General features: G+C 46.7%; 41 protein-coding genes, 1 other RNA gene and 1 pseudogene (1 of these 43 running past the window's edge). 23 read left to right on the top strand and 20 right to left on the bottom strand.

The features are described from left to right. Positions 1–102: 102 nt before the first annotated feature. The 3 genes from NC994_RS19805 (at position 103) to NC994_RS19815 (ending at position 3,716) form a co-directional block, all read left to right on the top strand. Positions 103–669 (top strand): Nif3-like dinuclear metal center hexameric protein, encoded by a 567-nt coding sequence (locus tag NC994_RS19805; protein ID WP_347276585.1) that lies wholly within the window; start codon positions 103–105, stop codon positions 667–669. A 19-nt stretch (positions 670–688) separates the two neighbouring features. Then, positions 689–2,527 (top strand): ABC transporter ATP-binding protein, encoded by a 1,839-nt coding sequence (locus NC994_RS19810; RefSeq protein ID WP_190433133.1) that lies wholly within the window; start codon positions 689–691, stop codon positions 2,525–2,527. A gap of 124 nt (positions 2,528–2,651) precedes the next feature. Then, positions 2,652–3,716 carry a DUF3466 family protein gene (locus tag NC994_RS19815; protein WP_190433134.1) on the top strand — a complete coding sequence of 355 codons (1,065 nt, stop codon included), beginning with the start codon at positions 2,652–2,654 and terminating at the stop codon, positions 3,714–3,716. 120 nt (positions 3,717–3,836) lie between these two features. Here NC994_RS19815 and NC994_RS19820 read toward each other — a convergent pair whose 3' ends face one another. Both NC994_RS19820 and nuoB read right to left on the bottom strand, forming a co-directional pair. Then, a complete protein-coding gene (locus NC994_RS19820; RefSeq protein WP_190433135.1) occupies positions 3,837–5,102 on the bottom strand; it encodes an FAD-dependent oxidoreductase in 1,266 nt (421 codons plus the stop codon). A 39-nt stretch (positions 5,103–5,141) separates the two neighbouring features. After that, positions 5,142–5,882, bottom strand: a complete 741-nt coding sequence (nuoB, locus tag NC994_RS19825; protein ID WP_190433136.1) for an NADH-quinone oxidoreductase subunit NuoB — start codon at positions 5,880–5,882, stop codon at positions 5,142–5,144. 98 nt (positions 5,883–5,980) lie between these two features. Here nuoB and NC994_RS19830 point away from each other — a divergent pair, with 98 nt between their 5' ends. After that, positions 5,981–6,187 (top strand): hypothetical protein, encoded by a 207-nt coding sequence (locus NC994_RS19830; protein ID WP_190433137.1) that lies wholly within the window; start codon positions 5,981–5,983, stop codon positions 6,185–6,187. A gap of 198 nt (positions 6,188–6,385) precedes the next feature. On the opposite strand, the gene NC994_RS19835 is transcribed toward NC994_RS19830, so the two are convergent. From NC994_RS19835 to btpA, 3 genes are all read right to left on the bottom strand, one after another. Next, positions 6,386–8,542, bottom strand: a complete 2,157-nt coding sequence (locus tag NC994_RS19835; RefSeq protein ID WP_190433138.1) for a CHASE2 domain-containing protein — start codon at positions 8,540–8,542, stop codon at positions 6,386–6,388. 359 nt (positions 8,543–8,901) lie between these two features. Further along, positions 8,902–9,846 (bottom strand): vitamin K epoxide reductase family protein, encoded by a 945-nt coding sequence (locus tag NC994_RS19840; RefSeq protein ID WP_190433139.1) that lies wholly within the window; start codon positions 9,844–9,846, stop codon positions 8,902–8,904. 163 nt (positions 9,847–10,009) lie between these two features. Beyond that, the gene (gene btpA, locus NC994_RS19845; RefSeq protein ID WP_190415113.1) at positions 10,010–10,852 is read right to left on the bottom strand and encodes a photosystem I biogenesis protein BtpA; all 843 of its coding nucleotides are present in this window, start codon (positions 10,850–10,852) and stop codon (positions 10,010–10,012) included. Positions 10,853–11,191: 339 nt separating this feature from the next. Here btpA and rimO point away from each other — a divergent pair, with 339 nt between their 5' ends. The 3 genes from rimO (at position 11,192) to thrC (ending at position 15,379) form a co-directional block, all read left to right on the top strand. Further along, positions 11,192–12,517 carry a 30S ribosomal protein S12 methylthiotransferase RimO gene (rimO, locus tag NC994_RS19850; protein WP_190433140.1) on the top strand — a complete coding sequence of 442 codons (1,326 nt, stop codon included), beginning with the start codon at positions 11,192–11,194 and terminating at the stop codon, positions 12,515–12,517. Between the two features lie 128 nt (positions 12,518–12,645). Continuing rightward, positions 12,646–14,079: a DEAD/DEAH box helicase gene (locus NC994_RS19855; protein ID WP_190428666.1), complete on the top strand. Its 1,434-nt coding sequence runs from the start codon at positions 12,646–12,648 to the stop codon at positions 14,077–14,079. A gap of 187 nt (positions 14,080–14,266) precedes the next feature. After that, positions 14,267–15,379: a threonine synthase gene (gene thrC, locus NC994_RS19860; RefSeq protein WP_190433201.1), complete on the top strand. Its 1,113-nt coding sequence runs from the start codon at positions 14,267–14,269 to the stop codon at positions 15,377–15,379. Between the two features lie 94 nt (positions 15,380–15,473). Here thrC and NC994_RS19865 read toward each other — a convergent pair whose 3' ends face one another. Next, positions 15,474–16,052, bottom strand: a complete 579-nt coding sequence (locus NC994_RS19865; RefSeq protein ID WP_199299483.1) for a hypothetical protein — start codon at positions 16,050–16,052, stop codon at positions 15,474–15,476. A 151-nt stretch (positions 16,053–16,203) separates the two neighbouring features. Here NC994_RS19865 and NC994_RS19870 point away from each other — a divergent pair, with 151 nt between their 5' ends. Continuing rightward, positions 16,204–17,157 carry a YihY/virulence factor BrkB family protein gene (locus tag NC994_RS19870; RefSeq protein WP_190428667.1) on the top strand — a complete coding sequence of 318 codons (954 nt, stop codon included), beginning with the start codon at positions 16,204–16,206 and terminating at the stop codon, positions 17,155–17,157. 8 nt (positions 17,158–17,165) lie between these two features. On the opposite strand, the gene NC994_RS19875 is transcribed toward NC994_RS19870, so the two are convergent. From NC994_RS19875 to NC994_RS19890, 4 genes are all read right to left on the bottom strand, one after another. Further along, entirely contained in the window at positions 17,166–17,951 is a 786-nt protein-coding gene (locus NC994_RS19875; RefSeq protein WP_190433143.1) for a hypothetical protein, read from the bottom strand. Positions 17,952–18,379: 428 nt separating this feature from the next. Continuing rightward, positions 18,380–18,770, bottom strand: a transfer-messenger RNA (tmRNA) gene (gene ssrA / locus NC994_RS19880). 183 nt (positions 18,771–18,953) lie between these two features. Further along, complete coding sequence (locus NC994_RS19885) at positions 18,954–20,672, bottom strand: serine/threonine-protein kinase (RefSeq protein ID WP_190433146.1); 1,719 nt, start codon at positions 20,670–20,672, stop codon at positions 18,954–18,956. Between the two features lie 64 nt (positions 20,673–20,736). Beyond that, positions 20,737–22,884 carry a BamA/TamA family outer membrane protein gene (locus tag NC994_RS19890; protein ID WP_242032503.1) on the bottom strand — a complete coding sequence of 716 codons (2,148 nt, stop codon included), beginning with the start codon at positions 22,882–22,884 and terminating at the stop codon, positions 20,737–20,739. 224 nt (positions 22,885–23,108) lie between these two features. Between NC994_RS19890 and NC994_RS19895 the strand changes: the two genes are divergently transcribed. Both NC994_RS19895 and NC994_RS19900 read left to right on the top strand, forming a co-directional pair. Then, complete coding sequence (locus NC994_RS19895) at positions 23,109–24,434, top strand: lipid-A-disaccharide synthase-related protein (RefSeq protein WP_190433149.1); 1,326 nt, start codon at positions 23,109–23,111, stop codon at positions 24,432–24,434. 251 nt (positions 24,435–24,685) lie between these two features. Further along, the gene (locus NC994_RS19900) at positions 24,686–25,108 is read left to right on the top strand and encodes a response regulator (RefSeq protein WP_190433151.1); all 423 of its coding nucleotides are present in this window, start codon (positions 24,686–24,688) and stop codon (positions 25,106–25,108) included. A gap of 103 nt (positions 25,109–25,211) precedes the next feature. Here the strand turns inward: NC994_RS19900 and NC994_RS19905 are convergent, their stop codons facing one another. Next, positions 25,212–25,937, bottom strand: a complete 726-nt coding sequence (locus NC994_RS19905; protein ID WP_190415674.1) for a 2-phosphosulfolactate phosphatase family protein — start codon at positions 25,935–25,937, stop codon at positions 25,212–25,214. Between the two features lie 80 nt (positions 25,938–26,017). Beyond that, on the bottom strand, positions 26,018–26,512 hold the full coding sequence (locus tag NC994_RS19910; RefSeq protein WP_190433153.1) for a thioesterase family protein: 495 nt from the start codon (positions 26,510–26,512) through the stop codon (positions 26,018–26,020). Positions 26,513–26,586: 74 nt separating this feature from the next. Here NC994_RS19910 and NC994_RS19915 point away from each other — a divergent pair, with 74 nt between their 5' ends. The 7 genes from NC994_RS19915 to NC994_RS19945 all read left to right on the top strand — a co-directional run bounded on the left by NC994_RS19915 (position 26,587) and on the right by NC994_RS19945 (position 40,980). Further along, positions 26,587–26,739 carry a hypothetical protein gene (locus tag NC994_RS19915; RefSeq protein WP_190415104.1) on the top strand — a complete coding sequence of 51 codons (153 nt, stop codon included), beginning with the start codon at positions 26,587–26,589 and terminating at the stop codon, positions 26,737–26,739. A 58-nt stretch (positions 26,740–26,797) separates the two neighbouring features. Continuing rightward, on the top strand, positions 26,798–31,990 hold the full coding sequence (locus NC994_RS19920; RefSeq protein ID WP_190433155.1) for a tetratricopeptide repeat protein: 5,193 nt from the start codon (positions 26,798–26,800) through the stop codon (positions 31,988–31,990). Between the two features lie 188 nt (positions 31,991–32,178). Then, complete coding sequence (locus NC994_RS19925; protein ID WP_190433157.1) at positions 32,179–33,336, top strand: DUF928 domain-containing protein; 1,158 nt, start codon at positions 32,179–32,181, stop codon at positions 33,334–33,336. 177 nt (positions 33,337–33,513) lie between these two features. Then, positions 33,514–36,981, top strand: coding sequence for a tetratricopeptide repeat protein (locus NC994_RS19930; protein WP_190433159.1), 3,468 nt, complete (start codon positions 33,514–33,516; stop codon positions 36,979–36,981). A 53-nt stretch (positions 36,982–37,034) separates the two neighbouring features. Continuing rightward, positions 37,035–39,188 (top strand): caspase family protein, encoded by a 2,154-nt coding sequence (locus tag NC994_RS19935; RefSeq protein ID WP_190433160.1) that lies wholly within the window; start codon positions 37,035–37,037, stop codon positions 39,186–39,188. A gap of 566 nt (positions 39,189–39,754) precedes the next feature. Then, positions 39,755–40,492: a transposase gene (locus NC994_RS19940; protein WP_242030543.1), complete on the top strand. Its 738-nt coding sequence runs from the start codon at positions 39,755–39,757 to the stop codon at positions 40,490–40,492. Continuing rightward, positions 40,471–40,980, top strand: coding sequence for an RNA-binding protein (locus NC994_RS19945; RefSeq protein ID WP_190429814.1), 510 nt, complete (start codon positions 40,471–40,473; stop codon positions 40,978–40,980). The genes NC994_RS19940 and NC994_RS19945 overlap by 22 nt, the downstream gene beginning before the upstream one ends. Positions 40,981–41,030: 50 nt before the next feature. Here NC994_RS19945 and NC994_RS19950 read toward each other — a convergent pair whose 3' ends face one another. The 3 genes from NC994_RS19950 to NC994_RS19960 all read right to left on the bottom strand — a co-directional run bounded on the left by NC994_RS19950 (position 41,031) and on the right by NC994_RS19960 (position 45,393). Then, positions 41,031–41,423, bottom strand: a complete 393-nt coding sequence (locus tag NC994_RS19950; protein ID WP_190433164.1) for a hypothetical protein — start codon at positions 41,421–41,423, stop codon at positions 41,031–41,033. Between the two features lie 46 nt (positions 41,424–41,469). Further along, complete coding sequence (locus tag NC994_RS19955; RefSeq protein ID WP_242032504.1) at positions 41,470–42,480, bottom strand: EAL domain-containing protein; 1,011 nt, start codon at positions 42,478–42,480, stop codon at positions 41,470–41,472. A 972-nt stretch (positions 42,481–43,452) separates the two neighbouring features. Beyond that, positions 43,453–45,393, bottom strand: a complete 1,941-nt coding sequence (locus tag NC994_RS19960; RefSeq protein ID WP_190433166.1) for a tetratricopeptide repeat protein — start codon at positions 45,391–45,393, stop codon at positions 43,453–43,455. A gap of 272 nt (positions 45,394–45,665) precedes the next feature. Between NC994_RS19960 and rpiA the strand changes: the two genes are divergently transcribed. Continuing rightward, complete coding sequence (gene rpiA / locus NC994_RS19965) at positions 45,666–46,376, top strand: ribose-5-phosphate isomerase RpiA (protein ID WP_190433167.1); 711 nt, start codon at positions 45,666–45,668, stop codon at positions 46,374–46,376. A 158-nt stretch (positions 46,377–46,534) separates the two neighbouring features. On the opposite strand, the gene NC994_RS19970 is transcribed toward rpiA, so the two are convergent. After that, on the bottom strand, positions 46,535–47,071 hold the full coding sequence (locus NC994_RS19970) for a DUF3421 domain-containing protein (RefSeq protein WP_190433168.1): 537 nt from the start codon (positions 47,069–47,071) through the stop codon (positions 46,535–46,537). A gap of 72 nt (positions 47,072–47,143) precedes the next feature. Here NC994_RS19970 and NC994_RS19975 point away from each other — a divergent pair, with 72 nt between their 5' ends. Further along, the gene (locus NC994_RS19975) at positions 47,144–48,325 is read left to right on the top strand and encodes an aldo/keto reductase (RefSeq protein WP_190433169.1); all 1,182 of its coding nucleotides are present in this window, start codon (positions 47,144–47,146) and stop codon (positions 48,323–48,325) included. Between the two features lie 106 nt (positions 48,326–48,431). Continuing rightward, positions 48,432–49,610, top strand: coding sequence for a tRNA 2-selenouridine(34) synthase MnmH (gene mnmH / locus NC994_RS19980; RefSeq protein ID WP_190433170.1), 1,179 nt, complete (start codon positions 48,432–48,434; stop codon positions 49,608–49,610). Between the two features lie 199 nt (positions 49,611–49,809). Here the strand turns inward: mnmH and NC994_RS19985 are convergent, their stop codons facing one another. Beyond that, positions 49,810–50,907, bottom strand: coding sequence for a tetratricopeptide repeat protein (locus NC994_RS19985; protein ID WP_347276932.1), 1,098 nt, complete (start codon positions 50,905–50,907; stop codon positions 49,810–49,812). 146 nt (positions 50,908–51,053) lie between these two features. On the opposite strand from NC994_RS19985, the pseudogene NC994_RS19990 reads away from it, so the two are divergent. Both NC994_RS19990 and NC994_RS19995 read left to right on the top strand, forming a co-directional pair. Further along, positions 51,054–51,304 (top strand): annotated as a pseudogene (locus tag NC994_RS19990) (heavy metal-binding domain-containing protein). Between the two features lie 181 nt (positions 51,305–51,485). Further along, positions 51,486–52,106, top strand: a complete 621-nt coding sequence (locus tag NC994_RS19995) for a hypothetical protein (protein WP_190415090.1) — start codon at positions 51,486–51,488, stop codon at positions 52,104–52,106. 104 nt (positions 52,107–52,210) lie between these two features. On the opposite strand, the gene NC994_RS20000 is transcribed toward NC994_RS19995, so the two are convergent. After that, positions 52,211–52,669, bottom strand: a complete 459-nt coding sequence (locus tag NC994_RS20000) for a YbhB/YbcL family Raf kinase inhibitor-like protein (protein ID WP_190433171.1) — start codon at positions 52,667–52,669, stop codon at positions 52,211–52,213. A 166-nt stretch (positions 52,670–52,835) separates the two neighbouring features. Beyond that, a complete protein-coding gene (locus tag NC994_RS20005; protein ID WP_190433172.1) occupies positions 52,836–52,973 on the bottom strand; it encodes a hypothetical protein in 138 nt (45 codons plus the stop codon). Between the two features lie 90 nt (positions 52,974–53,063). Between NC994_RS20005 and NC994_RS20010 the strand changes: the two genes are divergently transcribed. Further along, positions 53,064–54,461 (top strand): carotenoid oxygenase family protein, encoded by a 1,398-nt coding sequence (locus NC994_RS20010; RefSeq protein ID WP_190433174.1) that lies wholly within the window; start codon positions 53,064–53,066, stop codon positions 54,459–54,461. A 237-nt stretch (positions 54,462–54,698) separates the two neighbouring features. On the opposite strand, the gene NC994_RS20015 is transcribed toward NC994_RS20010, so the two are convergent. Next, positions 54,699–57,671: the 3' portion of an AAA family ATPase gene (locus NC994_RS20015; protein WP_190433175.1), read on the bottom strand. 2,841 nt of this gene lie beyond the right edge of the window; only the last 2,973 of its 5,814 coding nucleotides appear in the window; the start codon falls outside the window, past its right edge; its stop codon occupies positions 54,699–54,701.

Consider the following 57,671-nt stretch of genomic DNA (forward strand, 5'->3'; position numbering starts at 1 on the left):
TACAGAAGCATTCAATTCAGTCACCATTAAAGACATGATTGGCTGGTTCACTCATTGCTGTTACTACGTTGCTCCTGATACCTCAGAGTGTATTCCTCTCATGTGAGAACCGCTATATTTTTACATCGTCCTTGGAAGCTGGAAGCGGGCCAACTTGCACCCGATGTTGGGGTGGTGGCGTATCATCTAGCTTTTGACGAACGAATGACACTGGGTTTTAATCCTCGACTTGCCGATGTGTTGGGGATGTCTGCATTAGAGGTGTTGGGGGAAAAGGAAGGGCGACCGATTGGTACGATTGGGGAAATTGTTACACAGACTTTTGTAAGTTACTGCGATCGCGTTCGGGAAATCTTTGGCGGATACGATAAAAGCCAGGCTGGTAGTGGAAGCGACATCAAGCGAGTCGCAGTCGTTGGGGCAATGACCGATGCGCTAATCCGCGAGGCGTCACAACGGGGTGCCGATCTATACATTACCGGACAGTTGCGACAGCCAGCGGCGGCGGCTGTGGAAGAAACCGGAATTCGCGTTATCGCCGTTGGTCATCGTCGGAGTGAAGAATGGGGATTGCGATCGCTTGCGGGAGTGTTGCGCGATCGCTACTTCAATCTAGAAGTTGTTTTACCGCCTCTAGGGACGATAGCCGTTGCTCGTTCTGATGCCTAGACGACGTTATAAATAGATTATGAGTCGTCAGAAATTTAATCTCTTCAGATTGATTGGGCAACGTTTACGCCAATCTTTAGCAGTTTTCCGATATAGCGATCGCGCGATTAGTTTAGTCTGGACTACCAGCCGCATCCTCACGATCGTTCTTGCCGCTTTCACCTTATTTGCCGGTTTGCTACCAGGGGCTGTTGCCTATGTCAGCAAGTTAATCGTCGATGGGGTGGTTTTGGCTTCTCAAACCGGCTTGCAAAGCGATCGCTGGACAGCGTTAGGTTATGTAGGATTAGAAGCGATCGCTGTCCTGTTGTTGGCAGGTAGTCAAAGAGGTTTATCCGTTTGTCAATCCTTGCTGCGAGTGTTGCTGGGTCAGCGAGTAAATGTCTTAATTTTGGAAAAGGCACTTACACTCAACCTCACGCATTTTGAGGATTCCGAGTTTTACGACAAGATGAATCGGGCGCGGATGGAAGCATCCAGCCGTCCCTTGTCGCTAGTCAGCCGGACTTTCAGCTTAATTCAGAGCGGTCTGTCCCTTGTCACCTACGGCGGTTTGCTGCTGCAATTCTCCATTTGGGCAGTCGTGGTACTGGTTGTAGCCGCCTTACCTGCCTTTATCGCCGAAACTCGCTTTTCCGGGGAAGCTTTTCGCTTGTTTCGCTGGCGATCGCCGGAAACCCGCCAACAACACTACCTGGAAACACTGATTGCGCGGGAAGATTACGCCAAAGAGGTGAAATTGTATCAGTTGGGGCCGATGTTGCTGCAACGCTATCAAGACATCTTCTCACGACTGTACAGCGAAGACCGAGATTTAACCTTACGGCGAGGGTTCTGGGGTTACTTGCTGGGGAGTTTAAGTACCGCCGCCTTCTATCTTGCCTACGCCTGGATCGTCCTGGAAGCGATCGCGGGTCGGATTTCCCTCGGCGACATGACTATGTACCTGATGGTGTTTCGGCAAGGACAGTCTACCTTCTCCGCCGCCCTCACTTCGATTGGGGGAATGTACGAAGACAACCTGTATCTCTCCAACCTCTACGAGTTTCTAGAACAAGACATCCCCAAAACTTGGGGGATGGCAACTCAGGGTGTACTTCCGAATGATGGGGTGCGTTTCGAGAATGTCTATTTCACCTACCCAGGAAGCCCTCAACCCGCCTTAAATGGAGTCTCGTTACACCTGAAACCAGGAGAAAAACTAGCGATTGTCGGTGAGAACGGTTCTGGAAAAACTACGCTGATTAAACTTTTAACTCGATTGTACGCCCCCGATTCTGGGCGCATCTTACTCGATGGCTTGGATTTGCCGGAATGGGACCTTGAGGTGCTGCACCGACGGATTGGCGTAATTTTCCAGAACTTCGTCCGCTACCAGTTCAAGGTAGGAGAGAATGTGGGCGTTGGGGATGTCAACTACTTAGAAGACGAAAAACACTGGGAAATTGCCTCAGAAAAAGGCATGGCGAAACCTTTTATCGAAACGATGACAGACGGGTTTCAGACTCAGTTAGGACGATGGTTTAAAGGAGGAACGGAACTTTCTGGCGGTCAGTGGCAAAAAATCGCCCTTTCTCGCGCTTTTATGCGAACGAAAGCGGATATCTTGGTATTGGATGAACCAACGGCGGCGATGGACGCAGAAGCGGAAGTGATGATTTTTGATCGCTTTCGGACGGTAACAAAAAATCAGATGGTTCTCCTCATTTCCCACCGCTTCTCAACGGTGCGAATGGCTGACAAGATTGTAGTTTTGGAAGCCGGAAAGGTGATAGAACAAGGAAGTCACGAGGAGTTATTGAAAGCTGGAGGACGCTACGCGCGGTTGTTCACGTTGCAAGCAGCGGGATACCAGTAGAAATGACTAATCCGATTGGGTGATTCCAAGCGAATTAGCAACTATCGCGAGCGATCGCTAGTCGAGGAGAACAGGCACAACCGATATTTGCCTTTCCCTTAGATTTTTCACGTATCGCGGAATAATGAATTTCACTAATAAAGCGATCGCTATTTTAGGTATTATTACAGCACTCGGTGGATTAATTTTCGCTGTCCGCGTTACCCTTGAGTCATCAGGCAAGGCACAGCAATCGCAGACACAAATTCCTGTAAATCAACGCTACAACATCGCCAATCTTGATACCCTCAATAGCCGTGCCAGCGTTGCCAAAAAAATTAATAACAACGGTCAAGTGGTTGGCTTTTTTAACCCGAACGATAGTACCCAAAAAGCCTTCATCTATCGTGATGGCAACATGACCGAAATCAATAGTCTGGATAGCCGCTACAACGCTGCTACGAGTATCAATGACAACGGGGAAATTGTTGGTGTGATGACCTTTGCCAACGACAATTATCACGCCTTCTTTTATAAAAATGGCAAGACAATTGACCTTGGCACCTTTGGAGGTAAAAGCAGCGATGCCAGAAGTATCAATCGTAAAGGTCAAATAGTCGGATTTGCCGAGACTCGCAATGATAGGGCGCACGCCTTCCTGTACAGTAACGGCAAGAAGATTGACCTCGGCACCTTCGGGGGTGCGAATAGCTACGCGAACGACATCAATGAAAACGGGCAAGTCGTTGGTTCCGCAGAGAATCGCGATCGCATTCCCAAAGCTTTCCTCTACAGCGGCGGTCAAAAAACTGACCTCGGTACGTTAGGCGGACAAAGCAGCACCGCTAACAGTATTAACAACCAAGGTCAGATAGTTGGTGTGGCAGACACCGCGAATCATCAACCTCAAGCCTTCCTCTACAACAATGGCAAGATGCTTGACCTCGGAACTTTAGGGGGACAAAGCAGCATTGCTCACAGTATCAACAATCAGGGGCAAGTGGTCGGTGAAGCAGAGAATGCCAGCCGCATCCCCCGCGCCTTTCTTTACAGTGGCGATCGCATGATTGACCTAAATCACGTCATTCCAGCTAATTCGGGTTGGGATTTAACTAGTGCCACCGACATTAGCGATCGCGGAGTCATTGTCGGCATTGGTACTTATAACGGCAAAACCCAAGCTTTCCAGTTAACACCCTTTACACGCTAATGTCGTTTCACGGCTTGTCCGCAAAAATTCCCTTAATGCCTTTGAAAAAAGCGTTGAAAACGTGAAATCTTCTTCTCTCTGTGTCCTTTGCTACAAGTCTTTAAGTTGGTGCAATTGGAGCTAAGTTGCTTCTAAGCTTTTCTTGATGCGAACAGGCCAGACGCCAAAAGCAATCACACGCGCCGGGATATCGCGCAAAATCGGTAAACGAAACAAGAATGGCGGCTTAAATGTCTGGGTCGAGTCAATCGCCCTCGCGATAACCCGCTGCTGAACCAAAGACTGAAAGGCTTGGATAATCCGCGTCGGCAACTCTCGTTGGCGCTGTACTTTCGCTAAGTCGCTTTCTTGCAACTGTCCTTTTTTCAGCGGCTCACTCAGCACATTTGCAGCGACCACTGCATCCTGAATCGCATAGTTAATGCCAACTCCACCAACTGGTGACATGACGTGAGCCGCATCGCCAATTAGCAGCAAACCAGGGCGATACCAACGCTTGACGCGGCTAGACTCGACGGTAAGCAGCGCCACTTGGCTCCAATCATGTAATTCTTGCATCCGGTCTGCAAACAGGGGTGATATCTCAGCTACAGACTGACGCAAAGTTTCTAAACCCGCTTCCCGCAACTGTTGATAGCTACCCTTAGGAATCACATAGCCAACCTGCCAATAATCAAAGCGGTTCAGCAAAACTAAAAGGCGACCGCCAGCAACGCGCCCCATTGTTTCTTCGGGATCGTCCGCTTTGCGAGGTAAGCGGAACCAAAGCACATCCATTGGCGGCGAAGTCTTGATCGGTTCCATCCCGGCTAATTGGCGGATGCGAGAGAAGCGTCCGTCTGCGCCAATGGTCACTTGACATCGGACTTCATGCCAGCCGCCGTGTCCCCGGTAGCGTACACCCTGGATGACCCCATTTTCTTCAATCAACTCCTGTACGTTCGCTCCCATCACCAGCTGAAAATTTGGATAGCGTTTCGCTTCTTCAGTAATGAATTGCAGGAAATCTACCTGGGGAAGCATGGTGATGTAGGGGTACTTCGTCTTCAAGTGGCTGAGGTCAACAAATCGAATCGGCCCCTCGGTCGTCTTCAGAGTAAGACTGGGAACCTTTGTGTGACGCATCTGCAACAAGCGATCCGCCAAACCGAGTTCATCCATGATTTCCATCACCGATGGATGAAGCGTGTCTCCCCGAAAATCGCGGTCGAAATCTTTGTGTACCTCCAGTAACATCACTGGGATGCCTTGACGGGCTAGGAGAAGCGCTAGGACAGCCCCCGCAGGCCCTCCACCGACAATGCAGCAGTGTGTTTGCTGTACATCGAGAATATCGTGGGTCGTGGCGGGGATCTCGGTCTGCGGAGTAGTTGGAATTGCGTTCATCTTGAACACCTCGTGCAATCAGTTCAACTTGAAATCAGTTCAACTAGAGGCGATCGCTTCTGTTTCTAAAATCGGCTGGGAAAGAACAGAGGCTTGCATTTCCATCGTTGCAACTAATTCTTTGGGTGCATTCACCCGACTGGGGGAGTCTAAATATTCACCCGTAACGGCTGGCGAAACTGCCTTCATTTGGTGACGAATGCTGTAGTATCGATGAGTCTGAGCAATGATATCTCGCTCCTGCATCGAGTCATTGGCAATTTTCTTCCGCAGTTTAATAATTGCATCAATCACGGCTTCTGGTCTGGGAGGACACCCCGGCAGATAAACATCTACGGGAATTAACTTATCGACTCCTCGCACCGCCGTTGGTGAGTCTGCGCTGAACATCCCGCCAGTAATCGTGCAAGCACCCATTGCAATGACGTACTTGGGTTCTGGCATTTGTTCGTAGAGGCGCACCAATGTTGGAGCCATTTTCATAGTGATGGTGCCTGCGGTAATCATCAAGTCAGCTTGACGAGGACTTGCCCAAGGTTTCAAGCCAAATCTGTCAAAATCAAAACGGGCTGCAAACATCCCCATCATTTCAATAAAACAGCAGGCAGTCCCAAACATCATAGGCCACAAGCTGGAGAGGCGTGCCCAGTTGTAAAAATCGTCTACGGTTGTCAAGACGACATTTTCCGAAAGACTATGGGTAATCTCAGGTCGTTCTATGGGGTTGAGAATCTGAGTTTTTTGATTGTCAGGTTCAATAATGGTTGCTGTCGGATTCATCTTTTCCTCCTTTAGCTCAATCTATAAACGCTTGCATCGAGAATGTTGTGGGTCTCGATCCGCATAGAAGTTGGAATTGCGTTCATCTTGAACACCTCGTGAAATCAGTTCAACTAGAGGCGATCGCTTCTGTTTCTCATATCAGCTGGGGAAGAACAGAAGCTTGTATTCCTATCGTTGCAACTAATTCTTTGCGTGCATTCACCCGACTGGGCGATTCTAAATATTCTCCAGTCAAAATCAAAACGGGCTGCGAACGTCCCTTCCATGAAGGCAAAAGCACTCCTGAACAGGATAGACCATAGACTGAACAGGGTTGCCCGGTTGTAGAGGTCATCTACAGTTTTTGAGGCAATATTTTTAGAAAGACTACGAGTAATTTTAAATTTCTTTATTGATTAATGAATTCGTTATTCTTTAATAGCAACTGTTTCATAACTAATGAGCAAGCGCATTTTTATTAATTAACAACCAGTAAACTGCAACTCCTCAAGAAAATAGTATCAGAAGAATTGAAATCGATTGCGACCCTGTTCTTTGGCACGGTACATAGCAGAGTCTGCATTTTTAATTAAGGTATCTACAGTGTTCCCATTAAAAGGATAGATGCTAATACCAATACTGACAGTTACGAAGATAGTTTGTCCGTTGAGAATGAAAGGCTGAGATAGGGTTGATAAAGTCTTTTCTGCAACTCTGGCAGCATCTTGAACTCTACTAATTGCAGGTAAAATTACTGTAAATTCGTCACCACCCAAACGCGAGACGGTATCGCTGCCGCGCAAGCAACCCGTGAGTCGTTGAGCGACCATCCGCAGCAGCAGGTCACCCATGTCATGTCCAAGCGTGTCATTAACCTGCTTAAAGCCATCCAGATCGAGAAACAAAAGAGCAAACAACTGGTTATTACTACTACCCCATTCTAGAGATTGAACCATGCGTTCGTAGAATTGTTTGCGGTTAGGTAGACCAGTCAGTGGATCGTGATAAGCCAGATGACGCATTTGGTCTTCTGAAAGCTTTAATTCGGCGTTAGAACGGATTAACTCTTCTGCCGTTCGTTTCAACTCTTCTTCTATCCGCTTGCGTTCAGTGATATCTCGGATGACACCAACTAAAAAAATATTACCGGCAGCATCTTTGTGGAGCGAGCGCTTGGTAGCGATTAGGTGAGTTGTACCAAAGATATCCGTAAATTCTTCTTCATTTTCTTGCTCCTCACCACCTTGTAACACTTGCTCATTGTTCTGCCAAAAAACTTCAGCCTCATGTTTAGGAAAAAACTCATAAGCAGACTTTTTAAGTAAAGTTTCTAGGGGATAACCAATAAATTTGCAATATGCCTGATTTAAAATAATCCAACGATGTTCTTTGTCTTTGACAAAAATTGGATCGGGGATGGTATTAATCACCTTCTGCAAAAACTCTTTAGAGCGTTTTAACTCCTCCTCCAAATAAGCCAGATGACTCACGATCGCGATCGCAGACCCTACAAGCCCCAGGAGTGGAGGAATCAGCGGTATCCACCAACCGAAGAGAAAGGCCAGGTAGGAAATACTGAGCAATCCAGCCCCAGCCGCTAAAATACTGAGACCAGACTTTCTAGGGAGACGCAATCGCCAACTAATATAGGCACCTATCCAGGACCAAACCAAAATCCACAAGGCTTCTACGAGATCGGGCCAGACGTTGATTAAGGAACGTCCGTCCAGAGCAGCGCTCAGGAACGCACTGGTAAAATTGGCTTGGAGTTCGACACCTGAAATCCTTTGTGCGCCTTGGTTGAGACGGCTACTGTAAGGGGTGTAGAAAAAATCCTGGAGGCTGGGTGCGGTTGAACCAATCAAAACAATGCGATCGCGCAGAAGGCTGGGTTGTACGCGGTTTGCCAGAACATCTACCATTGAAACAATCTGAAAGCTATTGGGTTGCTTAAAGTTAGCTAATATTTGATAACCCTTGGAATCAGCCGTCACATAAGCCCCATCATTTGATTTAAAAACTGGGAAGACACCCCTCCCTAGCTGTAGGTAATCAGGGTTCACGCGCGACGGACTCGGAGTAATTCCCTTTTCCTTCAAATAAATCAACGCCAACTGGAGCGCAAAACTTGTATGTAGTTTGTTATCTACGTGTGCATATAAAAAGCTACGGCGCACCTTACCATCAGCATCAACGACCACATTATTAAAACCAACTTGCTGGAGACGGTTTAGTACTGGGGATGGTGGAACACCCAAGCTTTTTTCAGTCTTCAATAGTTCAATTCCGATCAAGTTAGGGATAGTTTGACCAGCTTTGATGAATTCTGCATGACCGGGTGGTACTGGGAGATCGCGATAAATATCCAGACCAATCGCTCGTGGCTCAAAGGCATTTAATTTTTGTACTAAAGTTGCCATGACTGCGTCAGGAATGGGCCATTGTCCTACGTGCTTTAAGTCTTTTTCGTTAATTTCGACAATTACCACGCGCTCGTCTATTGGTTCTGAAGGACGCAAACGAAACAGCTGGTCTAAGGCTGCCAACTCCCAGGATTGAAACAGTCCAGCCATCCGCAGGATAATGATGCAGCTTGCAACAGCCGAGGAAGCGATCGGCACTCGGCGCTCTTGTTGAAGCCGTTGCTTCAATCTTGCCCATATACTTTTTTTTAGCATCGACCTGGTTGCAGGGTTATGCAAACAATTTTTTTGTATACACCATCGTGATACAACTTTCCTAAGTATGTGTAGATCGCTCGGTGAAAACTTTAAGTCTAGTCAATGAGAGACTTTTTCAAAATCAGAGTTGCTGATTATCCTTTCTTCAATACTAAGACAGCAGCGTTGTCGCTGTTTTGGCTATCCGTAAAGTGCTAAATAATTGGATGATGAAAGGATACCCCATCATGCCAAAGATTTTGCCGTAGAAGTATTCGGTTTTAATTTTAGCAACTGCTGAAAAGACCAAATAATTCTACGGCAAATATCTTTTTTTCCGTTTCGGGTGACATCGCTATTTTCTATGGCACCCAAATTTAAAGCCCTGGCAAGGAGTTCTGAAAGTTGCGAGGACCTGTATAACCCGATAAATCAGCCAGTTTCTCTAAAGATTTCACACCTGGCTCGACCAATTTACCGTTGACTTCCCAGCTGGGGTAGCTTTGAATTCCCGCTTTTTGGCAGATTTCCGCCTGCTTTTGTGGAGCATTGGGATCGGCACACTCAACGTAATTGACTTGGCTGAATGCTTCTTTACCAAACAATTGCTTTTGATCGTGGCAGTGAGAACACCAGAAAGCACCGTACATTTTAGCTCCTGCCTCTTTGAGATGTTTCGCTAAAGCAACTTCTGCGGAGCTAGAGACGGTGGTAATGGGAAATGTTTGCGATCCGGTGGAGGCGGAGCCACCCCCTGAAGCGACTGGTGATTTCACAGTGGCATAGACGCCCAGAGTGCTAACTAGGGCTACCATTGCCACGACGATCCCGGTAAAAAAGAGTTGTCCCCAGTCCTCCCAAGCGCGACCGATCAAGGTCAGCACTAACAAGCTAAGGGAGAAGAAAGCGGAGGCAAGACAGTAGAGACAAACGGCTTTGATTTCAAATGCCAGTAGATACATCAAGTAGCCGCTGAAAACCGTCATAGCGGTGCCACCGGCAAATAATAGCAACCATGTCCAGTTTTCTAGTTGAGAATGCAGGTCTTTTTTTTCAACTGGGTTGGCTGCCATTGGAGCGAGGGCAAAAGCGACCATGCTGACATAAGCCAGCAAGCCAAACAAAGTTAAGGGAACACCAAAGACGGTGGCGTAGGGGCTGGAGAGGACTTGATCGCAACCGCTGGTAGGACAGGCAGCAGAGCCTCCTGTTAGCTTGACTACGGTTAGATAGCCCGTCACTAAGGCACCTAAAATAGCGATCGCCGCAATCAGCAGACGGGACCAGCGATGAATCCAGGGAGTAGAACGTCGGCGGCTCATGTCAGAACTGAGGTAGGAGGGCTAAGAAGTGAGAATCGAAAACTGAAGAGCAAAATTATCGCAGGCTAGAGGACTCAGTAAAAAGTTTTGAGATGTTAGTTTTTTGGAGTTAATTTAGAAAACCAACAACTAAAAACTAACAACTAACAACTGCAACTAACAACTAATAAGTGACCGAAGAAACTGGCTTGGGTTCCGCTTTGGTCGCAAAGCTGCGTCGGGTTGCTTCCACAAATTGGCTGACCCGGATCGGGTCAATGGGCTGCTCGATCCGCCCGTGGCGCTTGAGAGAGCTGGAAACAATCACGCCATCTGCGGCTTGCATCAGCGTAGAAATATTTTCCCAGTTGGCACCACTGCCGATAAATACGGGCGTCCCGTTGGCAGCGGCGGTTGCTAGTTCCAAGTCTTCTAGACTCGGAGGGCTACCCGTCGCCCAGCCACTTAAAATGACGCCATCTGCCAAACCCCGCTCAATCGTCTCTTGCACTGCTGTGGTCAGATTCGGGGAACCTAAAGGGCGACCGTGCTTGACTAAGACATCTGCCAAAATTTTTACATTACTGCCCAATTCCCGACGGTAACGGAGCAATTGATGCGCCTCTCCCTCAATCAGCCCTTGGTCAGTTGCCATGACCCCGGTGAGGACGTTGACGCGGATAAACTGAGCGTGGACGCAGGATGCAATTGCGATCGCGCTATGGGCATCATTGCGTAATACATTAATGCCTACAGGTAACGTCACCAAGTTCATGAGCCGCTGGATAATCAGTGTCATTGCACTAACGACCGCTGGATCTACCTGGTTTTTACTAAAAGGGGCGTCAAAGAAATTTTCCACAATAATGCCGTTCACGCCTCCAGCAGATAGCGCGGTCGCTTCCTGCTCAGCTCGATCGATAACCGCTTTCAGGCTACCTCCCCAGCGGGGAGATGTCGGCAGCGGCAGAAGATGAACCACGCCAATGATGGGATTCGGTGTCTTGAAGATTTGATTTAAGTCCACTTGTCTACCTGAAAACACCGGCGAATTCTTGCTACACCTGTCGGTTCTTCTCCTCCAAGCAGCAAAAATAGCAGTGAAATGAATCGCATCTTGGATGATGCCATTCTAGAATTTTATCTAGAATGGAGACAGGGGTAGATACCACTATCCAGTTCCCTACTCTGGTTGGTGAGTGGAAGATAGATTCTTCAACGACTCAACTCCTATCTTCATACCCAAACCCGATCCTCCCAGTTTGACACTCACGTCCCACTGGGTAATACACTGCTGTGCCAAGAATAGGGTATAATATTTTGGCTTCAGCTTCTAACAGAATTTCTTTAGCCGTATCTAAACCGCATGGGCAATAAGCCAACAATTGCAATTTCTCACTTGGGCTGCGAAAAAAACCGTATTGATACCGAACATATGTTAGGTCTGTTGGTACAGGCAGGGTACCAGGTAGACAGTAATGAAGAATTAGCAGAATATGTTATAGTTAATACATGTAGTTTTATTGAGGCTGCAAGGACAGAGTCTGTCCGCACCTTAGTAGAACTGGCGGAAGCGAACAAAAAGATTGTAATCACAGGCTGCATGGCGCAGCACTTCCAGGAGCAGCTGCTGGATGAATTGCCAGAAGCAGTTGCCGTGGTGGGCACCGGCGATTATCACCAAATCGTCGATGTGGTTCAACGAGTGGAAGGCGGTGAACGGGTCAAGCAAGTTTCAGAGCTGCCGACCTACATAGCCGATGAAACAACGCCTCGCTACCGCACGACATCGGAAGGTGTCGCGTACCTGCGGGTAGCGGAAGGATGTGATTACCGCTGCGCGTTCTGCATTATTCCCCATCTCCGGGGAAATCAGCGATCGCGCTCCATTGAATCCATCGTCGCCGAAGCCCATCAGCTAGCCTCGGAAGGAGTCCAAGAGTTAATTCTCATCTCCCAGATCACTACCAACTACGGTCTGGATATTTACGGGAAGCCGAAACTGGCGGAACTTCTACGGGAGTTGGGAAAGGTTAACATTCCGTGGATTCGGATGCACTATGCCTATCCCACAGGTTTAACACCAGCCGTCATCGAAGCAATTCAGGAGACTCCTAACGTATTGCCTTATTTGGATTTGCCGTTACAGCACTCCCACCCGGAAATTCTCCGCGCCATGAACCGACCTTGGCAGGGACAGGTAAACGACCAAATTATTGAGCGGATTAAAACAGCTCTGCCTGATGCTGTACTGCGAACCACTTTCATTGTCGGGTTCCCTGGCGAAACGGAAGAGCATTTTGCACACTTGCTACAGTTCGTCCAGCGCCATGAATTTGACCATGTAGGTGTGTTTACTTTTTCTCCAGAAGAAGGCACCCCTGCCTTCACCTTGCCCAATCAACTGCCCCAAGAAGTCATGGATATCCGCAGGGATGCCTTGATGGAAGTTCAGCAGCCAATTTCCTTGAGAAAAAATCAAGCTTGTGTCGGCAAGATGGTTGATGTCTTGATTGAGCAAGAACATCCAGAGACTGGGGAATTAATCGGTCGATCTGCCCGATTTTCTCCGGAGGTAGACGGATTAGTCTACGTCCAAGGCGACGTCCCATTAGGTTCTATAACATCGGTGGAAATTACAAGCACTGACATCTACGACCTGTATGGTCATGTCGCCAAGCCCGAAGCATGAAGAATGACAACTCAAGAATGAAGGCTGAAGAACCAAGGCAAATATTAATTCATACTTCAAACTTCATACTTAAAAACTTCATACTTCGCAATTCACAATTCTCGAACACTAACAACTAACAACAAATTATGACCCTTTCGTTCACAAGCCTAGGCCTTTCAGAAGCTCGCATTCAGCAACTAGAAAAACTAGGCTTTACTGCGCCCACACAAATTCAATCCCAAGCCATTCCTCATCTGTTGGCTGGTCGGGATGTGGTGGGACAATCCCAAACTGGAACCGGCAAAACAGCGGCTTTTTCGCTGCCGATTTTGGAACGGATCGACATTAAAAATCCCGCAGTCCAATCGCTGATTTTGACACCGACGCGGGAATTAGCTCAGCAAGTTGCTCTGGCAATTCGCAGCTTTAGCAACGAGCGGCGGTTGGGCGTGCTGACAGTATATGGCGGTCAAGCTATCGACCGGCAGATCCAGCGCCTCAGACAGGGCGTTCAGATCGTAGTTGGAACCCCAGGACGGGTGATTGATTTGCTCAACCGGGGAGAGCTTAAGCTCGATCAAGTCAACTGGCTGGTATTAGATGAAGCCGATGAAATGTTGAGCATGGGCTTTATTGATGATGTAGAAACCATCCTCAAGCAAGTCCCCACCGAGCGTCAGACGGCATTTTTCTCGGCGACAATGCCGCCGACCATTCAAAAATTGATTGCGAAGTTCTTGCGATCGCCAATGAACGTCTCTGTGGAGCAGCCCAAAGCCGCTCCCTCCCGGATTAACCAGGTGGTGTACATGGTGCCCCGCGGCTGGTCAAAATCTCGCGCCTTGCTGCCCATCCTAGAACTAGAAGATCCCGAATCTGCCCTAATCTTTGTGCGGACACGCAAGACAGCCGCGGAACTGACCAACCAACTGCAAGCTGCCGGTCACAGCGTAGACGAGTACCACGGCGACCTCAATCAACAAGCCCGAGAACGGCTGCTGATGAGGTTCCGCCAGCACCAAGTGCGCTGGGTAGTCGCCACCGATATTGCGGCGCGGGGTTTAGACGTTGACCACCTGAGCCATGTGATTAACTACGATCTGCCAGATAGCGTGGAAAGCTACATCCACCGGATCGGGCGTACAGGTCGCGCTGGTAACGCAGGAACAGCCATTTCCCTGATTCAACCGATGGATCGTCGGAAATTGGTGCTAATTGAGCGCAAAGTCCGACAAACCCTGAAAATCGTCCAAATTCCCACACGGGCGGAGATCGAAGGACGACGTCTGGAAAAACTGCAAGCTCAAGTACGCGAAGTATTGAGCGGAGAGCGCATGGCTTCATTCTTGCCTGTCGTGGCGCAATTGAGTGAAGAATACGACGCCCATGCGATCGCGGCAGCAGCACTGCAAATGGTGTACGACCAAACTCGTCCCTCTTGGATGTCCAGCGAACAAGAGACACCAATGGACGATCGGGGAATCTCTACTAAGCCAAAGCTGATCAAGCGTCCCAAACCAGAAGTGAAAAGCGAGAACACAGAAGTCAGAAGGCAAAAGCCTGAAGAAATCCGCAATTAAAGTAGCGTAGAAAACGAAAATTTCTTCTAGCTTCTGTTGAAGGAGAGAGAATAAATGACAGGGGTGAACTTCTCCCCGTCTCCCCTCTCCATTTTGAGAAGAGTGGGTTTAGTTCAAGGGTCGGTTTTTTATAGACAAACTCTGGAGCGAACCCACTTTGGCAATCCCTTTCCCCTCTCTGACTCCTGTGGCTTTAACTGTATCTGCTGCGAATTCTCCTGCCCTAAGTAACCCTGTTGGACGGCAGTCCTGGCCTGGACTGATTGAGGCATATCGGCAATATCTGCCGGTGACGGACACAACGCCAGTCGTAACACTGCTGGAGGGCAATACTCCATTGATCCCGGTTCCCGCGATCTCTCAGATTGTGGGTAAACAGGTGCGCGTGTTGGTGAAGTATGACGGTCTCAATCCCACTGGTAGCTTTAAAGACCGGGGGATGACGATGGCAATTTCTAAGGCAAAGGAAGCCGGTGCCAAAGCCGTCATTTGCGCCAGTACCGGCAACACTTCAGCCGCTGCTGCTGCCTATGCCCGTCGGGGCGGAATGCGAGCGTTTGTATTGATTCCCGATGGCTACGTGGCGCTAGGCAAGTTAGCTCAGGCGTTGCTGTATGGGGCGGAAGTTTTGGCAATTAAAGGAAATTTTGACCGGGCGCTTGAAATTGTACGGGAGATGGCAGAAAATTACCCCGTCACGCTGGTGAACTCGGTAAATCCCTATCGCTTAGAAGGACAAAAAACTGCTGCTTTTGAAGTGGTAGAAGCGTTAGGAAATGCTCCCGATTGGCTGTGCATCCCCGTAGGGAATGCCGGAAATATAACTGCATACTGGATGGGATTTTGTCAATATCATCAGGAAGGGAAATGCGAGCGCTTGCCCCGAATGATGGGATTCCAAGCGTCTGGCGCATCTCCCCTGGTTACAGGTCAGGCAGTGCCGAATCCAGAAACCCTGGCAACCGCTATTCGCATCGGTAATCCTGCTAACTGGGAACGGGCGATCGCTACGCAACAAGCCAGCATGGGTCAGTTCAATGCGGTAACAGATGCCGAAATTCTAGAAGCCTATCGTCTCTTGGCATCCGAAGAAGGCATTTTCTGCGAACCGGCTAGTGCGGCTTCCGTCGCTGGACTTCTGAAAGTAAAAGATCAAGTTCCCGCAGGCGCTACCGTAGTGTGCGTCCTGACTGGGAATGGTTTAAAAGACCCAGATACGGCAATTAAACATAGCGAAAATTCGTTTAAACAGGGAATTGAGCCAGATTTAGCGACCGTGGCTGAGGTAATGGGATTTTGAGCAGTTAGGCTCAGTTTCATTAGATTATTTCTGAAGTGTGCGCTCCCTCCAAACCTTCCTTATTGCGGTGGTTAAGGAGGGAACTTTACACCTTTTAAGCTTTTGAGCCGGGATTGTGCCCCTCCTCTTCTTGTGAAGACGGAGGGGTTTGTTTATTGTTTTTGCTAGCTTGAGTGCTTACTCCTACCCACTGACCGCGCGGAGCTGATTGGCCTGATGCCGCTGGTTGGCGGGTTATGCGCTCCCGACTAAGTCGATCGAGGGTATCCCCAATCGCAGTCGTTAAACTTCTGCGGGTTTGTGCATGATTGGTCTGCTCAGATTTTAAAGCCTGGGTAAGGCGATCGCGCTCAACCATCGCCTCGGTTAGTTTCGCTTTCAACTCCTCCAAATTTTCTAGTTGTTCTACTTCTGCACGAATCGCCTCCACAGCACCCGGGTTGTCCTCTGTGGGTTGCGGTGAACTCTGGAGTTGCCGTAGTTGACTTTTGAGCTTTTCAATCTGTTGTTGAGCTAGCTTTGCCTCAGTTCGGCGTTGCTGCGCTTCTGTGTTATACAGTTGACGCCAGTTTGCCGCACTTTCCAAAGCCGCATCGCGATCGCGCTCTAACTCTGCTAGCTGCTGTTTCAGGGTCTTAATTTCAGCCAACCACTGCGCTACCTCGTGGGCCATTAATAACGACTCCTCATCGGTTACAACGATCAATTTTTAACAAAATTTGCCGATTTGTCATAGACACTATCGATAGTTTTACAAAACCCCTGTAACCTTAGTAGTTGATTTGGCACAGTATAGAAAACGTTGTATACGGAACCAAACAATAATGCGCTCGTTCTTAGCCTATGCTGCTCTTAGAGGCTCCTCAATCCGTTTTTTCCGTTTCTTTCGACATCTCAGCTGGGCGACTTTAAAGAAAACCTTCCAGCGCGTAGCCCAACGGCGGTTAACAGGACTTTCGGCAGAAATGGCCTACAACGCCATGTTAGCTTTGTTTCCAGCCATTTTGGCAATCTTGACCGCAATTGGCCTGTTTCAATCCTCATCAGACACTTTTGAAGGGTTAGCTAAGCAATTGAGTGAAATCGCTCCTCAAGAAGCTCTTTTCCTTATTGAAGGTTTTGCCCGCGAAATCAGTCAATCGCAAAATCAAGGGCTGTTTTCCCTCAGTTTTGTTGCAGCTATTTGGGCGTCTTCTGGGGCGCTGAGTGCCGCAATGACCGCTCTCGATCAAATCCATCAGATTCCCCTAGAACAAACCCGACCCTTTTGGAAAGCCAAATTAATTTCTATCGCTCTAACAATTGGTACCATTGTCCTGCTGATTATTGCTTCCTTTTTAGTATTTATTAGCGACCTGATTGTGAAGCTATTAATCAGCCAAAGTGGATTATTGGAATTGTTAAGTATTTGGCGGCTTTTTAGCTGGCCTTTGGCATTAGGCATTGTCGCCTCAGCCTTTGCTTTTATCTATCGCTATGGTCCTAGCCGCTGGGTTGCTGGAACCCCGATTATGCCAGGAGCAATGGTAGCGGCTGTATCCTGGGCGATTATATCAGCTTTATTTCGGCTTTACGTCTCTAACTTTGGTAATTACAACAAAGCCTATGGTGCAGTAGGTGCCGTTATTGTTTTAATGCTATGGCTGTATATGAGTTCTCTAGTACTGCTGATTGGCGATCAGTTAAACGTTACGGTGGGAGAATCTATGCGGCATCACAGCAAGGCGAAACTAGCCTCTTTAGAGGCTGAGTCGGCACCAGAATCAAAAGCTGGGTAAATTGAGATTTAAACTTTTTCTGGGTACTTCATTAAGGGAACCGTCGGTGTTTCCTCCTCAATGCGGATTTGCACTTCTTTGACATAGGAACTCATGTAAGACATCACTGCATAGATAAAGAGAACAACACCGACCATCTCCAAGCACTCTTCCAAGCTTGACATCAGCATATATCCAATCGCCTGTATTGTCTGCTTGGTTGAAGTGGCTCCCCAAATTAAACGACCATAGTGATATACGTAAAATCCACTCACTAACTCCATGCCAATCGACCCTCCAACAAAGAAAGTTCCGGCAATCAGAAATAAACGCCGTATCTTTGCGGGAAGATGGACGAGAAATTTTAAGAAGAATATTAAGGTAAGAAATACAAAAGCAATACCGAAAATTACCCAAGTATAGTATAAAAATCCGGTAGCTTTGAATGTATCTCGAAGTGGCTCGATCGTCTTTTCATGGAAACTTAGCCATTCGTCTGCTGATAGAAAGAGAAAAAGAACCGACAGAGCGCCCCAGTGGAAGGTATAGCGATCGCTTTCAGTTTTCTTCGCGTAGGTAATAACCGCTAGTAAAATTGAACAAAGTAATAACAGAGATGCTGAAAACAACGCTGGAAAATTTTTCTCGCGATCGACGTTGAATAACTCTACTACTTTATTTAACCATAAGAGCTTATAACCTTGCTGGTATAAGAAGTGCCTTGTTAACTGACTGGCAAGGCTGGCAAAGATGAACCCTATGACTGCGAAAATCAGAAATTTCCTAGCTTTCTTTGGAGAGATGAAAAACTGCATTTTGAAACCTCTCTTAAAAAATTTAAGCTTGGTGAAATGAAGAATTGAAAAATTTCCCGAATTTTTAAAGTGCTATTTGAGTGATAATGGGCGATTAAAAAGCAGGAAGTGTACGGGATTTCTCGGCTAGCGATCGCGATATCCAGCACAAATGACACGAGGTTACGCTCGTGTTTTGGTAAAAGTCCCGCGTCAAAATGATTAAGAATAAGTTAATGACAGATTAAGCAATATATAACAAAGTGTCAAGTCAAAGTCTATTGAGATTTCCGTCGAAGAATGGACACCAACACGCAAAAGTGTTATTAGGTCTGCTTTCCAGGAAAGTTGACTCTAAACGATTAACCTAAAATAATTAAAACTAAACTTATTAAAAGCAAAAACCACCTTGTACTTTTAGGTAGAAGGTGGTTTTAAAAAGTAATTAGAAGTGGAGCCTACGGGAATCGAACCCGTGTCCAAATTGGGTATTAACCTATCGCTCATTCACAGGTTTAGCCTATCTAACCCTCAAGGCGGGAACCATCCATTATCCCGGATGACAGGATTCTCTGATGAGGTCTTAGCTAGCAAGTCTACCAGAGACAACTTGCTATAGCATCCGTTGGGGTTGTTCTGTAGCCCTTAACGGAGTCAGACTACAGACGCTCAGAAACCTATGAGAGGTTTTTAGGCAACGACAGCTGCCTGACGAGCGAATGCTACGATGTTGTTTTTCGCAGTTACTTTTTTTTGAGTCCAGTATTAACGAGAGAAGACTCACTCTCGACCTGAATCACGGGGCAGCGTTCGCCAACCTGTCGAAACCATTAAGGCCCCCTGTCTCACATATCCTATTATAGTTATTTGTTGAAGGAATGACTGAATTTAAGAAGGTTTCCAGAGACAGTTTTCGGGAGTAATAGCCGAACGATTCAGTTCGGTTTAATCGGCGGTTGGCATCCCAATTTTAGAGGGAAAGGCGATCGCTCCCAATTGTGCAAACGTCGATACAAGCAGTCGCTAATTATCCTTCTGTTTGTCCGATTTCTCCGGCTTGTCCGGTTTTTCCGGCTTGTCCGGCTTAGACTTCTTTTCCGATTCCGGTTGGGATTGAGTTTCTGGTTTAACAACTGGCACGACAACTGAACCTGGCGGTGCGGAAGTCTCTGGTGCAGATGAGGGTGCAGGATTAGTTGGCTTGCGATCGCTGCGAGGGAATGGCGGCGTCGCTTCCGAAGCGGTGGGAGGCTGCGGATTGGCAACCGGGGATGGTGGCGGCTGTTCCGAAGCGGGAGAAGGTTGTGGATTGTTAGCAGCCGGTGGCAGAGTTTGTTCGGATGTAGGAACCGGCTGTTTTTGCTCCCTGCGTTCTATTTCTGCCTGTCCGGCGTTCTTGTTCGCCTCACGATTAGATTGCGGCTTGTTTGAGTTCGGGGATTTCGATGAAGTGTTTGCAGGAACATCCGGAACATCGCGCTTAACCCGCTGCTGAGATTTTCTGCGGAAGGATTTTTGAACTTCAACGGGTTGCCGTTCAGACTCAGTAGGGGTGCTATTAACTTTCTCTACGGATTCGGGAGTGACAGTTTGTGCCTCTTGTGGCTGATTTTGCGGCTGGGATTCCGGTTGGGCAACAGGGGAAGCGTCGGGCGGTTGAGGCTGACGCCAGACAGAACTCAACGCGATCGCTAAACCGGATGCGATCGCGATTCCTGTAGCAATGAAAAGACTGCGGGGATTTCGGAAGAAGGAAGAACTGGATTGATGGTTTCTCTCTTCTGGTACGGGCGAAGCGATCGCGCCTCCATTTCTTGAACCCGAATTTTTTCCCACCAAAGCTTCGCCTCTAGGCGGTGATGGAGAGATCGCTGGGATAGTTGCCACTGTATGAGTTGGCGGCATTGTTTCGGCAGTGGAACCTCCAAACTGAAGATCCGGCAACAGAGACAGCCACTCATCTACACTGCCAGGTCGATATTGAGCATCAACAGCCATCCCGCGCATCACCGCCTGATTTACCGCCGGACTTAGGTAGTGTTTTAAGTCGCGGGGCGCTGGCATCGGTTGCCTGTCTCTGAGTACCGCAGGCGTTGGTACTGTTGCCGTTAACAGCGCGTAAAGTGTGGAGGCTAACCCATAAACATCCGTCGCTGAGGTGCGCTTTGCTTGGGGCAGGTACTGCTCAATGGGGGCATACCCTTCGGAAACAATACTTGTGTGAGTTTGGGTTGAGTCTGGCGTAAACTCCCGCGAAATCCCAAAGTCAATCAGCACCACCTCTTGAGTTCCTTGGCGCAGAATGATGTTCTGGGGCTTGATATCCCGATGCAGCAGATTATTTTGATGCACCACTTTGACTGCTGCCCCAATCTGCTGCATGAAGTGAATAGCAGCGGACTCTGGCAGAGGCTTGTCCGGAAACACGACCTCTTGCAAAGTTTGACCCGCAATATAGTCCATTACCAGGTAGGGCAACCCAGCTTCCAAAAAGAAATCGTTAACCCGAACGATATTGGGATGGACGCACAACGCTAAACGTCTTGCTTCATCCTGAAACTGACGCCCAAATCTGGCAAAGTCAGGATGCCGACAGAGGGAATCGTTAAGCGTTTTAATGACTACGGGTTGACCCAAGTAGTGGTGGGTGGCTTGAAAGGTAACGCCAAAGCCACCCCGTCCCAGTTCTCGATCGAGAGTGTATTTGCCACCCTGCAAAGTTTTGCCAACTAGCGTGTCCATGCAATCACCAAGAATGAAGGATGAGCTAATTTGAACTCGTTTTAAATTTCTCTTCCTTCCGATGTTAGAACCTTTGACCGATGCCGAATTGGAGTCGGCTTTCACCGTGGTCGTTGATACCAAAGTCAGCCCTGAGCAAGCCAATCGGGGATTGGACGCGCACACCAGCTCCGTAGCCAAAGCCAGTTCCTTGTTTGCCACGGACAGTTCCAGGTTCTCCCGGCACCGTATCGCCAGAGCCTAAGTCGGAGCCAAAGTCAGCGAATAAAACGCCACCTACCGGCTTAAAAACTGGGAAGCGATACTCGGCAGAGGCTAACACATAGCTGCGACCGCTGGCAACATCACCACTTCCGTAGCCCCGTACAGAATTGATGCCACCTAGATTAAAGGCTTCATAGGGCGGGAGATTGCCGATGGTTGTGCCTCCCTGCACGTTGAAGGCTAATACATCTGGAGTTGCACCGTTGGTTAAATTAAAGGGTATGTACTGGCTGTAGTTTGCCTTAACCCGGTTCATCAAGATACTGCCGTTCCCAACCGGGATCGATTGTTCTGTACTGAGGCTGACGACCGAGCCTTTGGTTGGGTTAATTGGATTGTCTCGTTTGTCTTGTGCGATCCCAGCAGACACGGAAACTTTGTCGTCGATACCGTTTTGGCTATAGGAAAGGCGATTTCCTAATTCATCTACGGGTGAGAGATTGCCTTTGCTATCGCGGATGCTGGTGCGGGTGTAGTTCACGCCTACCGATGCCTGCACATCGCCTACAGGTTTCGTGAAGGTGACGCCGCCGCCAAACTGCCCTTCCCGAACTTTGTCCCCATTCGGCAGCTTGACATCTTCGTTAAAGGTTTCGGAAAGTTGCCGCTGTCGAGATGCCTCGATACTATATCCAGGGCGGTCTGGATTGCTGGCGCGATAGGGACTGGTAATATTCCCATTAAACTGTAAGTCGCTGCGGCTTGCTTGGACATTCAAACCTACCTGCTGGTTAATGCCCCCAAAATTTTGGTCTTTATAATTAATGCTGCCGAAGATGCCACTGTTCTCGCTGTAACCACCCCCAACGTTGACGGCGCGGGAAGTGCGTTCGGTAAGGTCGTAGCTCACGTCAACTTTTCGAGAATCGCCACTGAGGGAAACATCCGCGTTGTCAAACAGCCCTAACTGATACAGCCGTTGCAAGTCTGTCCGTGCCGCATCGACCCGGAAGGGTTGACCCGGCTTCAGTTTTAACTCCTGACGGACGAAATTTTCTTGGGTGCGTCCTTTGGTTGGCTTGCCCTCGCTGTCCAAAAAGCGGATTTTCACATTCCCGACGGTACCCTCAGCGACTTCAATGGTGACTACCCCATCGCGGCTGGGTTGCACGGCTAGCACTTGTGCTGCCACATAACCATTTTGCTTGTACCACTGATTGATTTGTTCGGCACTTTGGTTGAGGGCATTGGGACTAATTTTTGCCCCCAGTTGGGATTTAAAAATGTCGTTGGCAACCGCTGGGGTCAGGGCTTGGGCACCGGAAAGTTTGAGCGATCGCACCACCAGGGGTTTCACCTCGAAGACTGTTCTCAGTCCATTTGGCTCGGTATAACTGTTTACGTTGGCATCAGTAAATAGTCCGGTCGCTAAAATCGCCGTTACATCCTTTTGCAGCTGGCTTTGACTGGTATCTCCACCCGGACGAGTTTTAATCGTTTGACGGACAATTTGCTGCAACTCTGGTGTCGCTCCCGCTACCTCAATACCTGTCGCGGTCACGACCAAATCTGGTGAATTGAGAGAGCTAGCAGGCGCTTTTTGGGGAACGCGAGTCGTCTGAGTAAATTGAGGCAGTGTCCGGGTTTCCGGTGCCGCAATGGCTCTCGCGGGGCGGGTGGTGGCAGAATTAACTGGAACAACCACTTGGCTATTGACGGGTTGTTGAGCTGGCGCGGATGGCTGGCGCGTACCCGAATTAACCGGGACAACGACCTGAGCATCTGCTATTTTTTGAGTTGCGGCTGTCGAGGAGGGCACATCGGAAGTGACTGGGACAACGACAACTTCTTCAGCGTTTGGTGTCTGATTTGGGGATGAAGAAGTTGTACTGGCGCTAGCCAGAGAACTGAGATCGCTTGCAGCCAAAACCGCTAAAGTGCAAATAGCCAAAGAAGGAACGCGCATTATAGAAAACCAGGGAGAGAGAGGAGGAGAAGGAGATTGCATACAGATATCCAGCGAAATGGTATAAGACGGTAGCTAGTGTAAAATCGCTAATTGCTTATCGCTTACGAGGTTTTGTTAAATTTGACACTCGCTATTGCCGTCTGGTTCCATTCGTCGATTTTGAATTTGGAAATTTTTCCCTGGCTTCTCTGGAGTCAGGAAGGTTGGATTTTGGATTGGCAATGGAGAAACAATCGAAAATCTAAAATCTGTGGAGGTCTGGGATGAGGGTACTGTGCCTCAGCAATGGTCATGGGGAGGACATTATTGCCGTCCGGATTTTGCAAGAACTTCAACAACAGTCTCATTCTTTAGAATTAGCAGCCTTGCCATTGGTGGGTGATGGGCGAGCTTACGCTGAGTTAGATATCCCTATCATTGGTCACGTGCAAACGATGCCCTCCGGTGGCTTTATTTATATGGATGGGCGTCAATTGGTGCGAGATGTACAGGGCGGTTTACTACAGCTCACCCTCGCCCAGCACCGCGCGATCCGGAAGTGGGCGTCCCCAGGCAGAACCAAGGAGCGAAGCAGAGGCGTAATCCTGGCGGTGGGAGATATTGTCCCGCTACTATTTGGCTGGTTAAGCGGCGTTCCCTATGCTTTTGTGGGTACGGCTAAATCGGAATATTATTTGCGAGATGAAGCGGGGCCATTGCCACGGCGCGACCAAAGAGGGCGCTGGGAAGGTTGGTCTGGGTCTGTTTACCTGCCTTGGGAACGTTGGCTGATGAGTCAGCGGCGTTGTAAGGCGGTGTTTCCCAGAGATGGGCTGACAACTCAGATGTTAAAGAAGTGGCCTATCCCGGCGTTTGATTTAGGGAACCCGATGATGGACGGTTTGGAACCACCCAGACCAAAAGCAATATTTTATTCGTCAAATGCTGAACAGGAAGAGATGAGGCGATCGCTAATTGTGGCGCTTCTCCCCGGTTCTAGACCTCCCGAAGCTTATGCCAATTGGCAGCAAATTATGCAAGCTTGTGTGGGGTTAATGCAGGCGTTTGCACCTCGACCCGTCCTATTTCTGGGCGCGATCGCACTTGGGTTAAATTTAGACCCTTTGTGCCAAACCCTTGAAGCTCACGGTTGGCGACAATCTAATGCACTGGGGGCAAATGAGAAATTCTCTCCCTCACCGATTTCTGACCCAGAAGCACTAAGTTTTACGAAAGAAAATGGCACTCTGATTCTGACTCAGCACGCTTATAACGATTGCTTAAATCAAGCAGATTTAGCGATCGCAATGGCTGGTACGGCAACCGAGCAGTTTGTCGGATTGGGGAAACCCGCGATCGCGATCCCCGGAGAAGGTCCTCAGTTTACGAGCGCCTTTGCCGAAGCTCAATCTCGCCTGCTAGGACCCTCCCTGATTTTGGTAGAACAACCCACTAAAGTCGCCGGGGTTGTGCAATATTTATTACGCGACCCCGATCGGCTGCAACTGATTGCTGAAAATGGACGCCGCCGCATGGGAGAAGCAGGAGCCGCTGAGCGGATTGCGGCTTGTGTGATGGAACGCTTGTTGGGTTTTTACTTTTCAATTTAGGCTCAACCCATTGCTAATTGCCACTGACAGTAGGGGAGCAAAGTTGTTCTTCCCCTACTCTGATGGCGTAGCCTTATTGAAAGAAATAATTGCCCAACTCATGCCCACCCCGTTTATTTAATTGAGTTGATGCCCCAACTATAATAGAGAATAAAGAATGAGTTTCCTTAAGAGTAGATTGCTTTGAGCTGAGCAAATAAATTTTAGGTTTGGGCTTCGCCCAGCTATTGATTAGGGAGGGATCAAAATCCATGTACAAGATAGGTGTATTGGATGATGATGAAAATTGGTGTTTGATTATCGAGCGCTTTTTACGAAAAGATTTTGAAGTTCATATTTATAAAACAGTCTTTACCTTTTTACAAGAAATAGAAATTCACGATTTACTGATTATAGATTTTTCTATTCCCCCGGCTCCTTATGAAAAAGGCATGGATGGTTGCGAGATCATCAATCATATAAAAAATGATTTTATAAATCCCCCCTTATTAGTTTTAGCAACCGGCTTTATTAGTGCCAATGAGTTAGAGTTTGGCAGAGATATCTGTCCGGAGGCAGATGCTTTTTTAGCAAAAGATGCAGGGTTAGACATCATTTTGAATGAAATCAAACGACTGCTAAATTCTAAAGATAGTGATGCATCTAATCGAGCGATCGCAAATCCACCCAGTTAGATGCCTCATTTAGATGCCTCATGACTCTACAAACAATACATTTCCCGTTCGTATTCGCTTTGTAAACTGCGTTTTACAGACGGAGAAAAGTAATAAGGCGTGCTTAGATATTCTTAACCAACACTCCAATGTCTCGTTGAATCGGCAGCACATCTAAAATATCGGTTTGGGAGCAATATTTCAGGTCTTCTTGACAATCGAGGCGTAACAGCCGTTGACCGTGACTGGCGTGGTGGAACAACTCTAGTAAATTATTTTGCCACTGCTGGTAAAGAGCGATCGCGGCACATCCTTCATCGTTACCTATTTCTAGCGAACCTTTCTCTTGCAAAGAATGAGCGATCGCACCTGCACACACCGTATCCTCTAAGGAAAAACTACCTTCCCAACCCGATCCCAGCAGCCAAACCGTCTCTGGCTGCTTGCTGAGAACGTATTCTACCACCGCTTGACGATTCACTAACGCTGCTGCCAGAACCACTGGAGCCTTCTGTACTCGCGTTAGGGCGCGAGTGCCATTCGTAGTACTGATAAATAATCGTCGTCCCTGTACGCGCTCTGGCGTACAATCCAGGGGAGAATTGCCCAAATCGCAGCCAGACACTTTAGCACCGCCTCGTTCACCAGCGCGCAACCGGAGATCGGCTTGCCACTGTTCGCTGACTTGCATCAAGGTTCCCATATCGCTAAAGACTTGGACAGCCTCAGCACCCGCATTCAGCGCGGTGGCGATAGTAGTCGTAGCGCGGAGTACATCGATGGCGATCGCACACTCAGGTACGCTGTCGGAGGGAGTCAGTTCGGGCGTGTGGTAGACAAATAACTTCACAATTAAGGTTTTACCTGCAATCAAAACTATTGACTTAACATTTTAGGGAGCATTAGGTAGGAAAGCCTACCAAATTTAGATTAAACCGCTGAAAGTCGTGCCAACGCATCTTTCATCGTGGGTGGTAACTGGCGCATAATCTTACCCTTTTCTCGATCTACTACCACTAACGTGACTTTGGCAGTGACGTACAACTCTTGTCCATCGAGAGATTGAATCTGATAATCCCAATTGATGCGGACGCCCTCGGTATCTGCCATGCGCGTCTTCAGCACCGCACTCATTCCCATCCGCAGGGGGCGGTGGTAGCGCACCGAAAGATCCACAACCGGCATATCGCATCCCAAAGCGACTAAATCTGCAAATTCGATGCCAATTGAGCGCAGGCATTCCACCCGCGCCTCTTCCATCCAGGTAATATAGGAGCCATGCCAGACAATCCCTGCATAGTCAGTATGGTGAGGATGCGCTTTGACTGGGTATTCAAACCAGTTCTCTGTCGTAGCTGTTAGAGAGACGCTTTCAATCGCGCCCGTAGGTGGCAGTGATGGCGAGGTTTGTGGTTCTTCTAACACGTTGCCTATCGTCCTCAGTACACCTAGAGGATTGTACCTCTAGACTGAGCGCGATCGCCTCCTGAAATCGTTAGATGACTCTTCTTCCTGCGCGAGGGCTATTCTCAGTGCGATCCTTCCGTAACGAGCGATCGCAAGCGTGGATCTCTTCCAGTAGCATAGAAATTTTCTGCTTGCCAACCGTGATTTCCTCAGAAAGCATCGGGTTTTTGCCGATTCCCTACTGATGAAATGACCAATTTCTAAGCCAGCCATCTGCTAAACCGCTTGTGGAGGAGTTGTCCAATGCATCGTCGCGTCTATCACCTCAGTCTTCTCACGATTAGCCTGCTTCTCACCCTTCACCCTTCATCCTTCATCCTTCATCCTTCTGAAAGCGCTTTAGCACAGGCACCAACCTCTACAGACCGGAAAACTGAAGCAGACCGACTTTTCCAACAAGGCGTACAGCAGTATCGTCAAGGGCAATACCCAAAGGCACTCGCCACCTATCAACGGGTGCTAGAAATACAGCAACAACTGAATGACAAAGCCGGAATTGGGCAAACCCTGAACAACATCGGCGAGGTTTACTACTGGTTGCGGCAACCTGACAAAGCTTTAGATGTTTTGCAGCAAGCTTTGGCTATTCGCAGAGAATTAAAAGATCGTACAGGGGAAGGAGAAACCCTAGATAATATTGGCTTGAGTTATTTCTGGAATGACCAAAATGACAAAGCTTTAGAAACCTTGCAACAAGCTTTGGCGATTCGTCGGGAAGTACAAGACAAAGCAGGAGAAAGTAAAACCCTCAGTAGTCTTGGCACGCTTTACGCGGGTGGTCTTCAGCAATATCCCAAAGCCTTAGAAAGCTTACAGCAAGCGCTGGCAATCCAACAAGAATTAGGGGATAAATTTCTACTGGGAATTACTATGCGCCGAATGGGGACAGTCTATCGAGGCATGAAAGAGTATCCTCGTACTTTGGAGTGGTTGGAGAAATCGTTAGCCCTCAGCCGCGAAGTGCAAAACCGTGTAGGTGAAGGGGAAACTCTCTATCAGATCGGCTTAACTTACTTTAATCAAGACAAGTATGACCAGGCTTTGCAATTTTATCAGCAAGCATTGCCTCTTATTCAAGCCGTAGGAATTCACCTAGTAGAAGCTGGCATTCTCGAAGGAATGGGAGATTCTTACTTTAATCAAAAACAATATGAGCAAGCGATCGCTTTTTACCAACAATCCCTCCCTGTTGTTAGAGAAGTAAAGAATAAGTCCCAAGAAGTTGGCATTCTTCTATTCATAGGGAAGGCTTACAGCAGTCTCAAGCAATACGAGCAAGCGATCGCCTTTAAGCAACAAGCTCTGGCAATCGCGCAAGCCATTCCCAATAAAGCGCAAGAAGCCAATGTTCTCTCTGGAATAGCCTATATTTACTTTAGTCAAAATCAATATGAGCAAGCGATCGTATTCTATCAACAAGGACTGGCGATTACACGAGAAACCCAAGATAAGCCCCAAGAGTCTAACTTTATATCTCTAATCGGAAGTTCTTACTATTTGCAAGGTAAAGACGAGCAAGCCATTGAATTCCTTCAAAAATCATTAGCTATTCGCCGAGAAATTAAGGATAAACCCGCTCAACTAGAAACCCTAATCTTGTTAAGTGGAATATATAGCTCAACAGCCATATCATTTGTCAACAGAGGGGTGTATCCTCAAGCAAAAGCAGAGTATTCTCGCGTGATAGAGTTGGCACAGGAAGCTTTAAACCTTGCCAGAGAATTGAAAAAAACAAAATCAGAAGCAAGTGCTTTAATTCATCTGGGAGCAGCTTACAGCTTCTTTCAAGACGAGCGAAAAGCGATTGAAGTGTTACAACAAGCGATGAGCATTGCGCGAGAAACCAAGGATTTAGGTATTGAAGACTCAGCTCTGACTCAGCTTGCTAGCATTTACAATACTCAGGACGACTCTCGCAAATATATTGAAATCAGGTTGCGACAAGTCGAAATTGCACGACAGCAAAATAATAAACGGGGTGAGGCAGATGTTTTACTCACTTTAGCCAGCACCTATAACGTACTTGGAGAAAATCAAAAGGCAGTCGAAACCTACCAGCAAGCATTAGCCGCAGCGCGACAAATCGAAATCGCTAAACTATTGCCAAATTTACAAGATAGTGCGTTAAGCACAGAGTCGAGTGCCCTAGATGGCTTAAGCCTGAGTTACAGCAATCTTGGGGAATATGACAAAGCTATTGATTGGGCGCAACAACTATTGAAGCGTGCACGAACCCTCGGCAAACCTGAATTAGAAGTCAACGCGCTGCTGAAGTTGGCTTTCTTATACAATGTGCCTCTCAAAGATGCCCCGAAAGCCATTGAAGTCAGTCAGCAAGCCTTAGCTATTGCGCGGCAAATCAAAGAATCCTCCCTTGAAGCAAAGGCACTGGCAAGCTTGAGCAGCGCTTACAACAAACAGGGAAACTATCCCTTAGCGTTGCAGTCGGCTGAGCAATGTTTAGCAATTGCCAAGCAGCTAGAAAACCCTCAACTAGAGCAGAGTGCTTTGGATGTTCTTGAAGAAATTTACTCCAACCAAGGTAACTATCAAAAAGCGGTGGAGTTTGCTCGATCTAGGTTAGCGGTAGTACAAAAGGCAAAACTGAACAACTATGAAATCAGTGCTTTAACGTCCCTAAGCCAGAGTTATGGCTTGTTAGGCGATACTACCAAAGCTGTGGAAACAGCCAAGCAAGCCTTAACTTTAGCACGACAAAGGCAAAATTCTGCTCGTGAAGCCCTAGCTTTAAATGTTCTCAGCGAAGCTTACAGAGTTCGAGGGGAATACGAACAGGGAATAGAGGCGGCGCAAACGTCTTTGGAGATATCGCGCAAAAACAAAGACTTCATCGGAGAAGTAGCGGCGGCTAGTAGTCTTAGTGAAATGTATGAGGCTTTGGGAGAATATCCAAAAGTAATTACAGTTGCAGAACCAGGTTTAGCACAGGCAAGGAAAATAAATAATCGCGAACAAGAAGCAGAGTTACTAATCTATTTAGGCAGTGCTTACGGAATTATTGGCAAATACACAGAAGGCAAACAGCTAGGAGAGCAAGGATTAGCAATTGCGCGAGAATTGAAAAATCGTAGGCTAGAATCTTATGCTTTAGCTCGGTTGAGTAACCGCTACAAAGATTTAGGTGAATACCAGAAAACATGGGATTCACTTCAGAAAAGTTTGAAAATTGCCCGTGAAACTAATGTTCCAGCAGCACAGACCTTACCTCTAACTTCTCTGGGGATTGTTTATGCTGAGCTTGGGGATTACCAAAAAAGTAACGAATTCTATCAACAAGCACTGCCCATACTACGTCAACTCAAGAATCGCTTTGACGAAAGCCTTGTGCTGCTTTTTATCGCCCAAAACTATTTTGCCCAAGGTAATCCACAAAAAACTATTGAATCCGCTCAAGAAGGATTAGCAATTGCTGGAGAAATTAAAGAGCCGCGAATCCAAGCATTTGCTAATATCTTGCTGAGTCTTGGTTATGGGCAATTGGGTAATGACAAACAAGCAATGGAAGCCGCTCAAACTTGGTTAATTTTCACTAGAAAAGTCCAAAATAAAGTTTGGGAAAAGCAAGCTCTTACTCTAGTTGGACATATCTATCGCAAATTTAGACGCCAAGAAGAAGCCATTGAGGTATATCAACAAGCACTTGCGATCGCAACCGATAATCAAGCTCCTGGCGCTGATGCTTTCATTTATTCAGGATTAGCGCGTATCTACCAAGATTTAAATCAGTCAAGTGTTGCCATTACTTACTACAAGCAATCGATTAACAAAATTGAGGAAGTCAGACGCAGTATCGAAGGCTTACCACAAGAGTTACAAAACTCTTTCTTAGATGCAACAGTTGATTTCGATAAAGTGAAGGTGTCTGATATCTATCGCCAGCTAGCAGCCTTGTTGCTCTCCCAAGGACGGGATAAAGAAGCCCTACAAGTGCAGCAACTATTGAGAGAGCAGGAAATTCGCGAAGCCATCAGTCCTAGAGGTACTACGGGGGATAAGCCGAACATTCCACTCTCTCCGACGGAGACAAAGATTCCTGCTCAAAGCGAGTCTATTATTGCCTTAGCAAAACAAATTAATGAGTGCGAAATTACCAATTGTAGTCAACTTAAAGAGCTTACGAGTCGCCGCACCTCTCTGATTGTTCAATTTGACCAACAATTGCAGAAGATTGACCAAGAAATTCGCGCTAACCGTGCCAAAGATGACGCTTTCTTTGACCCAAACAAACTGGCAAAAGCTCAAGAGATTGTCGAGGCACAACCAGGCACGGTGATGATTTATCCCTTGGTGCTAGAAAACGAACTGTGGATACAACTATATGCCCCAGGGGGTGCGGTCAAAACCGTTAAAGTTAACGTTGGAAGAGATGAATTAGGAAAGGCAGTCAAAGAGTTCCGCGATTTAATGAAGGAGTGTGAGAAGGTCGCTCATTGCGGTTCTGCTGAAGCGAATAAGATACAAGCAGTTAGCCTAAAACTTTATAACTGGCTAATTAAAGACTTAGAGGTGGAACTTCAGAATAAGAATAACCAGGTGAAAAACTTGGTCTTTGCTCTTGATAGAGTGACACGCTATATTCCGATGAGCGCCCTTTATGACGGGAAACAATACCTAATTGAAAAATATACCGTCTACAATGTATTGACGGAAGATACTGACACCCGCGATAAACTACCTGTCGGCACTCAAAATAGCCCTGTTTTGGCAATGGGATTATCTGATGCTGTCCCTGGTTTTGGTTCTCTACCAAATGTGCCTGCTGAAATCGATGCGATTGTGCGTCAAGAAACTAAAAATAATCAGGGAATTTATCCTGGTCAAAAGTTCTTAAACCGTTCTTTTGACTTTGCTACTCTGCAAGACAATTTGAAAAGTTATCGAATTTTACACCTAGCGACTCATGGGGTATTTGTTCCTGATAGCGCAGATAAATCTTACATCCTCTTAGGAACCGGCGAACAACTCACGATTCCTCAGATAAAAACTTTAACCGGGTTAAATAACATTCATTTGGTTGTGCTGTCAGCTTGCCAAACCGCTTTGGCTGGCCCCCGTCAAGACGGCATAGAAATTGCTAGTATGGCTTACCACTTCTTAAACCGGGGTGCAAAAGCGGTGATGGCTTCTCTGTGGCTTGTGGACGATAGCAGTACCAGTCTCTTGATGCAGCAATTTTATAAAAATTTAGCTAACGGCACCTCTGAAAAGGCGATGACTAAAGCGGAAGCGTTGCGCCAAGCTCAACTCAATTTGTTACAAGGCAATGTCTCAACAGCAGCCAATACCAATCATCGGGGTGGCATTATTGTCGAACAAATACCTGGTTCTAGACCGCCGATAACCCCCAGCAACGGCTCAAAATTTTCTCACCCGTATTATTGGGCACCGTTCATTTTGATAGGAAATGGACTTTAAAAACTATCAAAATTCAGGTACTTGGTAAAGGTAAAAGAGATGGAAAATATTTCTCACCTTCTAACTTACGATTTTGCACCTCTGATGCTGATTAGGAATGGATAATAACACGCCCAACTCAGATAGTTAATGCTTTGGCAATTGGCTATACTAGAGGCGCTTAACGCTTAGGAGAGGCAACAAATGCAATGAAACAAAGAATTCTAGCCGCCGCTGGGCTGTTATCTGTCCTCTGGTTCGCTACGCCAGTGAGAGCGGAAAATCCCGAACACCTTAAACGGTTGCTGGAAACCAATAAATGCTTGAATTGCGATCTTAGTGGTGCCAACTTGATTGGTGCCAGATTGGTTGCAGCCGACTTGAGAGGAGCTAACCTGAGTGGTGCTAACTTAAGCGGCGCTGACTTGTCTGGTGCTAACTTGACCAATGCCAACTTAACCAGTGTGAATTTGAATAATGCCAAATTAATGGGTGTTATTGGACTTTCTAACAATCTTGTCTCTTTGGATCCAAGAACACAGAATAGGCAGGAAAGTGGAGGATTACGTTTGAGGGGTATCGTTTACAATCCTCCAGAGCAAGAAGTTCCAAATATTCGGGAACCAGGAGCCTCGCGTGGTAGTAGCGCCTGTGCTGTTGATGCAAAGCGTCTAACTGCATTGGTACCAGGCAAGAATCCTGGTAAGAATTTTGGGGTGACGGTTACAGGATATCCAACCTTCTTCTTTTATATTCCTAAAAATGCCCCGCAGGCAGCAGAGTTGATGGTATGGGATGTAGAGGGAAAACAGGTTGTTTACGAGACCACTTTCAAGATTTCTCAAAATCCTGGTGTTGTTAGCGTTAGCCTCCCTGAAAAAGCAAATGCGCGATCGCTACAAGTTGGAAAAACATACCGTTTTTCCTTAGCACTGCTTTGCGACCCTGAAGACCGGGGGAGTAATATTTCGGTTGAAGGCTGGATTCGACGCAACGAATTAAGCGCCTCTCTTGCCAGTCAATTACAGCAAGCATCTCCCCAAGAGCGTCCAGTTATCTATGCAAAAGCTGGCATCTGGTATGAGACTCTGACGACTCTGGCTGAGCTACGTCGCGATCGCCCTAACGATTCTACGCTAGCAACAGCCTGGGAAGATTTGTTGAAGTCAGTGGGACTTGAGGCGATCGCTACCGCACCCTTGCTTCCGCAGCAAACACAGGGAAGCTCTCCACCAATCTCTCAACCTGCTGGTACTTTAAATACACCTGGAGGGCAGGCAGGGGGCGGAACCCAGCTTAGAGGTGGCGCTTACAATCCTGCGGAAATTGCAGTTCCTGGTGGGACGCAAGGAGGAGGATCGCGCTGACGATTGGATAAACCTTTTACTGGTAAGACTGGCAAATATCAATTACTTACTACAAAAGAAACGCGATGAACGATATTAAAGCTAGTCCGCTTGTGTAGCAGTATTTTTATGCGTCCCCCTGTTCAGAAACTTAGCTTTACTACAGCCTTACTTTTATCTTTCAGTTACTTCTTCCCAATGGCAGCGAGGTCCTTAGCCTTAGCAGAGTTCCTGGTGGAACCAGCACAAAAAACACGGTTTATCGCATCTCGACAAGAGCAAAAAACTGAGGCAAATCGGCTGTTTCAACTAGGCATTCAGCAATTTCGCAACAGCCAGTTTAAAGAAGCTCTGCAAACCCTAGAAAGAGTTCTGGAGATTCGCAAAAGCATTGGCGATAAACCAGGGGTTGGTGAAGCACTTACTAGCCTGGGGGAAGTTTACAACGGCTTGAGTCAATACGCCAAAGCTTTAGAAACCTTACAGCAAGCACTGCCTCTCCGAAAAGAAGTGCGCGACAAGGTGGGCGAAGGACGGACGTTGACAGAAATTGGTGCTACTTACCGCGAGTTAGGACAGTTTCCTAAAGCAATGGAGATTCTACAACAAGCGTTGGGAATTCTGAAAACAACAGACGACAAGGTAGGCGAAGGCAACACTCTCTATAACATTGGCATTGTTTATAGCGGACAGGGACAATATCCGCAAGCACTAGAGTTCCTCCAGCAAGCTTTGGAAACGGCGAAAGCAGCAGATGACAAGCTAGGCGAAGGTAGAACTCTGAACACGATTGGTGGAGTCTATGACAGTCAGGGACAGTATCAAAAGGCGATAGAGTTTCAACAACAAGCTTTAAAAATTCTTAGGGATATTGGCGATCGCTTGGGTGAAGTCCGCACTCTAAATAACTTGGGCATCACTTATCGCAAGCTAGGCAGGTATCCTCAAGCTCTAGAAGTCCATCAACAAGCTTTAGCAATCAGCCGGGATATCGGCAATCCCGCCAACGAAGGGCGTAACCTTTACAACATTGGTGTCGTTTATCGCAGCTTAGGCAACTATCCTCAAGCTCTGGAATATTATCAGCAAGCTTTAGCAATTAGCCAAGAGATCGGTGACAAGACAGGTGAAGGGCGCACCCTCATTGGTATCGGGGCAGTTTATGACAGCCTAGGGCAGTATCCAAAAGCGCTGGAGTCTTACCAGCAAGCGTCGAGAATTCTTAAAACCATCGGCGACAAGGCAGGTGTGGGGGCGACTCTCAATAACATTGGGGGAGTGTACTACAGCATGGGCGAGTATTCCCAAGCACTGGAATTTTATCAGCAGGCATTAGAGATTGCTAGAACCATCGGTGACAAAGCTGGTGAGGGGCGCACGCTCAGCAACATGGGGGGAGTTTACGATAGTTTAGGTCAATATCCTCAAGCACTGGAATTCTATCAACAAGCTTTAGCTAACCGCAGAACTATCGGCAACCGCGCGGGTGAAGGAAATACCCTCAACAGCATTGGAGGAGTATACGAAAATTTAGGACAGTATTCTCAGGCACTCGCATTCTTCAAGCAAGCTTTGGAGATTCGTCGGGAGATTGGCGATAAGGCAGGCGAGGGAACGACTCTCAACAATCTTGGAGAAACCTACCGCAATTTAGGTCAATATCCCGAAGCGTTGAAACTTTATCAGCAGGCGGTGGAGATTCTCAAAGAAATTGGCGACAAGGCGGGTGAGGGAGTCACCCTCAACAATATCGGAGTTGTTTCTAATCAGTTGGGACAGTATCCCCAGGCGCTGGAGTTCTTTCAGCAAGCTTTAGCAATTCGTCAAACCGTCGGCGATCGGGCTGGCGTTGGAGCTACTCTGAATAACATTGGGGGAGTTTACAACCAGTTAGAACAGTATCCCCAAGCGTTAGAGTTTTTTCAGCAAGCATTGGGAATTGCTAGAGAAATTGGCGATAAGACGGGCGAAAGAATTGCGCTTGGCAATATGGGTTTTCTGTTAGAGCAACAGAATCAGCCAGAATTAGCGATCGCTTTCTACAAGCAAGCAGTGAATGTCACCGAAGTAATTCGGCAAGATTTACGAGTGCTGCCACGGGAGCAACAGGAATCATATACTCAAACCATTGCCGACACCTATCGCGCCTTCACTAACTTGTTGCTGTCGCAAGGACGAATTTTAGAAGCTCAACAGGTGTTAGAACTGTTGAAGATTCAGGAATTACCCAACTATACAAAAAATGTGAGAACTGGAGATAAAACTTCAGGAATCGCCTTAAATCCCATTGAAGAAAAGATTCTCAAAGAAAATGGAACGTTAATCGCTTTTGGGCAACAAGTTGAACAGTGCAAGCAGAATCGGTGCAGCCAATTGAGCCAATTCAACGATCGGCTTCAGGCTTTGACCGAACAATATAATCAGACAATTGAAACTATTCAAAAAGAAATCCGCAGCCGTCGCGCTCAAGATGATGCCTTTTTTGACCCCAATAAACTTAGTAAAGCTAAAGAAATCGTCGAATCTCAACCAGGTACCGTGCTGATTTATCCCTTCGTACTAAAGGACAAAATTTGGCTGCTATGGGCATCGAAAGGAGGCATTCTTAAAAGCCTGGAAGTTCCCGTAACGCAGCGGCAATTAGGCGAATCTGTTTTAAAATTCCGTCAGTTAGTAGAAGATTCCCGGTCTGATATTTCCGAAGTCAAGATGACGGGTAAACAACTCTACGACTGGCTAATTAAACCGATTGAACCCGAACTCAAAGCGAATAAAATTAAAAATTTAGTTTTTTCGATGGATCGGGTTACTCGTTACATTCCCATCAGTGCATTGTTTGATGGTGAAAAATATTTAATTGAGAACTACTCCGTTTCTACAGTGCTATCTGCTGACTTAACAGATGTACGCGATCGCCTTCCTCCTGGCATTCAAAATACCTCCGTTCTAGCGCTAGGGCTATCTCATGCAGTTGCTGGCTTTAATTCCCTGCCCAATGTCCCCGCAGAATTAGATGCGATCGTGCAAAAGAAACCGAACGACACAACTGGAATTTATCCGGGAAATGAATTTCTCAACAATGCTTTTGATTTTCCTACCTTGCGAGATAATCTGACAGGTCATCAGATTTTGCATATTGCTACCCACGGTCAATTTGTGCCAGGACGCCCAGATGATTCATTTCTGCTATTAGGTACGGGTGAGAAATTAACAATTTCTCAGATTCAAACTTTACAAGATTTGGGCAATGTTCATTTGGTTGTGCTATCAGCTTGCGAAACGGCACTGGGTGGGCCAGACCAAGATGGTGTAGAGATTGCTGGCATCAGCTACTATTTCCTCAATGCTGGAACCAAGGCAGTAATCGCTTCCTTGTGGCTGGTGGACGATCGCAGCACCAGTCAACTGATGCAAAAATTCTACGGCTATTTAGCTCAAAGTACACAGCAGGCACCAATGACAAAAGCTACAGCCCTTCGCCAATCTCAACTGGGCTTGCTGCACAGTGATTTCTCAACCCCAGCGCCTAATAATGTTGATAGTCGCGGCAGTATTAATGTTGAAGCGATGCCAAATTCTAGAAGCGAAAATCCTCTCAGCACTAGGTCAAAATTTGACCATCCTTACTATTGGGCACCCTTCATTTTGATTGGAAATGGACTTTAAAAAATTTTGAGTTTTGAGTTAAGACAGTAACACCAATCTAGTTAGAAGTAATTATGCCTTACATTAAGCGTCGTCAGTTTTTGCAGTTTGCTGGATCGACTTTGGCAACGCTGGGTTTGAGCCAGCTGGAGATTATGCAGCAAGGAGATCGCTTTGGTCGTGCGATCGCTCAAGGAACACCTCGGAAACTTGCCTTGCTGGTGGGGATTAATGCCTATCCAACAGCACCGTTGCGAGGATGTGTCACTGATGTCGAGTTGCAGCAACAACTGCTGATTCACCGATTTGGCTTTAATCCGAAAGACATTCTGCTCCTGACTGATGGGCAAACGACCCGCAAGGGCATCTTAAATGCCTTTGAAGAACACCTGATTAAACAAGCTAAAGCCGGGGATGTCGTGGTCTTTCACTTCTCAGGGCATGGTTCCCAAGTAACCGATCCCGACTGCGACTTCAAAGACCCGACAGGGAAGTGTCTTAATAGTACCTTTGTGCCCATCGATAGTGCGCTGCCTACCGGATTTCCCAATGAAAGAGGCGTTGTCGAGGACATCATGGGGCACACCTTATTTTTATTGATGGATGCCCTGAAGACAGAGAACGTTACCGCAGTGCTGGATAGCTGTCACTCAGGTGGCGGCAAACGGGGGAATTTAGTCGTGCGATCGCGTGATGGGGGTTCCCAACTTCAACCAGTTCCTGCCGAAATAGAATATCAGGAACAATGGCTCTCTCGCCTGAATCTCTCACCCGCTGAATTTGTGCGTCGCCGTCGCGAGGGTGTCGCCAAAGGTGTCGTCATCGCCTCCGCCAAGCGGGAACAGTATGCCGCAGATGCCCCATTCAGCGACTTTTATGCCGGTGCTTTTACTTATTTAATGACTCAATATCTGTGGCAACAAACTGGCAGCGAATCTTTTGCCAGCGCCCTCCCTAATATTGGTCGTAACACTACACGGATGTCATCTCGGCAAAACCCTGAATTTGAGGCAAAACCAGGCAGCAATAATCTCAAGCAACCGATGTACTTTATTGGTCAACAAACGCCTCCAGCGGAAGCTGTGATCACTAAAGTAGAAGGTAACCAAGCTCAATTATGGCTGGGCGGACTTAACCCCCAAAGTTTAGCGGCTTTTGAGCAAGATGCCCTTCTCACCGTAGTAGACTCCCAAGGGCGCGAACAAGGAGTCGTGCAGTTAGAATCTCGTCAAGGCTTAATCGGACGCGGCAAATTGTTAAAAACTGCCAAACCCGGATCGCTGTTGCAGGAACGCACTCGCGGGATTCCTACTGATGTAACTTTAAAAATTGGTCTTGATCCCTCTTTAGGCAACGACACCGCGCAGGCGAAGCAAGCTTTGCAAGCGATCAAGCGCCTTGAAGCTGTACCTTTACAACAGCAAGAGGTGCAATACATCTTTGGAAGGATGAAGAGTGAGGGCAGTTTAGGTCTATTTTCGCCAGCGATGGAGCCGATTCCTGACTCCTTTGGCACTGCCGGTGAAACCGTAGCCGATGCGGTCAGTCGCCTGCAAGCCAAACTGAAATCTTTACTAGCAGCCAGGATTGTCAAACTCACTCTGAATACCAATTCATCGCGCCTAAACGTCAATGCTTCGATGAATCGAGCCGGTCAAAATGAAATTTTGGCTAGTGCTTTCACCGTTCGCGGTAGCGATCGCAGTATCGGTCAAAAAACTTCTTCCAATAAGCCTTCAGCAAATCTTCCCTCGGATGCCCGCAAGTTACCGATCGGAACGTCGGTGCAGTTCCAGATTACAAACAACGAGCCGCGAGACCTCTATTTCAGCGTCCTAGTCATTGACCCAACTGGAGAAATAGCAGCAATCTTTCCAAATCAGTGGACGGCGACCGATGATGTTACCCAGGTGAAGGCTGGGCAAACACTACAAATTCCTGGAGCTGACGATCAATTTAACCTCGTCACCCAAGAACCCAAAGGAGTCGCAGAAGTCCTGATTGTTGCCAGTAGCACACCCCTGCGAAAAGCTCTGCAAGCGTTGCGAAACCTGGCACCACGGGATACAAGAGGCCCCGTAGCTCTTTCGGAGCCAACTCAAGTGGTCGGCGATTTGCTGGATGACCTTGCGGAAGGCACGCGCGGCACTGGAAACTCTCCCCAAGGCGTGAGTAACGTAGATACAACTCAGATGGCGGCGATGTCGATTACCTTTGAAGTTATTTGACCGTTCCGGCAAGAACATAAAGCAGTATCTTGAGAACCGATCCACTTGGGGGTGGAGTTTGCGGGCTTCACGCCTGAAGATACTGCTAAAGACGGAAATCTGCTGTTTAAACTAGCCCCATAGCAGAGACCGTGATACCTTTAAAAATAATGTTAATATCTTGCAATAATTAGGAGCGATCGCAAACGTCTCGCCTCGATACTGCTGTAAACCACTCGATATCCAGGAAGGTCGAGTGCAAAGATTACAGTAATTTAGGATACAATTCTCTAATGAGAATCGCCCATGAGTATCGATTGCGCCCAAGTCAGCAGCAGTTAGTTACAATGGAGGAATGGATAGAAGCGCTCAGATGGCAGTACAATTATCGGTTGGCTGAACGCTTTAACTGGTGGAAACAAAAAGGTTGTAATACTAACTGCTATTGCCAAAGCAGTTGTTCAATCGCATCAATTAAAGATAAGCTAGATTCTTGCAGCCAAAAGTGCAATTTAAAAAAAATAAACTCTTTATTTGCAGCCGATAAAAGACTTTTTTTTCAACTATTACAAAACTGCGTTGAGCAGGTGGCAATCCCTCGATACAATAGGAAAGCCCAGAAGCGGATTGAGCGGTTACAGCGTCAGTTGTCTCGCCAGAAACAGGGCAGTAAGCATCGAGTTAAAGCTGTCCAGCAGATTGAATTGTCACCGTTAAATGTTGCAAACCAGCGTCAAAATTTTTACCAACAAGTTGCCAACTGGCTATTGAAGCAATTAATGGTGGTTGCCGATCGAGACTTGATCAACAAAAAACTCGCCGGGAGCAAATTGGCAAAGTTTGTTACGGGTGCTGGATGGGAAAAATTCGTGTCTATCTTGGCGCTCATCGGTGCCGGGAAGAAGCGCTATTCGGCGTTTAAGGGGTTGATAGCAGGAAGGCGTTTCTATGGGCTAGTACATCCATCTGGGACGATTCAAGAAGATTCTAGCTGTGAGGCGGAATTTTTCAAGACGCAGGCTGATAGATGGTTTTTCTATTCTGATGACGGATTGGCTCTTAATCGAGATGAAAACGTTTTCAGGAAAATGAAGAAAAAGGCGGCGGTCATCTCATCAGGCTGTGGAGTTGGGGTAGACCAAAAGGCTCTCGCTGAAACGAGAAATCTCCAAATAAGCCGTAAGGTTGATTGGGAGAAGCTGTCACCGAAGAGCGGGTTTAGTGCGAGCAGCCCAATCGAGTATACGCTTTGTGCGCGATCGCAATTTTTGTCTAAAGATATTGAGTCTGGAGGTATTTTTCCATGTCTATCCGTTTGTATGTAGGCAATCTGCCCAAAGAAGAAGTAGACCGTCAGGAGTTACAAGCTCTTTTTGGGGACATGAGCGATTCTGTTTCCACTAAGGTGATTAAAGACCGGAAAACCGGCAAATGTCGGGGTTTTGCCTTTGTAACCGTGAAGACGGATGAACTGGCTGATGAAATTATTGAAAAGTTCAACGGTCAGATGTTCCAAGAAAGCCCGCTGAAAATAGAAAAGGCATTGCCACGAGCTAAGGGTGAAGGGGAAGAAGAACCTCGCCCAGCAGCTCCAGCTCCTATTAAGGACCCCAACAAAGCTGCTAGCGGCGGCGGTGGCGCTCCCGCTCCCGCTCCCACAGGCGGCGGTGGTCGTCGTGGTGGCAGCAACAAGAAGTCGCGACGCTCTGAAGGGACAACATCTAATAATGAATCAGATACCTTTCAACCCGACCCCCGCTGGGCTGGCGAATTGGCGAAGCTGAAGGAACTGTTGGCTGCTCAAAGCAATTAGTCGTTAGTCATTAGTCAAAGGTTAATGACTAATGACTAAGCAACTAAAAGCTAATTACTCAGAGGAAGTTGCAACCAGTCTTGCAGGTAGCTGCGTAGCTGCTTGGTAAATTCTGGTCGCTCGTTAAATCGTTCGGTGCGAACGGGCTTGCGATCTTCATCAAGAGTCCAGCCATAATCACTGCTTAGACGCAATTTGCCTTGCCAGTCTGCTACTGAGACAATCAGCTGACTTGCAGGGCTGTTGTCTAGCTCTAAAACCCGAAATACATAATTAAACGTATTCTGGGTGGCTGCGGCAACGGTCGAAGGCTGACCGTATTTGAGGTTGAGGCGCGATCGCACTTGTTCTATTAAACCCGGTTGCTCCACTTCCTCCAAAGTTTTGACGGCTAAGGTTAGTGCGAAATAAAATTCTTCGACTGGAATAAATTCAAGCTGCATAGATAAGAGTCAGTTGTACCAGGAAAGCATCTTACAGCATCTGGTTTTAACAAGTGCAGGGATCTGTGTAAGACAAAATCCTGAGCGACGACTTCACAAAATCGAGCCGTTGCTGCTGCAAAGTTACCTGCGGCATTGCTAAGCCAAATCCCTGCCCGTAATCTGCCCCTAAATCGCGGCAAAATTCAACATCTTCCCTGTCTTCAAGCCCCTCAGCCACAACTCGAATTCCCAAGTTATGAGCAGAATTCACTAAACTTTTGAGCATCACCTGCTTGAGAGAATGCTGGCTGCAACCATGTACCAATCGCCGATCTATCTTGATCAAATCGGGGCAAAACTCCATGAAGTAGTTGTCAGGCGAAACACAGGCGCACAAATCATCTACAGCAACTCCAAACCCCCGTTCTCTTAGGCGATTAATGGTTTTCAAGAGTTTTGGACAGCTGACCAACGCTTCCACTTCGGTTAATTCAAATACAATTTGTTCGGGCTGTAATCCCAGGTCGAGAATTAACTTGATGTTCTGCTCTAAGGATGCAGGATCTTTGCTGATTACATTGGGTAAGATATTAATAAAAAATGTTTGATGACTCTTAGTGTTAGCAATTGATTGTAAACAAATTGTCCGAGCCAGTTCGTCAAACTCGTAAGCCAATTTTGTCGAAAGGGCTGCTTCAATTAATTGATAACCGCTGAAGTGTGCTTCGTGTTCGTCTTTGGCGCGTGCCAAACATTCATAAGCAATTATTTCGCCGGTTGATAAATTGAAAATAGGCTGATAGTGAAAAAATATTTGCTGCTTCGCTAAAATCTGAAAAAACCAAGCATATTTAACCGCCTGGGTAATCGTACTAATCGGTTGCGCTTTTAAAAAATCTTCTAGTAAATTTTGATAATCGCGTGACGATGTCTCAATAGACGAATCCCTTTGCTCGGTTCGCGTCAGAAAAAAGCGTGAGGAAGCTTGACTGGTTTCTGAAAGGACTTGGCTGATCTTGACGAAAATACTAACCAGTTCACGATTATTTACAGTTTGATAGAGAAGCTGAGGCATGGCAGGAAGCTCCTGAAACCCAATGCTGGAAAGACAGCAGCTAGTTTCCTTGTCATCAGGTTGGATAACCAGATTAAGCGGATGAATCTGTGACATTACAGCAGAGACTACCAATATTTTTTTCTAAGGAATAAAGATATATCAAACCAGGAAATACCCTGTATCCATTGAAACTGTCTTCTGCCTGAGGGCGTAAGAGGTATTCCCAACGGTACTATAGGTTAGTTTTCAAAAAATGGGAAGCTCGTAGTAAACATTATGTGCTTATAGGCTGCGCTCAAAATGTGCTTATAGGCTGCGCTCAAATTGCCATGAGCCGTTTTAGGCAAAACTTTGCAATCCTCTGCGAACCCACAGGAGATGTTCCTACAAAATCATGCCGTAATCGGGCAATACCTTGATATAGGCACTCAAAAGTTTCATTTAGTACAGGGAGGTTTCTTGTAAATCGGCACACTAGGAGAGAGAACCGCCATAAGTTCGCTTCATGCTGCGCGTGAAGCGAAGCTATCACGAAAGGGAATCGCTAACGTGCCGCTCTTTCCCAGATGCTTCGCTCATGCTAACAGACTCAAGCTTAGAGCTATACAAACTAAGCCTGCTTCAGTGAATCTTTATATATAGGGATTCTTGTTTGGATGCAGCAAATGTTTAATCCCCCTGCCTTTGACCGAAAAGCGGAAACCGGCATGGGGTAAGGTTCCGAGTGGATTGCACGCTTAATGAGAACTGCTATATCGTCTGCCTGCGCGGACTTTGTTTGAAGTACAGCCAAAGGTTGCTTTGATACGCTTACAGTCGTCGGGTATGCTTTGTAAGTCAAGAAGTCTGTTGTGGACAGACGAATGCGACTTTCGTCCCTGCTGCTGGAAGTGCTAGCTTAGTGCATCGCTTCCATAACCGGGAATACTGCTGGCGCGGCATTAGGTGAGTAATAGGAGAAGAGAGGACCCGATCGCATCCTTACTCTGATTATGTAGTTAACATTACAAAAACCAAAAAAGTGATCAGGATTGCATTGTAGATTGCATGATCGGCTGTACTTGCCTGAACTCCTGCTTCCTGAGCGATTTCTTCATTATTATTTTTTTTGAAAGACTGGTCATGTACAAATTTATAGCGACAAGCAAATAAAAAACCTGGAATAATCAGCAGAAAACCTGCATAAATAGGAATTCCTACGGTGATATGGACTAAACCAAAAGCTGTAGAATTCCCGATTATCTGCTTCCAGGTGTTAGCACCTTGACGAAAAATCTTTTCCTCCAATCCAGCCCAAAACGGAACCATTAAAATTAAACATATCCAAAATACAACCATCAAAACTTTTGTGTAATCAAAAGGGGGTTTCTGAGTCGTACTATTTGTCGGTACTGCTTTATAAGTCTTATTTGCAGCCTTTTCATTGGGTATCGCGCGAGGTTGAGTTGCAACATTTGCATTGGGTGATTGCTTGGGTTGAGTTACAACTTTTTCATCGGTTACAACTTTTTCATCGGGTGATTGCTTGGGTTGAATTACAAATTTTTCATCGGGCGGTAAGCTTTCACTGGGGCTGGGAAGTTGAGAATTAATATTATCTGGTGGTGGAGGTTGAATGCTTTTAATCGTATCAAACGGTTGAAATATAATATTTCCAGAATTCCCGAAAACCGCACTAGCCCATCCCCATTGCATAAATTGGGGGACGTATGGGTTTACTACTGCAAATGTCGTTAAGGTAACAAAAAGAATAAAAGCTGCCCGGACATAACTTAAAATCCCACTTTTAAAATAAATTGCTAATACCCAACTTAATTGGGACTTGTTTTTCCAAATATCCCCTAAGATAAACCAAATAATTGCAACTGAAAATAGAGTAGAAAACATCTGCTTTAAATTTGTTGCCCAAGGCGATTGAGCAGAACTGATGATAAAAATAAATGTTGCAACAAATAAAAACTGATACTTAAATGCATTGACAATATTTTTTAGGTCGTTAAATAGGTGATTTCTTTTTTCAGAATTTAATAAATGCTGAAAAATCTTACCTGTTATGAGCAAGCAGATGAGTTTATAAAACGCAGCCGATGCATATTCTGGCTTAAGCTGTAAGGCTTTTTCAAAGCTAGCGATCGCTTCTTGATAGCAATGTAACTTTGCCAGGATAAAGCCTCGACCGTACCAGGCTTGAGGAAACCAAAATTCTTGACAATCTGGTTGAATTGTAGTGGCTTTTTCAAAGCTAGCCAGTGCTTCTTCATCCCGCCCTAAATTTACCAGTAACGAACCCCGATTGTACCAAGCTCGCTGATAGGCTGGATTGATTTCCAAAGATTTATCAAAATTGCAAAGTGCTTCTTGGCGGCGTTTTGGTAATGGTAGCACAGCCCCACGGGTACACCAGGCTTCATAGCCGTTTGGATTAATCTCTAAAGCTTTATCGCAGCTAGCGATCGCTTCTTTGCGGCGATTTAACTTACTCAGCACCCAGCCTCGCTTGTACCAGGCTTGATAAGATTCTGGTTGAATTTGCAAAGCCTGTTCGCAACTCGCTAGTGCTTCTTTCCCACGATTTAACATGATCAGTGCATGGGCGCGATCGCTCCAAGCTTCGGAATAATCTGGATTTAACTTTATCGCTTTGTCGTAGCAACTAACAGCTTCGTTGTAGCGGCTTAAATAAAATAAGGAAAGTCCATAGTTGTATAAAATTTTATCAGAATCCGGTTGAAGACCTAAAGCCTCTTGATAATGAGCAACAGCCTCTTTATACTTTCCTATTTCGGCTAATTTTAATCCTTCTTCAAACAGCAATAAGGCTTTGTGTGTAGTGCTTGTTTGCTCACCCTGATTTTTTTGATGGTGTGCTTCTGGAGTCAGATTTGAGTCGTGTTGATAATCTTCCTGAGAAAAATTTTCACCCTGAGTCATAGGAAGGGAACTCCAGATAGTAGACTGACTGTTGCAGCTGAGTTGGTTTAGGTTTACGCGATCGTATACTTTTCGGAGCGGAGCAAACCCCTCACACCCCCCTTCCCGCGGAGAGAAGGGGGGTTGGACTCTCCTCATCGCTAAAAACACTCGTCTTTTAGAAGTGGTTTAGGCAGAGGTAGAGAGGCAATGGAGAGAAGTGAACCGAGTAGTATTGCTAAGCGATCCTAGCCTACAGAGCTAAGTTGTCAATATCGCCAGGAGTTTTAAGAATGAGTGCAGAACAAGATCCCGTTAAGGTGATGAAGCAGGAAGTTGGGAAAGCCGCTGCCGCCCGCGTCCAGTCGGGGATGATAGTGGGACTGGGCACCGGATCGACGACTGCTTATGCAATTGAATCTTTGGGCGATCGCTTGAAGTCCGGCGATCTCAAAGACATCAAAGGCATCCCCACCTCATTTCAGGCATCCGTGCTAGCTAAACAGTACGGAATTCCCTTAACCACCTTGGATGAAGCCGATCGGATTGATATTGCCATTGATGGAGCCGATGAAGTCGATCCGCAGCACAATTTGATTAAAGGGGGCGGTGCTGCCCACACCCAGGAAAAGATAGTAGATTGTTTGGCAGAGCAGTTTATCGTTGTGGTCGATAGTTCCAAGCTCGTTGACAAGCTGGGTTCCACCTTCCGCGTGCCAGTCGAGGTAATTCCGATGGCAATGACACCCGTGATGCGGGCGATCGAAAAGCTAGGCGGTAAGCCAGAACTGCGGATGGGCGTCAAAAAAGCGGGTCCCGTTGTCACCGATCAAGGCAATCTGGTCATTGATGTAAAGTTTGACACCCTCGATAATCCTGGAGAACTGGAAAAGACGCTCAATAATATCCCTGGCGTTTTGGAAAATGGTTTATTTGTGGGCGTCACAGATTTAGTTTTAGTGGGCGAAGTGGTAGATGGGAAGCCCATTGTGCGAGAAGCTTAATCTTCTTTTGCGAGCCTCCGAGCAAAATTACTAATCTGCTCTCTACCTGGATTTTGTCTCTTTTCCCGTGCGAGACAAAATCCGACCCTATCCTGAGTTTCAGGCGTTTTTGGGTTTACGTTCAACTGTAGCGATCGCACCAGCTTAAACTCGGATTTTTAACGATTTCTCCTAAGCACGGCTACCTGATAGTTGCGCTTGAGAATCTCCTGTCCTCCCCAACTAATATTGCAATTGCTAGCGACAATTTTTCCGGGATGGACGCCGTTATTGTGAGATGCCCGACAGATAAATCGATCTTCATTTGCCTCTATCCCACCCGCGATCGCTCCCACTGGCACCCGTCCGTTCGATGCTGCTATCCAAACAATCCGAACGTTTCGGGGCGCGGTTAAAACTTCATAGAAAGGGGCGAGAATTTCCTCTCCACCCCAACCAAAATTACAATTGTTGGCAACAACTTTTCCCGGATGCACGCCACCGTTATATTCGGCGCGACAGATGTACAAACGACGCCCCGATTCAGATCCACCAACCACGGCATTGGGCGGGATGTCTCCATTCGATGCACCTACCCAATTCATGGCTCCTTCAGGACGGGGGCTATTCTGAGCCAGGATCGCAGAACTCGATGCCAGCAGCAGGGTTGCTGGTAAAAAAGATAGCAAGGTAGCACGAACAACGTTTGCAAGCATCGTCAATTACCCTAAAAATAGTTGTGCTTAACTACAAGCACAATTCAGCAGTTTTCTTATGTATTTAGAAAGATGCAGTATCGGCGATTTGGGCGTACAGAATTACAAATGCCCGTGTTTTCTTGTGGGGGGATGCGCTATCAGTTTAAGTGGCAGGATGTCCCTGGATGGCGAGTTCCCCGCGATAATCAACGGAATGTAGAAGCAACGATTCGTCGAGCCTTTGAAGCTGGAATCAATCACATTGAAACTGCCCGTGGTTACGGCACTTCCGAAATGCAGTTGGGGCGGATTTTGCCGACTTTTCCCCGCGAAAAACTGATTGTCCAGACGAAAATCAGCCCTAAAACAGAGAGTAAAGAATTTCGCCAGGAATTTGAGAAGTCCCTAGCTTACTTAAAGCTAGATTACGTTGATTTGCTGTCGCTACACGGCATCAATACCGCCGATTTGCTACACGATAGCATCAAACCGGGCGGCTGTCTGGAAGTGGCGCGACAGCTACAAGATCGAGGCAAAGTTCGGTTTATTGGCTTCTCGACGCACGGGCCAAGTGATGTAATTGTGAAGGCGATTGAGACGAACCAGTTTGACTACGTTAACCTGCACTGGTACTACATCAATCAATTCAACTGGTCTGCCATTGAGGCAGCTTCTCAGCACGATATGGGCGTTTTTATTATCAGTCCTTCAGAGAAAGGAGGAATGCTGTTTAAACCGCCACAAAAATTGGTGGATTTGTGCTATCCCCTCAGCCCAATCGTGTTTAACGATTTGTTCTGCCTGAGTCATCCGCAGGTGCATACTCTTAGTGTGGGGGCGTCACGACCAGAGGACTTTGACGAACACTTGAAGACCTTGCCGCTGTTAGAGAATTCAGAGGCGGTTTTGTTGCCAATTCTGCATCGTTTAGAGAAAGAAGCGATCGCTACCTTAGGAGAAGACTGGGTAAAAACTTGGCACGTTGGTTTACCAAAGCCAGAAGCAACGCCGGGGGGACTAAATATACAGGTGATTTTGTGGCTAAGAAATTTAGCGATCGCCTACGATATGATCGAGTACGCTAAAATGCGCTACAACCTGCTGGGCAACGCCAGCCACTGGTTTCCTGGAGCCAAAGCGGATCGGGTTCGAGAACTAGACCTCCGGCAATGTCTTACCCATAGTCCCCACGCCGACAAAATTCCCGCATTGCTGGAAGAAACTGACCGACTGCTAGGCGGTCAAACCCTCAAACGCTTATCCCAAACCTAAAATGGTATGAGTTGGGGTAATGGCTAATCAAAGAGTGGCTAATCGAAAAGTGGCTCTTGAACAATCCTTCAATTAGCCATCAGCAATTAGCCATTCATATTTAACAATGCCGCGATCGCCCAATTATACTCAGCTATCTGAGACAGAAACTTACAGCGAAATTATTGATGTCCGCTCACCCAGCGAATTTGCTGAAGATCGGATACCCGGTGCCATTAACCTGCCCGTTCTGGATGACGAGGAACGCGCTAAAGTCGGAACGCTCTATAAACAAGTTTGTCCTTTCACTGCCCGTAAACTAGGAGCGACCTTAGTTGCTCAAAATATTTCCCGTCACCTCACCCATCACTTTGCCGAAAAAGACAAAGACTATCATCCCCTCGTGTACTGCTGGCGGGGAGGACAGCGTTCTAACAGTTTGGCAACCGTCTTGAGTCAAATTGGTTGGCAAGTCACTGTCCTCGAAGGGGGCTACAAAACCTATCGTTCCTTGGTACGCGAGCAACTGCAAGCCCTCCCGGAACGCTTTACCTTCTGGATATTATCTGGAATGACTGGCAGCGGTAAAACCCACATTTTGCACCGTCTGGCTGAGTTTGGCATTCAGGTGCTGGATCTGGAAGGTTTGGCAAACCATCGCGGTTCTCTCCTGGGTGAAGAGTGGGAGAGTGGGAGTGGCGCTGAGGAGCAGCTGGTAGAAACAAGGGCGATCGCATCTGGAGCTGAGGGGAAATTACCGATAACCCATCCCCAGCCTCAGCCATCCCAAAAACACTTTGAATCCCTGCTACTGCAACAGTTGCAAAGCCTCGATCCCAACTTTCCCGTATGGGTGGAAGCGGAGAGTAATAAAATTGGGCGGATTTATGTGCCCCCATCTCTTTGGCAGCAAATGAAACAAGCAAGCTGTGTAGAAATTGAGATGCCTGTAGAAGCTAGAATTCAGTGGCTTTTGCAAGAATATCCTCACTTAATGACCCACCCGGAAGTTTTAAAAGCGAAGTTGCACAGACTGAAATCTCGCTATGGCTGGGAAAAACTCCAAGAATGGTACCAGCTCATTGATACCCAACAGTGGGAAAGATTGGTGAGAGACTTGCTAGAGTGCCACTACGATCCGAGCTACAACCACGCTATCCGCCGCTGCTTTCCCAATTTAGAGCGGGTAGTTTCCCTGGCAGATTTATCGGATGCCAGTGTTGATGCTTTGGTCAAAATATTAGATTTAAGCGCGGGTTCTACGAGCGAACAACCAAAATCTATCCGTTGCTCAACCCCAGCCTAATCATCCAAAATCTAAAGTCGAAAATCAAAATTGAAAATACGGAAGCCCCATTAGATGCTCTAAATTGTTCTGACATCAATGGGGCTGAGGACGCAGTTAGGAGGTATCTTGCAGTCCAACTTATCCGCAGAAATTTCCACAAGCCGAGACTCTTAATAAGTTTTTAAGAAACTATCCATCAGTTATTCGCCATTTGCCCTTAGCCTTTGTCTTTTTGAAGCTCTCTAAGGGCGGAAGTCGCTCTCTGAGAGCCTTCCTTCTGACCTTGACGCTGGTAAAGGTCGCGGGCTTGCTCAAAAGCTGCGATCGCTTCCGGTACCCTTTCTCGCTTTCTCAACGCCACTCCCAGATTGTAGTAAGCTTGGGCATTTTCCGGCGACATTTCTACCAGCCGCCGATACGCAACAATTGCCATTAGGTAGTCCTGCTGCTTCAGCAAAATATCAGCGATCGCTGTCTGAGCTTCCACGAGATCGGGTTTGATCTTCACTGCCTGTTGATAAGCCTTTAAGGCATCATCCAGATTATTCCCGGTTTGCAAAATTTTGCCAATTTGGAGGCTAATCTGAGCATTGCGAGGTTCAATCTTGGCTGCCCGTTCTAAAGCCGCCATCCCAGCCGTGACGTTGCCTTGCTTCATGTAGGCGTCTCCCAAGTTCAACTGCACGCCGCTGTCATTTGGGGCGAGAGCAACAGCCTGTTGGAGTGCTTGAATCGCTTCTGCGGGACGCCCCTGCTTCAGGAAGGCGGAGCCGATAAATTCATAAGCTTGTAGATTTTTCGGATCGAGCTGGAGGGCAGTTTCATAGGCTTGCATTGCGCCTTGATAATCTTTTAGACGCTGTAATACCACCCCTAATCCTAGATAGGCATTCAGGTTCTTGTTGTCGATCTGGGCAGCACGCTGGTAGGCGGCTGCGGCACTGGCATTGTCTCCAAGATTCGCGAGAGCGTACCCCAATGCATACTGAAAATCAGCATTCTTCGGTTCGAGGGTGACAGCCTGTTGATAAGCTTTAGCGGCTTCTCGGTAGTTGCCCTGAACTGCTTGTAAATAGCCGATGGCGGAGAAGATACGGGCATTTTCGCGATCGAGATCCGCAGCTTGCTGATAAATTGTCAAGGCTTTGGCAATATCTCCCGTATCCACCAACTTACGCCCCTGCCGCAGCAGTTCGCTCACCTGCTGTTGACTGCCTTGGGCTACCAGTGGAGCCGCTTGGACAACTGGCATTTTGATGGTAGCGATCGCTGGCACCAACAAGAGACTGGCTACTAATAAAGTCTGTTTTTGCACGGTCGATTTATCTTGAGTTTCTACAATGGCTCAATGTTTCTATTCCGGAAGCATGAATCCAGAATGGCTAAACACAGCAGAGGGATGAGCTTTACCTCGTCTACACCCCTAATTTGCCTAAAAAGAAATTTTGACGAGGACAGTTAATGATTGTAACAACAACTGATGTCGTTCACAAAGCTGTGTTAAGAGCGTATTTAGCAATTATCACCGCTGAAGTCGTTTTGTCTAGTCGTGCCCTGTGGTTTTTTTTGATGGGGTTGGGGAGATTATCGGCGGACGGAATGGCAGTTATATATCTGTAGTTTTTGAGCGGAATGGGATGCAGCAGCACAGCGACCAGTCTGGCTTTTTATTGCTCATTACTGTCACGGAAACAGCCGTAAAGCTCTACTAATTTATTAATAATTGCGATCGCGCTTTTCACTTAAATAGAACACATATTTCTATCGATAGATATCCTGATTATTCCTACTGATAGATATACCCAGAAAAATACCAGTATAAAGTATAACTCAAGGGTGAAAGTTAGAAGAAAGTAGCTCTATAAAAAATAGAAACAGGAAGAGCGGTGAGCAATGTCATACACAAATCGAGAAGACAGGGTTGTTATTGAGCCAACTGCTGGCAATCAAATTGTTGAGTACCACGATCGTGTAAGGTGGGGTCCCATTTTTGCCGGTATTGTTACTGCTTTAGCTACTCAGTTAATTCTGAGTGCTTTAGGAGCCGCAATTGGTGCTACTAATATTTCCGGTTCCGGCGCACCGAGAACCTATGCCGATGATGTTGGCAGAGCAGTCGGAATTTGGTCTATTATCTCTTTGTTTATTTCCCTTTTGGTGGGTAGTTGGGTAGCAGCCCGTGCCAGTGGTCCGATGAACCGGAATACAGCAATGTTAAATGGAGCCATTCTTTGGGCTACAACTTTGGCATTGAGTTCCTGGTTGTTAGCAAGTGGAATCTCAGGCGCATTCGGTATTGTAGGTGCGAATGCTGGGGAAATCGTCAATCAAGCGCAACAAGGTGCAGTGAACGTACCCAACGACGCGCCGAATGTAACGGCTCAACAAACTCGTGATATTGCGGGTGCAACAGCGAAGGCAGGTTGGTCGTTTACAATTGGTTCTCTGCTAGGTTTAGCAGCATCGCTGATTGGCTCATCTATGGGTGCCCGGACTCCTCGGCATCACACATAAGAATTGATGACTCAAAATCAAATTTGCAGGCTTATTTTAGCCACCAGTAAAAACACCTTTAAAAAGGTGTTTTTTTTGTAGATTAATTGTGAACTGCCACAAGATTATCGCTGGCGACTGTAGCGTCCAATGAGTTCTGCTGCTGCCAGAATATGACCATTCATTGCCGCTTCTACCTTGTTTTTAGTGGCACCCGCTGCTAAATCTAACAGTCGATCGAGTGCGTAGAGTTTGAAAAAGTACCGATGCGTACCACTAGGGGGACAAGGGCCACCATAACCTAAATTGCCAAAATCATTTTTACCTTGGACGCCCCCCTCAGCAAGGTTTGCTTCGCTGGGAATGCCGCCAGGTAGATGGCGAATTTCAGGTGGGAGATCGTAGAGAACCCAATGGACAAAAATGTCTCCAGGCGCGTCCAGATCGTCAACGATTAAAGCAAGGCTCTGAGTACTCTCTGGCGGGGAATTCCAGCTAAGAGAGGGGGAAATATTTGCGCCGTCGCAGGTGTATTTAGAGGGAATTACACTGTTTTCAGTAAAAGCCGTACTCTCAAGTTTCATCGTCTTTAGTGTCAGAGATTGACGATTGATAGGGGTGATTGGCGAATCGTTCTTACTTGCAGAACTCTAAGCGCTTGGCGGTAGTCCTGCTAATGCCAGTAGATTAGCGTTTTGGCACAGGGTAATTCTTCAACCAATAGGCTTAGCCACAGAAATATCTTGCGATTTACTGGTAGTCAATCACGATGGCTTTAGATGGTTTAGGGTAAAAGTTGTTCGTATTCATCCATTCCATATAGAGAGAACGAGAGAAAGATGCGATCGCATCCTTTAAACTTTGCTTGCACCACGCCAACCACTCCATCTAGGTTGTTTCCACAACCATAGTGTGAGACGCGATCGCGTTCGCTCAATCAAAATAAATATAGATAAGACAATCGATTCAGCACAACGCATGACCACAACCGCAGTCAATCCCTATCTAGATGGCAACTTTGCGCCAGTACGGGAAGAAATCGCACCCACCAACTTGAAAGTAATCGGCGAACTACCCCCCGATTTATCCGGGATGTTTGTGCGGAATGGCCCCAATCCTCAATTCCAACCTATCGGCAACTATCACTGGTTTGATGGGGATGGAATGTTGCACGGAGTGCGAATAAATAACGGCAAAGCTCAATATCGCAACCGTTATATCCGGACGCGGGGATTTAATATTGAGCGGGAAGCAGGTAAGGCGATTTGGACGGGTTTGATGGAACCGTCACGAGGTAACAATCCCTACAATTTCCCTAAAAATACCGCTAACACGGCTCTAGTGTGGCATGATGGGCGGCTGCTAGCGCTTTGGGAAGGAGGCGAACCTCACGCGATCGAAGTTCCCAGTTTAGAGACATCAGGTGCTTACACTTACAATAGCAAGCTGGTTTCTGCCTTTACCGCTCATCCCAAGGTAGACGCTGAAACGGGGGAGATGATGTTTTTTGGCTACTCGTTTGCCCCACCGTACCTAAAATACAGCGTCGTTTCAGCGAAGGGTGAGCTGTTGCGAACCGTTCCCATCGACTTGCCGATGGGAGTGATGATGCACGATTTTGCCATCACCGAACACTACACGATTTTTATGGATCTGCCGCTAACCTTCAGCATGGTACGAATGCAGCAGGGTAAACCACCATTGATGTTTGAGCGCGATCGCCCTAGTCGTTTCGGGATTGTCCCCCGTCATGGCGATAACAGCAACATCCGCTGGTTTGAAAGTCCCCCCTGCTACGTCTTCCATACTCTCAATGCCTACGAGGAGGGAGATGAAGTAGTGCTTGTCGCTTGTCGCATGAGTTCCACCAGTGTTTTAACGACTGATATGACCCCTGGTGAAAATGAGGGAGACGCGGGTCGTTTGTACCAATGGCGCTTTAACCTCAGCACGGGTACCGTAAAAGAGGAAATGCTGGACGATGCGCCATCAGATTTCCCCCGCCTGAACGAACAGCGAATGGGACGACCGATGCGCTACGGTTATACCGCAAAGATGGCAAATAATCCTATGCCTGTGTTTGAAGGGGTCATCAAGTATGACTTTAAGAATGGTAAGTCCGAAACTCATGAATTCGGACGCGGACGCTATGGTGGCGAAGCGGTATTTGTTCCTCTTCCCGATGCGACTGCTGAGGATGACGGTTGGCTAATGACTTTTGTCCACGATGATGAAGCAGACACTTCGGAACTGGTGGTCGTAAATGCCCAAGACGTGACATCTGAACCAGTGGCGCGTGTCCTCATCCCCCAGCGGGTGCCTTACGGTTTCCACGGGACATGGGTTTCTGAGGAACAGTTAAGCGCTTCTGTCTAATTTGTGGTGAGATGCGATCGCATTCTTGAAATCGTCAAAGATGCGATCGCTACAACTAAAACCACCCTAAGCTCCAGGCATCGCAATATGATACAAAAACTAGCAATCGATACCGCGCCAGCTATCAAATGAGGAACGCTGCTGCGAGAACGAGAAATTAATCCCGAAGAGTTGTAAAGCGCGATCGCTCTGTTGATATTGCATCCTGGATATTCCGACAAACTGCATTGGCAATGGTTACTGACTTATCGGCATCTCAATAATAAATTCAGTACCAAGACCTGAAGAAGAAACACAACTGAGCTTTCCATTGTGTTTGTCTACCACGATCTGGTAGCTAATCGATAATCCCAAACCAGTACCAGAACCTACAGGTTTGGTTGTAAAAAATGGGTCAAATATTTTCTTTTTAACATCCTCAGTCATTCCCGCTCCATTGTCAGCAATTCTAATTCTGACTGAATTAGAAGAAGCCATTTCTGTGTAAATACTAATAGTAGGCTTTTTATCAGATACTTCTCCAGAGTTTCTTATTTCCTCTAAAGCATCGATTGCATTACTTAGAAGATTCATAAATACCTGATTTAGCTCAGAAGCATAACAAAAAATTCGTGGCAGTTGACCGTATTCTTTGATTACTTCAATACCAGAATGCAAACTATCTTTCTTGAGCCGATGCTGCAAAATCAGCAAAGTAGATTCGATACCCTCATGGATATCAACTGGTTTCATTTCAGCTTGATCCAGCCGTGAAAAATTCCGCAAGCTAAGGACAATATCTCTGATGCGCTCTGCCCCTACTTTCATGGAATCAAAAAGTTTTTGCAAGTCTTCTACCACAAAATCCAACTCGATTTCTGACATCGCCTTCTGAATCGCAGGTGTAGGATTTTGATACTCCTGCTGATAGACGCCAATCAAAGCAAGCAGGTCTTGGATATAGTTATTGGCATAGTCAATATTGCCATAGATAAAGTTGACAGGGTTATTAATTTCGTGAGCAATTCCAGCAATCATCTGTCCCAAACTAGACATCTTTTCAGTTTGAATGAGTTGGGATTGAGTTTGTTGTAGTTCGCGTAAAGTCAATTCTAACTTTTTCGCTTGTTCTCTCAATTGTGCTTCTGATTGTTGTTGTGCCAACTCGGCTAGCTTGCGGTCGGTAATATCCAGTGCTGTCCCTAACAACTTAGTCACCTTACCAGAAGCGTTGCAAGTAGGTTCCCCCTTGACAAAAATATATCTAATAGAACTATCTGGGCGAAAGATTCTCAACTCCAACTCATAAGCCTTCCCTCTTTCAATCGCTAGGTCTACTGATTTTAACCATAAGTCAACGTTATCTGGATGAATCAGGTTTTGATGTTCCCTGAAAGTAGGTTCAGGTTGTTCGGGGTGGAGACCAAAAATCCGGAATAGTTCATCGCTCCAATTAACTTCTTGCGTTTCTATATCAAATTGCCAGCTACCTAGATGTGCCAGTCTTTGAGCTTCTGCAAGCCTAGCTTCTTTTAGTTTTAATTCTCGCGTACGCTCCTGTACTCGGTGTTCTAAAGTACGCGAATAATCTTCTAGTTGCTCGTTAGCTGTAGCTAAATTAGTGTAAAGTAGAGCATTTTCTAGAGAAATAGCCGCTTGAGAAGATAGCAGCTTTAGGACTTCCATTCGATTAGGAGTAAATGCCCCAACCGTTAAATTATTTTCCAAGTAAAGAATAGCAATCAGCCTACCGCTATTAATGATAGGAATACATAGGACTGATTTCAAGTCCTGGTTTTGAATATAGGTATCATTCGTAAATCTTCCCTCCCAAGCTGCATTTTCTAAGACCACATCAGAACGAGTTCTCGCTACATAATTGATTACTGTTACGGGTAAATCTTGGCTAGTTTCCATTGGAATAGATTGCTGCACAACTACTTCTAATGAATCTATTGAGGCAGCAGCTTCAATCAACAATTTTCCATTTTTCGGTAAGACGAGAAAACCTTTTATCGCCCCAGCATTTTCAATAGATACTTTCATTAAAGAAGCGAGCAACTTATCCAGCACAATTTCTCCAGAAATCGCCAGAGATGCTTTCATCACTGTGGCTAAATCCAGCACTGAAACTTCACCACTAGTAGTCATCTTTGAAGTTGTAGCAGTATCTTCACTCGAATTCGGCTCTGTTGATTGCATCTGGGAAATTAAGTATGGATACTCTATTTCCAACTCTTTAACTTTGGCGGTTGCTCCCCAACGAACATAGCCATAATATGCTTCACTCATATGATCTCTAGCGATTTTCTCTCTTCCCAGAGCTAGATAGAATTCAGCCGCTCGCTCATAAGCTAGCGCTTCTTCTTGGATATATCCCTGAATTCTTGCTCCATTTATCGCTCGGTCATAATACTCCATCGCTTTGAGCGTTTGACCTGAAACTCGGTAAATCTCTGCCTGTACTAACTCATACTTATGTTGAGAATTTGCAGGGGCATGAGTTGCCCATTGCTGCATTTTTTCCTGATTCTTCGCCACAATAGCCATGTATTCCTGTTGCTCTGTGGCTGTAAGGTTAGGGTACTGGGCAAGGAGGGCTAAAGAATAGTAGAGATTATATTCAACAAATACTATTAGGGCTGTGATAGGTTGGGTATACTGCGATGCTGCTCTAGCATTTTCAATTGCTTTATCGTAATCTTTAAACAAATAAGCCAACATCGATTTATAAAAATATACAGCAAATACAGATTGTAAATTATTGGTTTCAAATAAATGGGGTAGCATTTCTGCTTCATTGAAATATTTACCAGATAGACAAGATTTTTTAGATGAGTCGTCAGTTAAATTAGAAACAACTTGCCCACCTATGCTGGCATAGTAAAGCTGAAATTCTTTTTTAAACTTGCCGATCATTTCAATATAGTTAGCTTGTTTTTGCGTAACAATTTCTAGATATTCGCCAGCTAGAAATGAATGTTCGCAGTAGAACAGCGCAGAATGACAAGCAAATTCTATATCGCCGACTTCTAGCCCACTTTGAATTGATTGTCGCAATAATTCTATTGTTTCTTTAATATGTTCCTTCCAATGTAGAATACAAGCACAATAGCTACTGTAGATTTTTGATTTAATTTCTTTGGCATAAAGCTTATCTAATAGATGAAAAGCTAGTTTGCCAAATTTATATCCAGAGTCGATATCTGCCATTGGCCCGCACAAAAGCAA

The sequence above is a fragment of the Trichocoleus sp. AS-A1 genome, from assembly GCF_039962015.1.
Taxonomy (GTDB): domain Bacteria; phylum Cyanobacteriota; class Cyanobacteriia; order Cyanobacteriales; family FACHB-T130; genus FACHB-T130.

Excerpts from the sequence above, each read along its gene's own strand:
- NC994_RS19810 (WP_190433133.1), top strand. The coding sequence starts at position 689 with ATGAGTCGTCAGAAATTTAATCTCTTCAGATTGATTGGGCAACGTTTA.
- NC994_RS19815 (WP_190433134.1), top strand. The coding sequence starts at position 2,652 with ATGAATTTCACTAATAAAGCGATCGCTATTTTAGGTATTATTACAGCA.
- NC994_RS19820 (WP_190433135.1), bottom strand. The coding sequence starts at position 5,102 with ATGAACGCAATTCCAACTACTCCGCAGACCGAGATCCCCGCCACGACC.
- nuoB (WP_190433136.1), bottom strand. The coding sequence starts at position 5,882 with ATGAATCCGACAGCAACCATTATTGAACCTGACAATCAAAAAACTCAG.
- NC994_RS19835 (WP_190433138.1), bottom strand. The coding sequence starts at position 8,542 with ATGCTAAAAAAAAGTATATGGGCAAGATTGAAGCAACGGCTTCAACAA.
- NC994_RS19840 (WP_190433139.1), bottom strand. The coding sequence starts at position 9,846 with ATGAGCCGCCGACGTTCTACTCCCTGGATTCATCGCTGGTCCCGTCTG.
- rimO (WP_190433140.1), top strand. The coding sequence starts at position 11,192 with ATGGGCAATAAGCCAACAATTGCAATTTCTCACTTGGGCTGCGAAAAA.
- NC994_RS19855 (WP_190428666.1), top strand. The coding sequence starts at position 12,646 with ATGACCCTTTCGTTCACAAGCCTAGGCCTTTCAGAAGCTCGCATTCAG.
- NC994_RS19865 (WP_199299483.1), bottom strand. The coding sequence starts at position 16,052 with ATGGCCCACGAGGTAGCGCAGTGGTTGGCTGAAATTAAGACCCTGAAA.
- NC994_RS19870 (WP_190428667.1), top strand. The coding sequence starts at position 16,204 with ATGCGCTCGTTCTTAGCCTATGCTGCTCTTAGAGGCTCCTCAATCCGT.
- NC994_RS19875 (WP_190433143.1), bottom strand. The coding sequence starts at position 17,951 with ATGCAGTTTTTCATCTCTCCAAAGAAAGCTAGGAAATTTCTGATTTTC.
- NC994_RS19885 (WP_190433146.1), bottom strand. The coding sequence starts at position 20,672 with ATGGACACGCTAGTTGGCAAAACTTTGCAGGGTGGCAAATACACTCTC.
- NC994_RS19890 (WP_242032503.1), bottom strand. The coding sequence starts at position 22,884 with ATGCAATCTCCTTCTCCTCCTCTCTCTCCCTGGTTTTCTATAATGCGC.
- NC994_RS19895 (WP_190433149.1), top strand. The coding sequence starts at position 23,109 with ATGAGGGTACTGTGCCTCAGCAATGGTCATGGGGAGGACATTATTGCC.
- NC994_RS19900 (WP_190433151.1), top strand. The coding sequence starts at position 24,686 with ATGTACAAGATAGGTGTATTGGATGATGATGAAAATTGGTGTTTGATT.
- NC994_RS19915 (WP_190415104.1), top strand. The coding sequence starts at position 26,587 with ATGACTCTTCTTCCTGCGCGAGGGCTATTCTCAGTGCGATCCTTCCGT.
- NC994_RS19920 (WP_190433155.1), top strand. The coding sequence starts at position 26,798 with ATGCATCGTCGCGTCTATCACCTCAGTCTTCTCACGATTAGCCTGCTT.
- NC994_RS19925 (WP_190433157.1), top strand. The coding sequence starts at position 32,179 with ATGAAACAAAGAATTCTAGCCGCCGCTGGGCTGTTATCTGTCCTCTGG.
- NC994_RS19930 (WP_190433159.1), top strand. The coding sequence starts at position 33,514 with ATGGCAGCGAGGTCCTTAGCCTTAGCAGAGTTCCTGGTGGAACCAGCA.
- NC994_RS19935 (WP_190433160.1), top strand. The coding sequence starts at position 37,035 with ATGCCTTACATTAAGCGTCGTCAGTTTTTGCAGTTTGCTGGATCGACT.
- NC994_RS19945 (WP_190429814.1), top strand. The coding sequence starts at position 40,471 with ATGTCTATCCGTTTGTATGTAGGCAATCTGCCCAAAGAAGAAGTAGAC.
- NC994_RS19950 (WP_190433164.1), bottom strand. The coding sequence starts at position 41,423 with ATGCAGCTTGAATTTATTCCAGTCGAAGAATTTTATTTCGCACTAACC.
- NC994_RS19955 (WP_242032504.1), bottom strand. The coding sequence starts at position 42,480 with ATGCCTCAGCTTCTCTATCAAACTGTAAATAATCGTGAACTGGTTAGT.
- NC994_RS19960 (WP_190433166.1), bottom strand. The coding sequence starts at position 45,393 with ATGACTCAGGGTGAAAATTTTTCTCAGGAAGATTATCAACACGACTCA.
- rpiA (WP_190433167.1), top strand. The coding sequence starts at position 45,666 with ATGAGTGCAGAACAAGATCCCGTTAAGGTGATGAAGCAGGAAGTTGGG.
- NC994_RS19970 (WP_190433168.1), bottom strand. The coding sequence starts at position 47,071 with ATGCTTGCAAACGTTGTTCGTGCTACCTTGCTATCTTTTTTACCAGCA.
- NC994_RS19975 (WP_190433169.1), top strand. The coding sequence starts at position 47,144 with ATGCAGTATCGGCGATTTGGGCGTACAGAATTACAAATGCCCGTGTTT.
- mnmH (WP_190433170.1), top strand. The coding sequence starts at position 48,432 with ATGCCGCGATCGCCCAATTATACTCAGCTATCTGAGACAGAAACTTAC.
- NC994_RS19995 (WP_190415090.1), top strand. The coding sequence starts at position 51,486 with ATGTCATACACAAATCGAGAAGACAGGGTTGTTATTGAGCCAACTGCT.
- NC994_RS20000 (WP_190433171.1), bottom strand. The coding sequence starts at position 52,669 with ATGAAACTTGAGAGTACGGCTTTTACTGAAAACAGTGTAATTCCCTCT.
- NC994_RS20005 (WP_190433172.1), bottom strand. The coding sequence starts at position 52,973 with ATGGAGTGGTTGGCGTGGTGCAAGCAAAGTTTAAAGGATGCGATCGCA.
- NC994_RS20010 (WP_190433174.1), top strand. The coding sequence starts at position 53,064 with ATGACCACAACCGCAGTCAATCCCTATCTAGATGGCAACTTTGCGCCA.